This is a genomic window from Billgrantia gudaonensis (assembly GCF_900100195.1).
GTDB classification, from domain to species: domain Bacteria; phylum Pseudomonadota; class Gammaproteobacteria; order Pseudomonadales; family Halomonadaceae; genus Halomonas; species Halomonas gudaonensis.
Genome location: NZ_FNES01000004.1, coordinates 1 through 57,671, shown reverse-complemented (window position 1 = coordinate 57,671; position 57,671 = coordinate 1). Strand labels below are relative to the sequence as shown.

Below are 57,671 nucleotides of genomic sequence, written 5' to 3'. Positions count from 1 at the left end.
CACGAGTCGCTGTCGGGCCTGCTGATCTGGGGCGCCGGCTCCTTGGCCCAGAACGGCTGGGACGGCGTGACGACGCTCTGGCCACGGGTGGTCATCGGCGCGGTCTTGGCGTGGTTTCTCTTGCGCCCGCTGGCGGTGCTGGAGCTGGATGACGCCAGCGCCAAGAGCCTTGGCGTGTCGCTCAAGTATCTGCGCTTCGCCGGTATGGGACTGGCGGTGTTCATCACTGCCAGCATCGTCAGTGTGGTGGGCATCATCGGCTTCATCGGTCTGGCGGCACCCAACATCGTGCGCATTGCCGGTGCGCGGCGTCTCGGCGAGCGGTTGTTGTGGGGCACGCTGCTGGGAGCGGTGCTGCTGGCGACTACCGACCTGTTGCTGCAGAACGTCACGGGCGTGCTGCCGACGCTGATTCCGACTGGTGCGGTGACAGGGGCTCTGGGAGCGCCGCTGCTGATGTGGCTGATACCTCGACTGCGGCTACAGGGTAACCGCGCCCCCCAGCCCGCTGCCGTACTGGCAAATCGCCACCCCGCCCCTGGCCGTTTGGCGACGCGCCTGGCCATCGGGCTGCTATTGGCGGTAGGACTGGGGTTGCTGCTCGGGCAGGGGGTGAGCGGCTGGTACTGGCTCTCGCCGGAGAACTGGAGCGTCATGCAGTGGCGGATGCCCAGAGTCTTGGCAGCGGCGGCCAGCGGGTTGATGCTGGCGGTGGCCGGCACCTTGCTGCAGCGCCTCTCCGCCAACCCCATGGCCAGCCCCGAAGTGTTGGGGATCAGCGGCGGCTGTGCGATAGCGCTGATCCTTGGGATATTCCTGATTCCAGAGCCGACCAACGGGATGCTGGTGGGTATTGGCACTCTGGGAGCCTTCGCCACCCTGTTGATTCTGGTGGCGCTCAACCGCCGTAGCGGATTCGTGCCCGAGCGTCTGCTGTTGACCGGGGTGGCGGTCGGCGCGCTGTTCGATGCGGTGCGCAGCGTGATGCTGGCGGGGGGCGATCCGCGTGGCCAACAGGTGATCGCCTGGCTGGCAGGCTCCACCTATTACGTCGATCTCACCAGCGCCGTGGTGGTGGGCACGCTGGCGGCACTGCTGGCGCTGTGCACGCTGCCGCTCACCCGCTGGCTGGACATCCTGCCGCTGGGCGCTGCCACTACCCGCGCTCTGGGGGTTGGCCTCAACCGGGCGCGCCTGGTGCTTCTGGTGTTGGTGGCCCTGTTGACCGCCTGCGCCACCCTGGTGGTGGGTCCGCTTTCATTCGTCGGGTTGCTGGCGCCGCACATGGCCAGGCTGCTGGGCCTGTCGCGGGCTCACCATCACCTGCTGGGGGCGGCGCTGGTGGGCATGCTGCTGATGGTGCTGGCCGACTGGGTGGGGCGTCAGATCATCTTCCCCTATGAGATACCCGCCGGGTTGGTGGCCTCGCTGATCGGCGGTGCCTACTTCATGTGGGGGTTGCGGCGATTGTAGGCCCCCGGGCGCGGCCGTCGTGCCCGTCAGCAAGGCAGGAGAGCGAACATGACGCAGGTGGCGGAATTACCCGCTCACGTAGACAGTTCGGCCGAGGCGCTGCTGGCATTCTATCGGCAGCCACCGCTGGATACGCTGAAAGCGCCTGCCTTTGGCAGCCCCGAGGTGCCGACCTGGGCGGGGTCGCTGCTACTCGACCGGGCCGCCCTCGATGAGTCGTTGAGCCGGTTCACGGCCTCTTTCGGTGTGGGCGCCGACCGCAAGGCGGCGGTGTCGATCTGGTCGAAATACCATCTTGCCACGGTGTCGATTCCGGCGCTGGTGGCCAACCTGCTGCTGGGCATCGAGCTGCCGGTAGCATTGCACGACGTGCGTGTGGAAGCGGGGGAGAAGGGGGAAACGGTACGACTGTGGCTACGCGACGGAGGGCGGCCGTTGCCTTCACTGGTACCGGAGGAGCGTTTCACGGCGCTGTTCGATCGGCACTGCGAACCGCTCATCGAAGCGCTGGCTGCGCTGTCCGGGCTTTCGCCCAAGGTGTTCTGGAGCAATCTCGGCCACTACGTGGAGTACGCCGGGCGAACCTGCTCGCGACATCCCGCCTTTGCAGATGCCGGCGAGCCGCTGCTGCGCTATCTCGATACGCCCATCTTGGCGAATGGGCGGCGCAATCCGCTTTACCAGCCGGTACGTTATCTCGACCTGGGCGGTGCAACGCCGGCCCGAGTCCGCCGACTCTGCTGCGTCAAGTACCGCCTGCCGGGTGAGCCGCTGTGCGGCGGTTGCCCGCTGAAGCCAGAGAACCGACCGGTCAAGCGGCGGTGAACGTCAAGACCGTTTCTCAGGAGAGGGCCCATGGAGCTGTTCAAGATCGTATGGCGTGATTATCGCTGGGCCTTCGTTGGCGTGGTACTGCTCAGCCTGGCGAGTGCCGGCCTGGGCATTGGCGTGATCGCCTTCATCAACCAGCAGCTGCTCGATGCGTTTGCCAATCCCTGGCGGATACTGCCCCTGTTCCTCGGCTTGATCGTGTTGCTGTTGGTGGTGACACTGGCCTCGCAGTTGGCCCTGACCACCCTGGGGCATTACTTCGTATACCGTCTGCGTGGACGGCTGATCAAGCGCATCATGGATACCGATATCGAGCGTGTCGAGCGAATCGGAAGTGCGCGCCTGCTCGCAAGCCTGTCCACTGACGTGAGTTCGGTTACCGTCGCTTTCATACGCTTACCAGAACTGGTTCAAGGCGGGGTGCTGACAGTGGGGGCGACGCTTTATCTGGCCTGGCTTTCGCCTGCCATGTTGGGGGTAATGGCGCTGTGGGTCATCGTCACTGTCCTGATTGGGGTGCGCTTGGTAGCTCGGGTTTATGAGCATATGGCCAAGCTGCGCGATGTCCAGGATCGTCTCTATGCGGATTATCAGTCGGTCATCGAAGGGTGCAAGGAACTGGCGCTCAATCGCCACCGGGCCGAGTGGCTGTATCGCGACGTTTACACAGCCAATGCTGCGGAGTGCCGGCATCATTTCATACGCGGCGATACCTACCACCTCAGCGCGGTCAACTGGTTCAACATCATGATGTTGGGTGCCATCGGCGTGGTGTTCTTTCTGGCTAACGGTCTGGGCTGGGCATCCGCACAGGTAGCGACCACCTTTTCTCTCACGTTGTTATTTCTCAGGGCTCCTCTGATGCAGGCCGTGGGTGCCGTGCCGACGCTGATCAATGCGCGCGTGGCCTTCGACAAACTGAACTCGCTGTCGCTGGCCGATTATCGAGAAACGTTCGATAGCGACTCGAGACGTCACGCCTGGCAGGAGATCGCCCTGGTGGGGGTATCTTATCGCTACCCCGATGAGGAGGCGCGGCCGGGTTTTTCGGTAGGGCCCCTCGATCTGACCCTGCGGCGGGGCGAGGTAGTGTTTTTGATTGGCGGCAACGGCAGTGGCAAGTCGACGCTGGCACGGCTAATCACCGGGCTCTATCACCCCCAGACTGGGAGCATTCGGGTCGATGGCAGGCTCTTGCAGGGTGCGGATTGGGCGAGGTATCGCCAGCACTTCTCGGCTATTTATACTGACTTCCATCTCTTCGATCGATTGATCGGCCCTGCCGGAGAGTCGCCGGATGCTGTCTTGGTGGATGAGTGGCTCACCGAGTTGGAGATGCAGCATAAGCTGGACTTCGACGGCGATCGCGTGACCAACGTCAACCTCTCCCAAGGGCAGCGCAAGCGTCTGGCAATGTTGTTGATGGTCGCCGAGCAGCGCGATCTGGTGTTGCTCGATGAGTGGGCCGCCGACCAGGATCCACAGTTCCGGCGCATCTTCTATCGCCAACTGCTGCCGCGTCTGCGGGCACTGGGCAAGACGCTGGTGGTGATCAGTCACGACGATCACTACTTCGACCAGGCCGACCGCCTGCTGGAAATGCGCGAGGGGCGTCTTTACGAGCTGACGGGAGAGGAGCGCAAGGTCGCCAGTCGTGATGCGGTGGCGCGTGTCGGTCGTCAGGAATCCGTGTGATGGCGGATATGGCGACTCTGTTCGGAGCGTGCCAGTGCAGGAACGATGAGTTCGGCAAAGCGTTGTGCCGAGGGTAGGGCACCGAAGCTCCACGTGGGTGGAATGGTGATCAGAGTGTCATCTCGCACGCTGGATTGATGCTGCCACAAGGCGCTGTGGCGGAGTTTTTCCTCGACGCCGGTGGGGTAGGGCTCCACCACCACGAGTTGCGCGTCGAGTTCGACCAGCCGCTCGAGGCCGACGAGACTGAATCCCCAGGCATTGGTCTCTTCCTGCCAGGCATTTTCCAGCCCCAATCGGTCCATCACGGCCTGGAACAGCCCATTCTCGCCGAATACCCGCACGTGACGTGCATCCATGAACTGGACGATCAGCAGCGGTCGAGAGTCATCCGGCAACCGCTCGCGTAGCGTTTCCAAACGCGACTCGGTGGAAGCGATCAGAGCCTCGGCAGCGTCCGGACGCTCCACCAGCTCGCCAAGCGCACGAGTCAGGTCGAGCATTTCCGTCCAGGTATCCTGGCCAGGGCTGTAGAGAGAGAAGGTCTCCACCGGCGCGATGCGCTCCAATCTCGGGGCCAGATGGCTGAACATCGGTGAAATTAGAACGTGCTGCGGCGATAGCTTGGCGAGACGCTCCATGTTGGGCTGGGAACGCAGACCCAGGTCGGTCACGTCATCGGGGAGGCGCGGCTCACCGACCCAGTCGTGATAGTCGTTCACCTGGGCAACGGCGGTTGGCGGCTGGTCGAGTGCGACGAGGGTTTCGGCCAAGGTCCAGTCGATGCTGGCGATATCGTTTGCCGCAGTCGCCTTGGCAGATAAACAGAACGTTAGCGTCAGCAGCGCCAGTGGTAGGCGGATGAAAGGCGACAAGCGGTGATGGATGGCTGGCATGTTCTCGGGCGAGGCCATAGACGGTGAAAGGCCCAGTGTCTGGGCGTTTGAGGGCACTCTAGGGGGTGGTTCGATGAGTGCGACCAAGAGAAATCGTTGATAATAATGTCGTTTTGCATTATTGCACTGCATCGGCGTTGCTGTCCATGCGGTGCTGGGCGGTGCGGCGCTCTATCCATGCGATTCGTGTCGTGGCATGAAAAAAGCGGCATCCATGGGGTGCCGCTGAAACAGTAAGCCGTTAGCTAGCCATCACGCTCAAGGAGATACCGCCTGTGCTTGAGTCATGGATGTTAATGATAATCCATATTGTTTATCGAATCAATGGTCAAATCGCCATGTGGCGCTTTCCTTTCGGGGCACCACGACGCCCCTTGGCATGCCAAGCGTCGTGGTGCGTGAAGGGCGAGGGCCGGTGGCTTAGAAGTCGTAGCTGACGCTGGCCTGGACGCTGCGCTCGGCGCCGAAGTAGCAGTACTGAAGCGAGTTGCACGAAGCGACGTACTCTTTATCCAGCAGGTTGCTGACGTTGAGCCGTGCTGAGACGCCATCCAGGCCCACTCGAGAGAAGTCGTATCCCAGGGTGGCATCCACGAGTGTATAGTCAGGCACTTTCTCGGTATTGGCACGATCAGCGTAAATGTCCGCGTAGTAACGAATGCCTAAGCCGGCGTCAAGACCTGCCAGCGTATCCCCCTGGAAAGCATAATGACCCCAGAGGCTGGCTTGGTGTCCTGGCGCGTAAATGGCATGGTTTCCTTCTTCGCTCTTCACGTCGCTCTTGGCATAGGTAATGTCGGTATAGCTGTAGGCGGCTTGCAGACGCAGTGCATCCGTCAATTGCTTACGGGCTTCGAGCTCCAGGCCTTGTGACTTGATCTCGCCAATGGACCGATACGGATCGGTAGGTTGCTCCTTGGTGGCGACGTTTTTCTGATTGATGCGGAACAGCGAGAGGCTATAACGATCCTTGGTACCCGGTGGCTGGTACTTGAGCCCCGTTTCCCATTGTTCGCCTTCCATGGGCTTTAACAGGTTACCATCGGCGCCGACGAAACTCGTTGGTGTGAAGGCCGTGTTGTAACTCATGTAGGGCGCGATACCATTATCCCACAAGTAAAGCAGTCCCGCGCGACCACTGAACTGGGTATCATCCAGCGTACTCTCGGTGTCATATAAATGATTGGTATTCTTGATATCGACCCAATCGTATCGACCTCCGAGGGTTAGGCGCCAACGATCAAATGCTATCTGGTCTTGTAGATAGACACCAGTTTGCTCTAGGTGGTGGCTCGAGTCATAGGTGATGTATTTTGGGCTGGTAAAATTACCATCATAGCTAGGATTAAATGGGTTTATGGTAGAGAAGCCATAATCGACCACGCTCCCATTAGCGTCATATGCCGTGGACCCGGAGTAAACCACCTCATTCTTTCGCCGCTGATAATCGGCCCCGATCAGAAGAGTATGGTCGAAAAAACCGCCTGGGAGTCGAGCCTCTACCTGGTTATCCACAGTCCAGGCGTCCATTGATTCATTTGCACCGTAGTAAGCACGGTCTAGTCGGTTGGATTTCCCAACCCACCCTACTTGTGCTACTTGATCCATCTTTACATCGGCGTTTAGGTATCGCACCTTCTGACGTCCGGTCCAGGTCTCATTAAAACGATGTTCGAGGCTGTATCCAAACATGTGTTGGGTGCGTTCGAACTTGTCGTAATCGTCCTCGCCGTCGAAGAAGTTATTGCTAATCTTCCGGCCATTGTGGCTTTCCACGGCTCCCTCGTAAGGCACACCGGAGTGGTATCCGCCTTCCGGATCCTTCTGCAGATAGGCCATGAACGACAGGGTCGTGTCATCGGTCACGTCCCAGGTCACCGAAGGCGCGATGGCGTAACGTTCTTCCTCGACAGTGTCGAACTGCGTATCCGCGCGGCTGGCCAACCCCACGACGCGATAGGCAGCCCGCCGCTCGCCATCCAGAGGGCCGGTTAGGTCGAACGCCGCACTGTGTTGGTTATTATTACCCACGCCAAAACGCAGCTGGCGCTGTGTTTCGAACTGTGGTTGCTTGCTGGTCATTGCCACTAGCCCGCCAGGAGATGAGCGACCGTATAGAACAGAAGCGGGGCCTTTGACGACTTCAATATTCTCCAGGAAATACGGGTCTACCACCATTGAGCTGTAGCTGTTGGCATCGCCCATCACCTTGAGACCATCGAGATAGGTGTTGCTCAAGCTTCCGTCCGAAAAGCCACGCATGACGAGGTAGTCATAGCGATTGGAGGCGCCGACTTGGTTGGTATAGACACCGGGCGTATATTGCACGGCCTCCCGGATGGTGCGCGAGCCGCGCTCTTCCCACTCCTCGTTCTCGACGACCGAAATTGCCTGCGGCGTCTCGTTGAACGGCGTTTCGGTCTTGGTAGCGGCTTGGCCGGTAACGGTCAAGGGTGCCAGCTCGGCTGCATCGTCCTGTTGGGCCTGGGTCGTGGCACTGGCGGCCAGCAGGGCGATGGCAAGCGGAAGTCGTCTGGGTGTCAGCATCGCGAAGTCCCATCCTCGGTTAGCGCGGTATGTGTAATAGGAATTATTGCTTTTTGAGAGGCGTGTTGGGTATGCGCAGTGCCGAAATGGCTATGGGAAGTGACGATGCCGCTCAGAGACGGGAACTCGGTGGATGGCCGAAGCGCCGGCGAAACGCCGTCGCGAAGTTGGTGGCGTGACGGTAGCCGCAGAGATGTGCCGTTTGCTGGACGCTATAGCCCTCGGCGAGGTAACTGCGCGCCTTGGATAGGCGGCACTCCTGCAGGTAGCCGAAGACGGAGCTGCCGTAGGCGCGACGGAATTTATCACGCAGTGTGCTGGGGCTCATGGCGGCCAGCTTGGCCAGCTCGGCCAGGGAGTGCGGGTGCTCGGGGGTGTCGTGGAGAACTTCGCGCACGGTTTCGAGGCGCTGACGCTCACAAGGGTTCAGCGACCGATCGGCCGGAGAGGTGGCGGGAAGGCCGTGAGCCAGGAGCTGAAGGCTCAGGCCTTCGATCAGCAGCGAGTGGCGGGGATCCTGGCGTTCCACCTCAAGGTTCGACTGGGCTGCAGTGAGCAAATAGGGTGGCAATTGCCAGGTATGCATCAGCGGTGTTTCACCCCCCAGTCGCGGTGCCAGAGCCGGGGACTCCTTGGCCAGCGAGCTCAGCGCCACCGGGCCCAGCGACAGGTTGAGCGTTCTCAGCCGTTGCCCCGGTGCCTGGATGGCATGCAGCCGCGTACGCTCGCCCAGCCGTGCCGTCATCGCCGAACCCGGGTTGAGCAGGGCATGCCGGTCGCCAAGGCGTACGCCGACCTGACCTTCCAGCACCATGACCAGGAATAGCGGCGAGGGGCGCAAGGAATCCGATTCGTAGCGATGCAGCACCTCGAGGCAGGAATCCGTCAGCCGCATGTCCGGTCGCAGTTCGAACTCCGTGACGTCGCCGGCGACGACGGCTTCCGGCTGCATGCTTCGGGTAACGGAGGCGCTCGGAAACCGGTAGCGGATGCCGAAACGCCGGCCGAACTGGCAGAGGTCTTCGGCGGTGAAAGGACGGGCAGAGCGCATGGCAGTCATGACCAGTCTCCTTGCATGGCCTCCTCATGGACGTGTGCTGCCGGTCGAACCAACCGACTTGGCCACCCATGAGCGGCCAAGTCGCTATCGGTGTGTGGCCTTTTCAGTACTCCAGCGACCAGCTCAGCGTGTAAGTGCGACCGCGTCCCTGGTAGTCGTAGAGGTACTCGGGGCCAAATCTAGGTGAGTAGAAGCCAGCGGCGCGTTGTCCCCAGGGCGTCGAATACTGCTCGTCGGTCAGGTTCTCCACGCCTAGGCTGATCTTGCCGAAGTCGGTACGCTGGCTGCCGATGAGATCCAGGGTAGTATTGCCCTCGATTTCGTCACCCTGATAGTCCGCGTAGTCCCAGGAGCGGTTGGCCTGCAGGCGCAGCGAACGGGTCATGTCCGACCACTGGGCGTGAAGCGTGGCGGTGTGCTGCGAAGGATAAGGGTCTACGGTGATGCCGCGTTTCTCCCACTCGCCGTCGATTTTCTGCTCCGACCTCAAAGCGTGGAGTGTGCCACCAAATTGCCAGTGATCTCCCAGGAACCGTGTGGCGGAAGCTTCGAGACCGTAGTCACGGCGCTTGTCATCGCGTTGGACGATATTGAGATTATCGTCTGGTTCTATGGTGGTGTTGGACCACGAATAATAGGCAGCCGCTTGGGTCAGCCAACGGCTCCCCTGATAGCGCCATCCCAGCTCCACTTGGCGAGTCTTGATTCCATCGAGAGGGTTGTCGCTGACGCTCTGCCCAGGGTGTCCATAATATTTGGAGGGGTCGGGAAGGTCGAACCCTTCGCTGTAGCTGGTCCAGGCCTGGTGACCATTCTCGAAATCATAAAGCGCACTGACGTTATACAGCGTGACGTCGTAATCGCTCTTTCCACCCTCGGCAAGTGACTGGCCACTCGGCTGGAAATCATCGATTGCGACATCCATGTGCTGGCGGCGGATGCCGGCCCCAAAGGTCCAGTTGTCGGTGGGCTGCCATTCGCTCTGCACGAATGCCGACAAGCCATCGATCTGGAAGCCCGGGTAGCGCGGTTCGACACGCTCCTCTTCGTGCACGAGGCCACCAGTCGCATCCGTGGTGTCGTCGTCGAAATACATCTGGGTGGCATCGAATTCCTCGCGGTCGATGTCCACGCCATAATCCAGGCTGACGTTACCGGTGATATCCGATGACATCAGCATCTTGAGTCCGCTGAGGGTCGTGTTCTGTTTGGATGTGGTGAAGTAATAGCTTCCATCCGAGTCGGGGTATGGGAATGGGTGAAAACTCGACTCCTCTTCGCGGTGATAGGCCTGGAGATAGAGATCCTGGCCGAAGACGTTCGCATGATGGTAGTTCACATTCAGCATGCGCCTGTCGGTCAACGGTTCTCGGTCGGCCGAGAACCCTTTGCGGATTTCTGCATCTTCCAGGTTGGGAGTGCTCGAGTCGAGATTCGGAAAGTAGACCCCGTGATCGCCTTCGTAACCGGATTCATAAAGCTGGGCTTTCAGATCCAGTGTCTGCTCTTCGCTGAGACGAAATGTCAAGTTGCCCAGGATGTCGATGGAGCGGTTGCCCTGAAGGTCGGATTGGGCAATGTCTGGGAAAATTTCGTCTCCCTTGGCATCGTAGTGTCGGCCGTTATCCGCATAGGCTACGCCAATGCGCCCCGTGACGAAGTCATTGCCCCCGCTGGCGGACTGGGCGACTCGATGGTCGAAGTCGTTGCTATTATTGAAACCGGTCGTTACTCCAGCCGCACTCTCCCAACTCGGGCCGCCTGCCTCTCCCGTTTTGGTAATGATGTTGATGATGCCGCCGGTAGCGCCGCCGCCGTATAGGCTGCTGGCGCCCGAAAGCACCTCGACGCGCTCGATGTTGAAGGGATCGATGGAATCGAATTGCCGCGACAGACTGCGCGAGTTGTTCATCGAGACACCATCGATGAGAACCTGGACGCTACGGCCACGCATGTTCTGCCCAGCATTGGTACGACCCTGTGGGCCGAAGTCGAGGCCGGGAACCAGTTTGCCCAGGGCGGTTTTGAGGTCGACACCGGTGCTGGTTTGTTCCCTCAATTGCTCGCCCTCGACTATCTGGGCGGCACTGGGAACCTGGTCGATCTGGGTTGGCGTGCGGGAGCCGATCACGACCATGGTGTCTTCAGCCTCATCGGCATGACTGCTCAAGCTGACCGCGCTGGCCAGTAGTACCAAGGTAGAGGATGTCGTTCGTTTCATGATCGTCAGCGGTTTCCTAAGCGGCTTGTGTGAACCTGCCGCGTAGGATATCGCTTACACGATAAATATCAATGATAACGATTGACTTTAATTTGTGACGATATCGTCGGCCACGGGTATGTCGTGCTGACGGCAGGTGGCGCGCAGGGTGTTGAGCATCAGGCAGGCAATGGTCATGGGGCCGACGCCGCCGGGCACTGGCGTGATGGCGCCGGCCACTTCGCTGGCCGTGACGAAGTCCACGTCGCCGACCAGGCGCGTGCGTCCGTCGCTTTCGATCCGGTTGATTCCCACATCGATCACCGTGGCGCCGGGCTTGATCCAGTCGCCGGTAACCAGGCGAGGCCGCCCCACGGCGGCAACCAGAATGTCGGCCTGGCGGCACAGGGCTGCCAGGTCCTGCGTGCGTGAATGGGCAATGGTGACGGTGCAGTGCTGCCTCAGCAGCAGGTGAGCCATGGGTTTTCCGACGATGTTGGAGCGGCCCAGTACCACTGCCCGTTGACCGCTCAAGTCGCCATGATGATGTTCGAGCAGCATCAGGCAGCCCAAGGGGGTGCAGGGGATCAGGGCGTTGCCGTGGGTGGCCATGAGTCCCGCATTGAGCGGATGAAAGCCATCGACGTCCTTGTCGGGATGGATGGCCCGGATCACCCGCGAGGCATCGATTTGCGGGGGCAGGGGAAGCTGAACCAGGATGCCGTGGACCTGCGGGTCGTGGTTGAGCTGTTCGATCAGCGTCAGCAGCGCTCGGTTGTTCACGCTGTCGGCCAGGCGGTGAACGAAGGAGTTCATGCCGATGGCTTCGGCCCGGACTTGCTTCTTGCGTACGTAGCGCTCGCTGGCTGAATCGCCACCGACCAGAACCACCGCCAGTCCGGGAGTGATGCCCTGACGCTGACGCAGCGGCGCGAGCCGTTCCTCGATCGCGTTGCATAGGGGCGCGGCCAATTTCTCTCCATCAATCAGCTTTGACATGCACGGCTCCTTGACTGGGCGAAGAGCAACGGTCGGGCGGCCATGGGGGAAGACGCGCTGCTCGGGGTGGAAGCGCACCGCTCGTGATAGCGGAACGTGGATGCGCCGACTATCGGACAAGGTAATTCCCCACGGAGGTCGTACATGTCCGCGGACGACGTACGGCGTCGCTGGCGCGACGTGACGGCGGCGCGGCTTCCATCGAATCGGGGGATGGCGCTTTGCGATATGTCGGCGTCGCTGGCGTTCATGTGGCGGTGAAGGGTGCCATCTACGCTGCAATCGCAGCCCGGCGAAATCCAGGCCGAACCGGACGGAATGGCGTCCGGCAAGGAGGCGCGATGTATGCGGTGAGACGTTGGGTGGTACGCCACGCACGGGGTTTCGAGCGACTCTACCAGGCCTTCGAGCCGCTGTTGGTCAAGCTGCATCCGGTCTGGCGTCGCATCGGTTATGACAGGGCGGAAGCCCCGGTCGCGGCCGTGGAGAAGGGCGTCAAGGGCGTGTTGTTCGATTGCCGGATGTGCGGCCAGTGCGTGCTCTCGTCGACGGGGATGTCATGCCCGATGAACTGTCCCAAGAACCTGCGCAATGGCCCCTGCGGCGGGGTTCGTCAGGACGGCGGCTGCGAGGTCGTGCCCGAGATGCGCTGCGTATGGATCGACGCCTGGGAGGGCAGTCGCCGCATGCGCTACGGTGACCGCATCCAGGTGGTTCAGGAGCCGGTGGACCATCGTCTGCAGGGCAGCTCCTCCTGGCTGCGAGTGGTGCGCGAGAGGGCCGAAGAAGCCCGTCAGTCGTCGCAAGGCGGAGCCGAGACATGAAGTTCGACGATGAGCCCGTGCCCGGCTACTCGCTGCCCATCCTGCCGGGGCACGTCTCGCCGGGGCGGCTGGAGCGCGTGCTGCGCGCCGGAAAGTTCGCCGTCACCAGCGAGATCGATCCGCCGGACTCCGCCGATCCGGCCGAAGTGCTCAAGCGGGCGGCGATCTTCGATGGCTACGTGGATGCGATCAATGCCACCGATGGCTCCGGCGCACACTGCCACATGTCCAGCGTGGGGGTCTGCTCGCTGCTGACCCGGGTGGGTTATGCCACCATCCTGCAGATGTCGTGTCGCGACCGTAACCGCATCGCCATGCAGGGCGAGATCCTGGGTGCGGCGGCCATGGGGGCCTGCAACCTGCTGTGCCTGACCGGAGACGGCGTTCAGGCCGGCGACCACCCCCAGGCCAAGCCGGTGTTCGACCTCGATTCGATGTCGCTGCTCGAGATCGCCCGCGGCATGCGTGACGAGAGTCGTTTTCAGAGCGGGAGGCGGATCGAGCTACCGCCGCGCATCTTCCTCGGCGCTGCCGAGAATCCCTTCGTGCCGCCGCAGGCGTGGCGTCCCCACCGGGTGGCCAAGAAGGTGGCTGCCGGCGCGCAGTTCATCCAGATGCAGTATTGCTTCGACGTGCCGCAGCTCAGGGATTTCATGAGCGGGCTGGGCGACCTGGGCCTGCTCGAAGGGCCGGAACGGGTCTTCGTCTTGCCGGGTATCGGGCCTTTGGCCTCGGCGCGCAGCGCGCGCTGGATTCGCGACCACGTGCCCGGCGTGCACATTCCCGATGCGGTGATCGCGCGTCTCGAGGGGGCCCGCGACCAGAAAGAAGAGGGCAAGCGTCTGTGCATGGAACTGTTGCATCAGATACGCGAGATCCCCGGCGTCAGCGGTGCCCACATCATGGCCTACCGACAGGAGCACAGCGTGGCCGAGATCATCGAAGCCACCGGCGTTCTGGAGGGCCGAGTACCCTGGTACCCGGGACGAGACGATCCGTCCGAGCGCAATCCCGAATCCCCCGAGGCATCGCCGGAAGCCGAACCCCTCCAGGGTTGATGGTGCGTCGTCGGGTGTCGCCGAGGCAGTCCGCCCTACAACTGCGGCTCGCGAAGGCTTAGAATGCCGCCACTTCTCCATTCACGCAGGGTGCCGGTGTTCGCCGGCACCGCACAGACGGCGATACGCAACCCCATGGCGGACTCCTCTACCCTGGCCCGGGAAGTCGGGCTGCGACGCACCTTCGCGATCATCTCGCACCCCGACGCGGGCAAGACCACCATCACCGAGAAGATGCTGCTGTTCGGCAATGCCATTCAGCTCGCCGGTTCGGTGAAGAGCAAGCGCGACGACCGGCATGCCACCTCAGACTGGATGAAGATGGAGCAGGAGCGCGGGATCTCGGTGACCACCTCGGTGATGCAGTTCCCCTACAATGGGCGCATCGTCAACCTGCTCGATACCCCTGGCCACGAGGATTTCTCCGAGGATACCTACCGCACCCTGACGGCGGTCGATTCGGCGCTGATGGTGATCGACGGCGCCAAAGGCGTCGAGGCACGCACCATCAAGCTGATGGACGTCTGCCGTCTGCGCACCACGCCGATCCTCACCTTCGTCAACAAGCTCGACCGCGAGGTGCGCGACCCCGTGGAGGTGATGGACGAGGTGGAGGAGGTTCTGAACATCCAGTGCTCGCCCATGACCTGGCCCATCGGCATGGGGCGTCGTTTCAAGGGCGTCTATCACCTCTACAACGACGTGATCCACCTCTATACCCAGGGTCAGGGCAACCGGATTCCCGAAGACAAGCGCATCGAGGGGCTCGACAACCCAGAAGTCGACGAAGTGCTCGGTGAGGATCAGGCCGAGGAGCTGCGCATGGAGGTGGAGCTGGTACGCGGGGCTTCCCACGAATTCGACCTGGAAGCCTACCGCCGCGGCGAGCTGACGCCGGTCTATTTCGGCACCGCCATGGGCAACTTCGGGGTGCGCGAGATGATGGATGGGTTCGTGGAGTATGCACCGACACCGCAGCCCCGCGAAACGGATGCTCGTACCGTCGAGGCCGAAGACGATCGCTTCACCGGCTTCGTGTTCAAGATCCAGGCCAACATGGACCCCAACCATCGCGACCGCATCGCCTTCCTGCGCGTCTGCTCGGGCAAGTACGAAAAGAACATGAAGATGCGCCACGTGCGCATCGGCAAGGACGTCAAGATCGCCGATGCCTTGACCTTCATGGCTTCCGACCGCTCCCACGTGGAGGAAGCCTGGCCCGGCGACATCATCGGCCTGCACAATCACGGCACCATCCAGATCGGCGACACCTTCACCCAGGGCGAGAACATGCGCTTCACCGGCATTCCGCACTTCGCGCCGGAGCTTTTCAAGCGCGTGCGCCTCAAGGATCCGATGAAGATGAAGGCGCTGCAGAAAGGCCTGCAGCAGCTCTCCGAGGAGGGCGCCACCCAGGTGTTCATGCCGCTGGACAACAACGACCTGATCCTCGGCGCCGTGGGTACGCTGCAGTTCGACGTGGTCGCCCACCGCCTCAAGGAGGAGTACAAGGTCGACTGCATCTACGAGGGCGTGAACGTGCACACCGCGCGCTGGGTCTACTGCGACGACGCCAAGAAGCTCGAGGAGTTCAAGCGCAAGGCGAGCACCAACCTTGCCATCGATGGCGGCGGCTACCTGACCTACATTGCCCCGACTCGGGTCAACCTGCAGATGACCCAGGAGCGCTGGCCGGAGATCCGCTTCCAGCCGACCCGTGAACACTGACCAACCGGGCTTCGCCCGGAGCCACGAGCCGTGAGCCGAGGGCGACGAGCTGGAAGTCGCAAGATGTCACCGACGGTGCATCCTACTGCCGAAGCCCGAAGCCCGAAGCCCGAAGCCCGAAGCCGCCCATGCTCATCGACGCCCACTGCCATCTGGATCTCCCCGATTTCGACGCCGACCGCAAGGCAGTGATCGAGCGGGCCAGGGCGGCGGGCGTCGGCCACTTCGTGGTGCCGGGCACGACGTGCAAGCGCTGGGCGAACGTGCTGGCGCTGGGCGAGCGGAGCGATGTCAGCGTCTGTCTGGGATTGCATCCCTATTTCGTGGACGAGCACCGTGACGGGGATCTCGTGGCGCTGGAACGTGCCCTGGATGAGCATGCGGAGGTGGTTGCAGTCGGCGAGTGCGGCATCGACGCGCGCTTCGCGGACAGCTGGGATGCCCAGTGGATTCTCTTCGATGCTCAGCTGCGCATTGCCAAGGCGCGCGATCTGCCCGTGGTGATCCACTGCGTGCGGGCCAACGACCAGGTGGCCAAGCGGCTGCGCCAGCTCGACTTGCCGGCGGGCGGGTTGATCCACGCTTTCGCAGGATCTCCCGAGCAGGCGCGCCAGTTCCTCGACCTGGGTTTCGTACTGGGGTTGGGCGGCGCACTGACCCATGCACGAGCCAAGCGCCTGCACCGCGCCGTGGCGAGCCTGCCTGACGATGGCTACGTGCTCGAGACCGACAGCCCCGACATGCCGCTCGCCGGCCACCGGGGTGAGCGCAACGAGCCGGCCCGTCTCACCGAGGTGTGCCGGGCGGTCGCAGCGCTGCGCGGGCAGGGCGAAGCGCAGGTGGCTGAGGAGAGTAGCGCTACGGCACGGCGTTCGTTCAGGCTGACGTGAACCACCTTCTCGCGTCAGCCGCTGCCATCAGAGCTGCTCTGCCAAGGCCTCTGGATCCAACCGCTCGACGGGGTAGGGCAGCTTCAGCAGCTTGAGTGCCTGGCCGTCGACGCTGAGCGGACCGATCTCCTCCTTGGTGCTGAGCACGGCGAGAATCTCCGCTTGGCCATAGGCGTCGAGTTCGGCGGCGAGCACTTCGCCCTGGGCCTTGTCGTTGGCATCTCTCACCGCCGCGCCGGGTTCGGGCAGGCGATCGCCCTCCAGCTGGGCGCGGTACAGCCGCTTCTTCACCTGGCCACGGAAGTGGGCACGCGCCACGACTTCCTGGCCGGTATAGCAGCCCTTCTTGAAGCTGATGCCGCCCAGCGCTTCCCAGTTGATCATCTGCGGCAGCAGGGCGTCCTGATGGTGCGGCGTCAGCCAATAGAGCCCGGACTGGATGTCGTGCAGACACCAGGCGGCGTTGCCTACCAGAGTGGCTTGGGCCGTCAGCTGCCGTACGATCTCGACGGCCCGTTCCTCGGGCAAGCAAGCCAGAATGCGAGGCCGGGGCCCAGGGTGCGTTACCACCTGCAGTTGCTCGTTGCCGGCCTGGTGCCATAGCGACGGCGGGACGACATCGAAGTGCACCTCGGCCAGTGCTCGTGCTTCCACGCCGATCAGGCCGATCAACGCCAGGTCGTGGCGAGGTTCGAGTTCGGCCTTGTAGAAGGCGGCGAATTTGTCGAGGTGCTTGGCAAGGGGAGCGACCAGGCCACGGTGCAGCAGCAGCCGATAGTGTCCCTCGGCGATGCGCAGCAACTGGGCATTGGCCAGCATGCGCCCCTTGGGCGTGCAGAAGCAGGTGAGGGGGGCGTAGTGGCCGTCGGCCAGGCTGAGCTGGGCGCTGGTCTGGCCTTGCAGGAACCGTTCGGCATCGGCGCCGTACACGTCGAGCACGCCCAGATGGGCGAGGGGAGTCACCACGCTGGCGTCCAGGGCCTGCCGGGCCGGGTCGGGGTGGTCGAATGTCACTCGGTCCTCGCCGGTACGACGACCGTCGAGGGTTTCTATCCAGTCGCTCATGCGTCGGCTCCCGTCATCGGTTCGGAATACGCCAGTTGCGAGGTGCAACCTCAATCATTCTGATATGCGGGCGGTCGGCGGCCAATGCAAGCGACTGCCTGACGAGAAACGGGCATGCTAGACTGTTTTCTTCACGCAATACGGGCATCGCGGAGTCTGGCCATGTCACACCAGTCGCTTCACTTCAAGGGCGTCGAGAACGCCGCTCAGGTCAATCGCATCACCACGGCACTGATGATGCTCGATGGCGTCGAGAGCGTCGAGGTGGGACGGCATGGCGCCGAGGTCGAGGGGCGGGTGACGCGTCAGGCCTTGATTCGGGCGGTGCACGCCCTCAAGTTGCCCATCGATGTCGAATGAGCCAGCCGAGACCCGCATGAAAAAGAGCATTGCAGTCACCAGCGAGCGCAACCACGTCTTTCGTCAGCGCGTCGAACTCGACGGCTTCGACGAGATCTATGTCGACGTACCCGAGGCTTATGGCGGTGAAGGGTCGGCGCCTGACCCCCACGATTATTTCGATCTGTCGCTGGGTGCCTGCAAGGCGATCACCGCACAGATGTATGCCCGGCGCAAGCAGTGGCCGCTCGAGGGCATCAGCGTTACGGTCAACCGTGACGACAGCGAGGAACGCAAGGGCCTCTATCGACTCGAAGTGGTGATGTCCTTCTACGGCATCGATGACCCGGAGCAGCTGGCCCGGCTGGAGGAGATCAGCCACAAGTGCCCGATCCATCGTCTGATGACCAGCGCCACCGTCGAGGTCACCACTCGCACTGCCACCGAGGCCTGACACACCATGAGCAAGTCCTTTCGCCTCGAGTCGAAATTCCAGCCCGCCGGTGATCAGCCCTCGGCCATCGATGGACTGGTGGCGGGACTCGAGGCGGGGCTGGCTCACCAGACTCTACTCGGCGTCACCGGCTCCGGGAAGACGTTCACCATGGCCAACGTGGTGGAGCGGTTGCAGCGTCCGACCATCGTCATGGCCCCAAACAAGACGCTGGCGGCGCAGCTATATGGCGAATTCAAGGCCTTCTTTCCCGACAACGCCATAGAGTACTTCGTCTCTTATTACGACTACTACCAGCCCGAGGCGTACGTGCCTTCATCGGACACCTTCATCGAGAAGGACGCCTCGATCAACGACCACATCGAGCAGATGCGCCTCTCTGCGACCAAGGCGCTGCTCGAGCGCCGCGATGCGCTGATCGTGGTTTCCGTGTCGGCGATCTACGGTCTTGGCGATCCCGACCAGTATCTGAAGATGCGCCTGCATTTCACCCGCGGCGAGCTGATCGACCAGCGCACCTTTCTGCGCCGCCTGGCGGAACTGCAGTACACGCGCAACGACATGGACTTCAAGCGCGGCACTTATCGGGTGCGTGGCGATGTCATCGACATCTTTCCCGCCGACGCCGAGGACGAGGCGATCCGCGTCGAGCTGTTCGATGACGAAATCGATTCGATCCGCCTCTTCGACCCGCTCACCGGTGAGGTGCGTGGCCAGGTACCGCGCATGACCATCTACCCCAAGTCGCACTACGTCACGCCGCGAGAGACCATTCTGGGAGCCATCGACTCGATCAAGGCGGAGCTGGTCGAACGCCTGGAATGGCTCAGAAAGCACGAGCGGCTGGTGGAGGCGCAGCGCCTGGAGCAGCGCACCCTCTACGACATCGAAATGATGCTGGAGCTGGGCTACTGCAACGGCATCGAGAATTACTCGCGCTATCTCTCGGGACGCAATCCCGGCGAGCCGCCGCCCACCTTCTTCGACTATCTGCCCGACGATGCGCTGCTGTTCATCGACGAATCCCACGTCAGCGTTCCCCAGGTGGGCGGCATGTACAAGGGCGACCGCTCGCGCAAGGAAACGCTCGTCGAGTACGGTTTCCGTCTGCCCTCGGCGTTGGACAATCGCCCCATGACCTTCGAGGAGTGGGAGCGCATCTGCCCGCAGACGATCTTCGTCTCGGCGACCCCTGGCCCTTACGAGGCAGAGCACGAAGGGCAGCGGGTGGAACAGGTGGTGCGCCCCACCGGCCTGCTCGACCCGGAGCTGGAGGTGCGGCCGGCGTCGACTCAGGTCGACGACCTGCTTTCCGAGATTCGCCTGCGTGCCGAAGTGGGCGAACGGGTGCTGGTGACCACGCTCACCAAGCGCATGGCCGAGGATCTCACCGAGTATCTCGACGAACATGACGTGCGAGTGCGCTATCTGCACTCCGACATCGATACCGTCGAGCGGGTGGAGATCATTCGCGACCTGCGTCTCGGTCAGTTCGACGTTCTGGTGGGCATCAACCTGCTGCGCGAGGGGCTCGACATTCCCGAGGTCTCGCTGGTGGCGATCCTGGATGCCGACAAGGAGGGTTTCCTGCGCAACGAACGCTCGCTGATCCAGACCATCGGCCGCGCTGCGCGCAACGCTCATGGCAAGGCGATTCTCTACGGCGACCGCACCACCGACTCCATGCGCCGCGCCATGGACGAGACCGAACGGCGCCGGACCAAGCAGATGGCCCACAATGAGGAGCATGGCATCACGCCGACCACCGTGACGCGTTCGGTGGCCGACATCATGGAGGCCGGCCAGGCACCGGGGCGCAAGGGCAAGGGGCGCAAGAGCGAGCGAAAAGTGGCCGAGGGGGCGGCAGTGTACGACCCCAGCGATCTTTCGCCGACGGAGCTCGTTCGCGAGCTCACCCGGGTCGAGGACGCCATGCACGAGGCCGCTCAGAACCTGGAGTTCGAAGAGGCGGCGCGACTGCGCGATCGGCTGCATGAGCTCAAGGAGCGCCAGCTCACCCTGGGAGCCGTCTGACGGTACCCGAGGGGATCCGAGAGCAGACGCGTTGCCGGCACCCTGCGCCTGACTGCCTACCCAGTCTGTGTTTTATACCGTTATCTTCCTTCTCGCCCAAGCCAGGTTCACGTTCATTGGTGGAAAGGCTCTGCCGACAGGGCGGCCGGTGCGCTATAATCCGCCTTCGTTCGAGCCCGCCGCGCTGGCCACGATGCCGCTTCGAGAGCGGGCATGCCGAGAATGCCAAGGAGTTCCTTGCCAATGACCGTGATCCGCCAGGACGACCTGATCGACAGCGTCGCCGATGCCCTGCAATACATCTCCTACTACCATCCCAAAGACTTCATCGACGCCATGGCGGCAGCCTACGACCGTGAGGAGAACCCGGCGGCCAGGGACGCCATCGCCCAGATCCTGATCAACTCGCGCATGTGCGCCACCGGCCATCGGCCGATCTGCCAGGACACCGGCATCGTCACCGTCTTCGTTCACGTCGGCATGAACGTACGCTTCGAAGGGGACATGAGCCTCGACGACATGATCAACGAAGGGGTCAGGCGTGCCTACAAGCTGCCCGACAACGTGTTGCGCGCCTCGGTGCTGGCCGATCCGGACGGCAAGCGGACCAACACCCGCGACAATACCCCGGCGGTGATTCACCACAAGCTGGTGCCCGGCGACAGCGTCGAAGTACACGTCGCCGCCAAGGGGGGCGGCAGCGAGGCTAAGTCCAAGTTCGCCATGCTCAACCCCTCCGACAGCGTGGTCGACTGGGTCATGGAACAGCTGCCCAAGATGGGGGCCGGCTGGTGTCCGCCCGGGATGCTGGGCATCGGCATCGGCGGTACCGCCGAGAAGGCCATGGAACTCGCCAAGGAGTCGCTGCTCGATCCCATCGACATCCAGGAACTCCAGGCCCGCGGGCCGTCCAATCGGGCCGAAGAGCTGCGCCTGGAACTCTACGACAAGGTCAACAAGAGCGGCATCGGCGCTCAAGGGTTGGGTGGGCTGACCACGGTACTCGACATCAAGGTCAAGGACTATCCGACCCACGCCGCCAACAAGCCGGTGGCGATCATCCCCAATTGTGCTGCTACTCGCCATGCTCACTTCACCCTGGACGGCAGTGGCCCCGCCGCACTGCCGGCGCCCAAGCTGGAGGACTGGCCGGAGATCACTCGCGAGATGGGCGACGACGTAAAGCGCGTCGACCTGGATAGCGTGACCCCGGAAGACGTGCAGACCTGGCAGCCCGGCGACACCCTGCTGCTCAACGGCAAGCTGCTCACCGGCCGCGATGCGGCTCACAAGCGCATGGTCGACATGATCGCCAAGGGCGAGCCGTTACCGGTGGATCTCAAGGGGCGCTTCATCTACTACGTGGGCCCTGTGGACCCGGTGGGCGACGAGGTGGTCGGCCCGGCCGGTCCGACCACGGCGACTCGCATGGACAAGTTCACCCGTACCATGCTCGAGGAGACCGGTCTGCTGGGCATGGTCGGCAAGGCCGAGCGTGGCGAGGCGGCCATCGAAGCGATTCGCGACAACCGCGCGGTCTACCTGATGGCAGTGGGCGGTTCGGCTTACCTGGTCGCTCAGGCGATCAAGAAGGCAAGGGTGGTCGGGTTCGAAGACCTGGGCATGGAAGCCATCTACGAATTCGAGGTAGAAGACATGCCGGTTACCGTAGCGGTGGACAGTGAGGGTACCTCGGTACACCAGACAGGCCCGGCAAAATGGAAGGAGATCATCGCCGAACGCGCCTGATTGCGTCGTGTTCGTGGCGTTGCCCGCAGCGATGACCTCGCGGCCCCGTCATCTGGCGGGGCCGTTGCCGTTTGGGTATGCTGCGGATCACTGTCTTTCAGGGAGAGCGCATGACCTCCTGGCTGCTTGGCCTGGCGATCCTGGTGACCTACCTGCTGGGTATCGTCTCCGCCGTGATGGCTCTGATGTCCAGCCGGACGTCTCAGGGGGCCATTGCCTGGATCGTTTCGCTGGTGACCTTCCCCTACCTGGCAGTACCGGCCTACTGGTTCTTCGGGCGCCCCCGATTCTACGGCTATGTCTCGGCACGGGGCGAGCGCGATTCCGTACTGCGCCGCGTGCTGGCCCGCTATCGAGGGAGGGTCGACCCCTATCTGGCCGACCCCCGAGACCCGAATTCGCGCACCGTGGAACAGCTGGCCATGATGCCGTTGACGAGTGGCAATCGTGCCGAGCTGCTCATCGATGGCCAAGTCACCTTCGATAGCCTGTTCGCCGGTATCGAGGCGGCGCAGGAGTACCTGCTGGTACAGTTTTTCATCGTGCGTAGCGACGCGCTGGGACGCGAACTCAAGGATCGCTTGATTCACAGCGCCGAGCGCGGGGTACGCGTCTACTTCCTGTACGACGAGATCGGTAGCCGAAAACTGCCCGAGGGCTACTTGCGCGAGCTGGCCGACGCGGGCATCCAGGTCAGCCCGTTCCGGTCTTCCCGCGGCTTCAAGCACCGTTTTCAACTCAATTTTCGCAACCACCGCAAGGTGCTGGTGGTGGATGGCCATGCGGGATGGCTCGGCGGCTTCAATGTGGGCGTCGAATATCTCGGCCAGCATCCGCGACATGGGCCCTGGCGGGATACGCACCTCAAGCTGACCGGGCCCAGCGTGCTAGGGCTTCAGGAGGCTTTCTGGGAGGATTGGCACTGGGCGACAGGCGAGGTGATCGGGCTCAACTGGGAACCGCGCGTGATCTGTCCGGAGTCGCAGCACGTGGTGATCGTGCCGTCCGGTCCGGCGGACCGCCAGGAAACGGCCAGCCTGTTGATCCAGCATGCCATTCATAGCGCTCATGAACGCCTATGGGTGACCAGTCCGTATTTCGTGCCGGATCAGGGCGTGCAGGACGCCCTGCGTCTGGCAGCCATGCGCGGCGTGGACGTGCGGATCATGATTCCCGAGCATCCCGATCACCTGCTGGTATTTCTCTCGGCATTCGCTTTCCTGCCGGACATGGTTCGCGCAGGGGTCAAGATATACCGCTATCAGCCAGGCTTTCTGCACCAGAAGGTCATCCTCATCGACGACAATGCCGCCAGCGTTGGCACGGTAAATCTCGACAATCGCTCCTTCCGGCTCAACTTCGAGATCACTGCTTTCATTCCCGATCGCCGCTTCGCCGCCGAAGTGCGGCTGATGCTCGAGCGAGATTTCGCCGCCTGTCGACGCATCGATTACGACGAGCTCAAGAATCGACCGCTGTGGCGCAAGCTGGTGGCACGCGCCGCCTACCTGACCTCGCCAATCCAGTAGTCGCTTGGGTTCGCGTGGTTGCTGGGGTACATTAGTCGACGCTTGATGCCCGACGGGCACGGTTTCTCCTTCGTCAACGCCTGTCATCGGAGTCACGGTGAACCTCGAAACCAAATGGCTGGAAGATTTCGTGGCTTTGGCCAACAGTCGCAGCTTTTCCGCTTCTGCCCGTCAGCGGCATGTCACCCAGCCGGCCTTCAGTCGACGCATACGCTCGCTCGAACAGGCGGTGGGCGTGACCCTGGTGGACCGCTCCACCACGCCGGTGACGCTGACCCCCGAGGGGCAGCTGTTTCTGGTCACCGCGCGCAATCTGGTCGAGCAGCTCAACGAGTGTCTCGGGCACCTGCGCGGCCTCTCCATGGCCCGCGAGGCGCTGGACATCGTGGCGGCGCATTCGCTGGCGTTGAGTTTCTATCCACCCTGGATTTCCCGCCTTCAGGAGGGGCTCGGCGAGCTGCCTACGCGCCTGGTGGCCATGAACGTGGGCGAAGCGATTCACGTACTCCGCGAAGGCAACTGTGACCTGATGCTGGCCTACCACGATCCCTATGCCACCATGCAACTGGACGCCGCGGTGTTTCCTTCGTTTTCGATCGGGCAAGTCAAGATGGTGCCGGTGAGCCTACCCGGGCCGGACGGAGCGCCGCGCTTCAGTCTCGACAGCGAAGCGCCGATTCCCTATCTCGCCTATACCCAGGGCGCTTTCCTGGGACGCAGCGTGCGCATGCTGCTCAAGAACGATCCGTTGCGTCTGCGCCTGCGGACGGTCTACGAGACGGCGATGGCCGAAGGTCTGAAGGGCATGGTACTGCAGGGGGTGGGGCTGGCCTGGATTCCCGATTTCTGCATCCGCGAAGAGCTCAACAGCGGGCGCCTGGTGCGCGCCGGTGACGAGAAGTGGGACGTGCCGCTGGAAATCCGCCTCTATCGCTGTTCGCTGGTGCACAAGCCCGGCGTTGAGAAGCTGTGGCGGCAGATGATGAAGTTGCCTCGTGACTTCTTGCAGGCATAGATCGCCGGCGGTGGCTACGCTCCGCCGAAATCGGCGGGCAGGCCGAGGAAGTTCTGGATGATGAAGAAGTGATCCTCGAACAGGCTCTCGGGTTCGAGCTCGGCGAGCGGTACCCAGCGCGCATGATCCCCACCCTTGACCGGTTTGAGCCGCGGCAGATTCTGGTCCGGGCGTAGCGCGAAGTAGAAGGCTTCGGCCAGGGTTCGGCCGCGCCAGCTGCGGTGAGGCTCGTCGAACAAGCGCTGACCGCGCAGCGAGCCCTTCAGTACGGGTTCCGGTACCTTGAGGCGCACCCGCTCGCGCAGCTCGCGCAGGCAGGCATCGAGCAACCGTTCATGGGGATTGATGAAGCCGCCGGGGAGGGCGAGCAGGCCTTTGCCCGGAGCGGCAGTGCGCTTGACGAGCAGCACGTGACCCGATTGCACCACCACGGCGTTGACGGTGACGAAGATGGGCGGATAGGGAGCCTTGGCCCAGGCTTGGCGATATTGATCCAGCAATTGCTGCTCTTCGAGCAGCTGACGGTGAGCGTCGCCGTCGACGAAGTCGCGCAGCGCTTCGCAGACGCCGGGCGGCAGATCGTGGGTGGCGCCGGTGCTCAGGTAGTCCGCGGCGGAGGACGGCGAGCGAAACAGCCGCTCGCGGATCCGGCTGGCGGTGATGCCTTCCACCAGCGGCACGCTCACCGATTCCCACTGTGGGAAGAGCGATAGATAGTAGCTCGATTGGCCGCGGCTGGCGCCGATCAGACCGATGCGTGGCAGTCGTGCGTGGTGCGGACCAGCGATGTCGCGTACCTTGCGCTGCACGTCGCGTACCCAGACGTCGTTGTTGTAGAGCGCATCGAGCAGCGGCACGATGGCCAGGCGAGCGTTGTCGTCTTCGTCGAAGCAGCCACGCAGCATGGCCTGGCGTTCATCGAAGCGCCAGGGGTTGCGTAACGAACGCGCCTGCCATGCCGAGCCGACCAGGACGATCACCTGTCGTGCCTGGCGCAGGGCCTCGTGAATCACGGCGAGATGCCCCAGGTGCGGCGGCTGGAAACGACCGATGAATACCAGACAGTCGAATTCCGGGACCTCGGTGGGCATCGGCGCTTCCTTTACGGTGGCGTGAGTGGGCGACATTATGGCCGCCCGATTCGCATGCTGCAATGCGCCACATCGCTCGTCACGGCGTCGACCTCGGCGTGCCTGGCGAGCATGCCTGCAAGGAGAAACGGGAAATGGAGCGGCTACGCTTTTATTGGCAGGTAGCTCGCGATGCCGCCGCGCACTGGGTCAAGAGCAACGCCTTCAGTTACGCCGGTTCGCTGGCTTTCTACACGCTCTTCTCGCTGGCGCCGACGATGATCATCGCCGTCACGGTGGTCGGCGTGGTGCTGGGAGAGGAGGCGGCACAGGGGCAACTCGTCGCTCAGTTGCAGGAGATGCTGGGTCACGAGGCGGCGCTGGCCATCGAGCAGGCGGTGTCGGCTTCGCGCATCGAGGAGAGTGGTCTGTTGCCGAGCCTTCTGGGGGTTGGCGCTCTGCTGGTGGGGGCGACGGCGGTATTCGCCCAGCTTCAATTCTCGCTCAATACGCTGTGGGGCGTCACGGCTCGACCCAGCAGCAATAGCCTATTGATCTTCCTCAAGAACCGCCTGCTGTCGCTGCTCGTGGTGCTGGTCATCGGCTTGATCCTGCTGGTGACCTTGGTGCTCGGCGTGGTGGTTCGTACCGCGTTGCAACTGGCCGGCGAGCTGATTCCGTACTTCGGTTGGCTCACCCAAGGGGGGGAGTTGCTGCTGACCGTGGCCACCGCGACGCTGCTTTTCGCTGCCATTTTCAAGATCCTGCCGGACGTGGTGCTGGGCTGGCGAGACGTGGCGCTCGGTGCGCTCGTCACGGCGCTGTTGTTCACCGTCGGGCGCAGCCTCATTGCCACTTACCTGGCTTACACGGCCACTGCCTCGGCTTACGGCGCTGCCGGCTCGGTGGTGGTGGTCCTGCTGTGGGTCTACTACAGCTCGCTCATCCTGCTGTTCGGAGTCGCTCTGACGCGAAGCCATTTCGTGGTGAGCGGGCGAACCATCGTGCCGCGCAACATGGCGGTCGTGGTGCATCGCGAGCTGCGCGACGGCTGAACGGGGCGGCTCGTGCCGCCCCTGTGCGGTACGATCGTTGCCGGGGCTAGACGTCCAGACGCTCACGGGCCAACTGGTCGGCTATCGCCGCCGGGTTCGTGCCGGTGGACCTCGAGCGTGCGAAGATTTCGTCCAGGGTGTCGCCGATGCCCTCGATATGCCGCATGACGGCATCCCGCGAGGCCTGGCGTCGCTGCCGCCAGGCGATCTCGATCACGCCGCCGGCATTGGCCACGTAGTCCGGGGCATAGAGGATGCCCCGTGCTTGCAACCGATCGGCCATGTCCGCCGTGGCCAGCTGGTTGTTGGCGGCGCCGCAGACCACCTTGGCCTTGAGCCGGTCGATGACGCCGGCATCCAGCACCGCTCCAAGGGCGCAGGGAGCGAAGACGTCGACATCGGCATCGAAAATCGCTCCTGGATCCAGCGTCTCGGCCCCCAGTTCCTCGGCCAGGTTGACGAGGGGTTGGCGATTCACGTCGCTGAGCACGAGTCGCGCTCCGGCCTCGTGAAGTTGCCTGGCCAGGTGGGCGCCCACATGCCCCACGCCCTGGATGGCCACACGCAGTCCGTCGAGATCCTGGCGGCCCAAGCCGTGGCGCACGGCGCTGTTGAGCGCGCAGAACACGCCGCGGGCGGTGAAGGGAGAGGGGTCGCCGGAGTCGCCGGGCCGGCGGCCCAGGCCGCTGACGTGAGGCGTCGTCTCGTGGATGATCCGCATGTCCGATTCGCTGGAGCCTGAATCCTCGGCGGTGATGTAGCGTCCGCCCAGCGAGTCGACGAAACGTCCCATGGCGCGCAGTAGCTCGGGTGTCTTGTCGCGGCTCGGGTCGGCGATGATCACTGCCTTGCCGCCGCCCAGCGGCAAGTCGGCGAGCGCCGACTTGTAGGTCATGCCGCGAGACAGGCGCAGCACGTCGGTGAGGGCGTCGGCATCGCTGGCGTAGGGGAAAATGCGCAGGCCACCCAAGGCAGGGCCGCGTCGGGTATCGTGAATGGCGATGATGGCGCGCAGGCCACTCGTCTCGTCGCTGCCGAAGGCAACGTGCTGGTGATGGTCGAATTCGGGATGGTCGAAGACCGGCATGACGTGTCTCCCTCGTGAGGATGGCGTTGTTGTTGTGCCCGGTCAGGGCGCGAAGCCGGGTATGGCTTCGACGATGGCAACGGCCGGCGCTTGTGGCGCTGAGCCGTCTGGGAAAAGCTTAGAGCATCCGCACCCGGCCGGGAACCTCTGGCCGGGAAGGGATGGGTAATGCTAGAACGGGGCTGAATCCATCGGGAGGAGCTGCAATGAGCAAGCGTTGCGTCAAGGCCCTGGTCAGCGGCAAGGTGCAGGGCGTGTGGTTTCGGCGTGCCACCCAGGAACAGGCGCTGCAGCACGGCGTGACCGGCCATGCCAGGAACTTGCCGGACGGCCGGGTGGAGGTGCTGTTGTGCGGCGATGGTGAGGCGGTCAATCAGGTAGCCGCCTGGCTATGGAAGGGGCCGCCCAATGCCCGGGTCACCCACGTCGAGTTCGAACCCCTCGAGCCGCGTGACCCGGACAATTTCGTCACCTTGTGATGTGAAACGCTTACGCCAGCGTGTCGGCGATCCACTCCACCACGGCGTCGCCGTCCACTTCCAGGCAAGCCTCGACCAGCGGGGTCTGTGACCAGCGCGGGGCGATGAAGGTGCGCCCCTCGGGCGCGAAGACGGTCTGGCCTTCCGCCTCGCCGCGCGTCACTACGTTGAGGTGCCCCGGGGCGGTGGTGAACAGCTCTGGGCGCAGCAGCCAGGCGAGGGCGCAGCTATCGTGGGGGCAGCAGCCGTCGATGCCGAGGAACTCCCGGTAGAAGTCACGATAGAAGGCATAGCTGTCGGCCAGCACGCGGCCCAGCTCGCCCTGTCCGGCGGCGATGCGCGCCATGTGCGACTCGCTCAGCACGCACCGGTGGGTCACGTCCAGGCCGACCAGCGTCAGCGGCCAGCCCGCCGTCAGCACGCGGGATGCCGCATCCGGATCGTTGAACATGTTGGCCTCGGCCACCGGGGTGACGTTGCCGCCTTCGCGGATCGAGCCGCCCATGATCACCACGCGCTTGACCTTGTCGATGAGCGTTGGGTCGAGCTGTAGCGCGGCAGCCAGGTTGCCTACCGGCCCTACGGCCACCAGGGTCACCTCGCCGGGGCGCTCGTCGACGGTGTCGACGATGAACTGCGCGGCACTGCGCGGGTCGGCTCGGCCGGTCACCTCGGGCAGATCGATATCGCCGAGCCCGTTGGCACCGTGGATATGGGCCGGTGCCGGATGCCGTGCCTTGACCAGCGGCCCTGCCGCTCCCTGGGCGACCGGTACGTCGTCACGTCCGGCGAGCTGGGCGAGCAGCAGGGCATTGTGGGTGGCGGTGGTCACATCGACATTGCCGTAGGTGGTGGTCAGGCCGAGCAACTCGATCTCGGGATGGCGCAGGGCGATGGCAATGGCCTGAGCGTCGTCCACGCCAGGGTCGGTATCGAAGATGATGGAATGCGACACGCTGACTCCTTGTTCGTCGGAAGGTGCGAATGAGGGCGTCGGGATCAGCCGGGGAGACCGTCTCGCAGTGCCTGCTCGACGTCGTTCCTGCCGGGAATGCTCTCCGCGGCCCCGGGGCGCATGACGCCAAGGGCCGCGGCGGTGGCGGCCACTTCCAGGCAGCGGGGGACGGCATCGCCGGCCTGTCTTCGAGCCAGGAAATAGCCGATGAAGGTGTCGCCGGCGGCCGTGGTATCGACGGCCTCGACCGCCAGTGCCGGCTGGTGATGGCGGGCGGTGCCCTCCTGGTACCAGGCACCGTCGTGGCCCAGCGTCAGGACGGTGGCGGTATCGGGGAGACGTTCGCTCAGGGCATCCAGCAGCCGCTCGGCCGGTTCGTCTTGTGCCACGCCGGCCAGCCAGGCGGCTTCGCCGCGGTTGACGAACAGCAGGTCGCAGGCGGTCAACGGCAGCCGGTTAACCGCATCGCTCATCGGAGCCGGGTTGAAGGCGAGATTCACGCCGTGCTGGCGGGCCCGGGAGAATAGCTCGGGCAGGGCGCTGCACTCGTTCTGAGTGAGAATCCAGTCGCCGGGTTCGCAGGCATCGAGCAACGCCTCGATGTCGGTAGCCGTGAAGCCGTGATTGGCGCCGGGGAAGAGGATGATGGCGTTTTCGCCGCGGTCGTCGACCTGGATGATGGCGTGGCCGCTGGGAGCATCGACCAGTTCGGTGAAGGTGACGTTGACTCCGGCCCGAGCAAGGATGTCGCGTGCCCAGGCGTCCTGGCGGCTGATGCGTCCCCAGTGCGAAACTTCACCGCCGGCCAGGGCCATGGCCAGCGACTGGTTGGCCCCCTTGCCGCCGAGTCCGACGTGGTAATCGCTGCTTGCCAGGGTCTCGCCCGGGCGTACGAGGTGGGGGACGCGGTAGACGTGGTCGAGATTGATCGAACCGAAATTGTGCAGCATGGCCCGTTCCCTGGTTGATTGGCGTGCTGCCTCGAGTATCGAGTCGTGAGGCGCTGGCTGCAAGTTCGAGAAGTCTTTATACGGTTATCTTTGATCGCTGCCCACCAATAGCGACACCTTCTAAGCACGCATCGGTACATCCTCAACGCATGCGATAATCGCGCAGATTGTCAGCCGTCAAGGCCACGACGTTCTGGCGCGCTTCCGGGGTGATCCAAGCGTTGTGCGGCGTGACGATCAGGTTCAGCGGTTCGTCCAGCGCATCGATCAGCGGGTGTCCGTCACGCGGAGGCTCCACCGGAAGGACGTCGACCCCCAGGCCGCCCAGGCGGCCGCCACGCAGTGCTTCCAGTGCCGCTTCTTCGTCGATGATGCCGCCGCGAGCGCAATTGATCAGCAGCGCATCCGGCTTGAGGGTAGCCAGGCGGCCTGCATCGAACAGGTGGCGTGTGGCCTCGCTGAGTGGGCAGTGCAGGCTGATCACGTCCGCTTCGGGGGCCAGTTCGGCGATGGCCGGCCGGCTGTCGGCGGCCTCGTTGCCCGGCCTGGCGGCATAGGTGACATGCATGCCGAAGGCGTTGGCCAGGCTGCCGACGCGCTTGCCGAGCTCTCCTTGTCCGACGATCGCCAGGTGCTTGCCTTCCAGCTGCAGGGTGCGGTGATCCATGCGGCAGAAGAAAGCGGATTCGCCCCAGCGGCCGGCAGCCACGTCACGCTGATAGAGCGGCAGCCGATTGGCGAGAGCCAACATCAGCATCAGGGTGTGCTGGGCCACGCTGGCGGTGCCGTAGGCGGTGACGTTCTTCACCGTGATTCCCAGCTTTTCGGCAGCTGCCATGTCGATGTTGTTGGTACCGGTGGCAAGCACGCAGATCAGCTCGAGTTCGGGCAGCGCTTCCAGGGTCGGCGCATCCAGCACCACCTTGTTGACGATGGCGACCTGAGCATTCGTCAACCGCTCCCGGCTCTGCGCCGTCGTGCTGAGGTCATGCACCTCGAGATCGTCCACCTGGTCGCGGATGGGGGACAGGTCGACATCGGGGCCCAGGCTTGCGGCATCGAGAATCACGGCTTTCATGGCGGTTTCCTCGTTTCTTGGCGTGGTCGTCGGGTCGGTTGCAGGGCTGGGACAGGCCCCGACTGTCAGGCTATACTATCGGGCTTTGATGGCAGACTTGGAAAGTGTTCGGTCCGGCCTTATATCTTCGCCGGTGGTTGCGCTGTCTAATCAGAGTGAGAAAAACCATGCCCATCTACGAATATCAGTGCAAGGCCTGCGGTCACCGTCTGGAAAAGCTCCAGAAGGTCAGTGCCGCTCCGTTGACCGACTGTCCCGCCTGCCAGGCTCCCGAGCTGGGGCGCCTCATCTCGGCAGCCGGATTCCGGCTGGCAGGCGGTGGCTGGTACGAAACCGACTTCAAGTCCGGCGGCAAGAAGAATCTGGCCGGCGATGGCGGCGGGGATGCCGCCGCCGGCAAGACTCCCGCCAAGGACGGTGCCGCGGCCTGAGGCCGAGGCACCGGGGAACGACACTCAATCGATAACGCGAGAACACAGGATACGACATGCGCAGCCATTATTGCGGCCAGCTCAACGAGACCCTGGTGGACCAGACGGTCACCCTGTGCGGCTGGGTTCACCGCCGCCGTGACCACGGGGGCGTGATCTTCCTCGACATGCGCGATCGCGACGGCATCGCCCAGGTCGTGGTCGATCCCGATACCGCCGAGGCTTTCGCGAATGCCGACCGTGCCCGCAGCGAGTACGTGCTGCGCATTCAGGGGCGGGTGAGGCTGCGTCCGGAAGGTACCCAGAATCCCAACATGCCCACCGGCCTGGTCGAGGTGCTGGCCAAGGACGTGGAGGTGCTCAACACCGCCGTCACGCCGCCATTCCAGCTCGACGAGCATGGCAAAGTGGGCGAAGAGGTGCGTCTCAAGCATCGCTACATCGACCTGCGTCGTCCGGAGATGATCGACAAGCTGCGCCTGCGCTCGCGCATCTCCCACAGCGTGCGGGCCTTCCTCGAGGGCGAAGGTTTTCTCGACATCGAGACGCCGATCCTGACGCGTGCCACGCCGGAAGGGGCTCGCGACTATCTGGTGCCGAGCCGGACCCATCCCGGCAGCTTCTTCGCGCTGCCTCAGTCGCCCCAGTTGTTCAAGCAACTGCTGATGGTGGCCGGCTTCGATCGCTACTACCAGATCGCCAAGTGTTTCCGCGACGAGGATCTGCGCGCCGACCGCCAGCCCGAGTTCACCCAGATCGACATCGAGGCTTCCTTCGTCGAAGAAGACGACATCATGCGCGTCACCGAGCGGATGATCCGTCAACTCTTCCAGGAGGTACTGGCCGTCGAGCTGCCCGAGTTTCCGCGCATGACCTGGCACGACGCGATGCAACGCTACGGCTCCGACAAGCCGGATCTGCGCATCCCGCTGGAGCTCGCCGACGTCGACGACCTGATGCAGCGGGTGGATTTCAAGGTCTTCTCCGGTCCGGCCAATGCCGAGGACGGCCGCGTGGCCGCGCTCAGGGTGCCGGGCGGTGCCAGGCTCACGCGCAAGGAGATCGACGAGTATACCAAGTTCGTTGGCATCTACGGGGCCAAGGGGCTGGCGTGGATTAAGGTCAACGAGCGGGCCAAGGGGCTCGAAGGGCTGCAGTCGCCCATCGTCAAGTTCATGGAGAACGTGGTCGAGGCGCTGCTCGACCGGGTGGGCGCCGAGGATGGCGACATCATCTTCTTCGGTGCCGACAAGGCGCGCATCGTCAACGAGGCGATCGGCGCGCTGCGCGTCAAGCTGGGCGAGGATCTCGATCTCTACACCCATGATTGGGCACCGCTGTGGGTCGTCGACTTCCCGATGTTCGAGGAGGAGAGCGACGGCAGTCTGAGCCCGCTGCACCATCCCTTCACTTCGCCTTCCTGCAGCCCGCAAGCGCTCGAGGCCGACCCCGCCGCGGCGCTGTCGCGTGCCTACGACATGGTACTCAACGGTACCGAACTGGGCGGCGGTTCGATCCGTATCCACGATCGGGCCATGCAGAACACCGTGTTCGAGATTCTCGGCATTGGAGAAGACGAGGCACGCGAGAAATTCGGCTTCCTGCTCGATGCGCTGCAGTACGGTGCTCCGCCCCATGGCGGCCTGGCCTTTGGCCTCGACCGTCTGGTCATGCTGATGGCCGGTGCGCGGACCATTCGTGAGGTCATCGCCTTCCCCAAGACCCAGAGTGCCGCCTGTCTGATGACCGATGCACCCGGCGTGGTGAGTGGCGAGCAGCTGCGCGAGCTCAACATTCGCTTGCGCCAGAAAGCCAAGCCGGAAACCGCCGACGAGTAGAGCGTCGACGGTGCCTTCGTCTCGACACCGGCGCCATCAGGCGCCGGTGTCGTCTGCAAACCACCCGATCCGGAGGATGCGATGGCAGGCCACAGCAAGTGGGCCAATATCAAGCACCGCAAGGCGGCCCAGGACGCCAAGCGTGGCAAGATCTTTTCCAAGCTGATTCGCGAACTCAACGTGGCCGCGCGCCTGGGTGGGCCGGAGCCCGACGACAACCCGCGGCTGCGGGCGGCCATCGACAAGGCGCTGGCCAACAACATGACCAAGGACACCATCCAGCGTGCCGTGGACCGAGGCGCCGGCAACGCCGATGGCGACGACATGGAGGAGTGCGTCTACGAAGGATACGGACCCGAGGGGGTGGCCCTGCTGGTGGAGTGCATGACCGACAATCGCAACCGCACCGTCTCCGACGTGCGTCACGCTTTCAACAAGTGCGGCGGCAATCTGGGCACCAGCGGTTCGGTGGCGTTCCTGTTCCACAAACAGGGGCGCCTGCTGCTGCCCGCCGACGTCACGGAGGAGCAGGCCATGGAAGCGACCCTGGAAGCGGAACCCGAGGAAATCGAGGTGCGCGATGACGGGCGTCTCGAGGTGGTCACCACTCCCGAGGCCTTCGGTCGAGTGAAAGATGCCCTGGTCGCGGCCGGTATCGAGCCCGAATATAGCGACGTGGGGCTCTATCCGGAGACCTACACGCCCATCGCGGATGCTGAGCTGGCGAGCAAGGTGATCCGTCTGATCGATAGGCTCGAGGATCTGGACGACGTGCAGAACGTCTATACCAATGCGGACTTCAGCGATGAGGCTCTCGATGCGCTCGAGTGAGCCGCACCCATGTTGATCCTGGGCATCGACCCAGGCTCGCGCATCACCGGCTATGGCGTGCTTGACGTGGCCACGGCCACGCCTCGCTACGTGGCCAGCGGCTGCATTCGCATCCAGGCCGACGACCTGGCCCAGAAACTGGCCCAGGTGTATGCCGGCATCAGCGAGCTGATCGCCGTGCATCGTCCCGCGGAGTTCGCCATCGAACAGGTTTTCATGGCCAGGAATGCCGACTCGGCGCTCAAGCTGGGCCAGGCTCGCGGCACGGCCATCGTCTGTGCTGCCAACCACGGTCTGCCGGTCAGCGAGTACGGTCCGCGTCAGATCAAGCAGGCCGTCGCCGGCACTGGCAACGCCGACAAGTCGCAGGTCCAGCATATGGTGACGGCCATCCTGGGCCTCGACGGCACTCCCCAGGCGGATGCGGCGGATGCCCTGGCTATCGCGCTGACCCATGCGCATGCACGTCGTGGGCTGATCACCGCCGGCAGTTACGGCGGCCATCGGCGTCGACGTCGTGGCGATTCCTGGCGTGACTACCAGCCGTGATGCCGTCATCCGCCCAGCGTCGGTGGGCAGTTCGTGAACGCTGTTTTATGAGGGCTGGCCAGCCGCTTGGGCGGCCAGTATAGTGGCGCCATGGCATCGCCATGGCTGCAGTGATTCGTATTGTCACGACGCTGCCTGATCCGATACAGGAACTCGGCCCATGATAGGACGCCTGCGCGGCACTCTTCTCGACAAGCAGCCTCCCTGGCTGGTGGTGGACGTCGGTGGCGTCGGCTATGAAGTCGAGGCATCGATGACCACCTTGGTGGCCTTGCCCGGCGTCGGCGAAGGGGTTTCGCTGTATACCCATCTGGTGGTGCGCGACGATGCGCATCTGCTCTACGGGTTTGCCCGCGAGCAGGAGCGCGCCTTGTTCCGTGCTCTCATTCGCGTCAACGGCATTGGTCCGAAGCTGGCCTTGGCGATCCTTTCCGGCATGGACGAAGCGGCCTTCATGCGCTGCGTGATGGACGACGATGCCAAGGCGCTCACGCGTCTGCCGGGGGTTGGCAAGAAGACGGCCGAACGCCTGATCATCGAAATGCGCGACCGGTTTCCGCATTGGGAGCGCCGCGATGGTGCGGTCTTGGCCTCCGAGTCCGCCAGCGCGTCCATGGACGCACGCGAAACGGACCCGTTGGCCGATGCCGAGGCGGCACTCGTGAGCCTGGGGTACAAGCCGGCCGAGGCTGCCAAGATGTTGGTCGGCGTGGAGGAGGGCCTCTCCATCGAAGCGATGATCAAGGCGGCGCTGACGCGCCGGATGGCGGGTTGAGGCAGTGACGGTCTACATGGCGGGAGCCGCTCGGCCGGTGGCTCCACATGAAAGCGAGGAGTGGCATGATCGACAATGACCGACTGATTGCCGCCGACGAGCGCGAGGGCGAGCGCCGCATCGATCATGCCATCCGCCCTCAGCGTCTGGCCGAGTACATCGGCCAGCCGCGCGTGCGCGAGCAGCTGGACATTTTCATCAGCGCCGCTCGCGGTCGCGACGAGAGTCTCGATCACACTCTGGTTTTCGGTCCGCCGGGGCTCGGCAAGACGACCCTGGCCAACATCATCGCTACCGAGATGGGGGTGGGGCTCAAGTCGACGTCGGGGCCGGTGCTGGAGCGCGCCGGCGACCTGGCCGCCATGCTCACCAACCTGCAGCCGGGCGACGTACTGTTCATCGACGAGATCCACCGTCTCTCGCCGGTGGTGGAGGAGATTCTCTATCCGGCGATGGAAGACTTCCAGCTCGATATCGTCATCGGCGAGGGGCCGGCGGCACGCTCCATCAAACTGGACCTGCCCCATTTCACCCTGGTGGGGGCGACGACCCGGGCAGGGCTTTTGACCTCGCCACTGCGCGACCGATTCGGGATCGTGCAGCGTTTGGAGTTCTACGCCACCGACGAGTTGACCGAGATCGTCAGTCGTTCGGCGCGATTGCTCGGCGTCGAGACCGACGTGGCCGGCGCCACCGAGGTGGCTCGCCGCTCGCGTGGCACGCCACGCATCGCCAACCGGCTGCTGCGCCGGGTGCGCGATTTCGCCGAGGTGCGCGGCAGCGGTCGGGTGGATGCGGCCATCGCCGACCAGGCGCTCAACATGCTGCACGTCGATCATCACGGTCTCGATCACATGGACCGGCGCCTGCTGCTGGCGATGATCGAGAAGTTCGACGGTGGGCCGGTCGGGGTCGACTCGCTGTCCGCGGCCATTGGCGAGGAGCGCGATACCATCGAAGACGTCATCGAGCCCTATTTGATCCAGCAGGGGCTGATGATGCGGACCCCACGAGGGCGGATGGTCACGCGCCAGGCATGGCAGCATTTCGGCCTGGTTCCGCACGAGGCGGCCCAGGACGCCGCCGGCGAGGTGCGGCCGTGAGCGAATCGCGTTTTCCGCTGCGCGTCTACCTCGAGGATACCGATGCCGGTGGTATCGTGTATTACGTCAACTATCTCAAATACATGGAGCGGGCGCGCAGCGAGTGGCTACGCCAGCACGGCCTCAGCCAGAGCGAGCTCCTTGCCGAAGGCATTCAACTGGTGGTGCATCGTCTGGAATGCCGCTATGTCAAGCCCGCTCGGCTGGACGATGAGCTGTTCGTCGACGCTTCCGTCCAGTCTCATGGACGTTGCCGGCTGAGCTTTGCACAGACGGTAACACGATGCGGGGAACCCCTGTGCGAGGCCAGGGTCGACATCGCCTGTCTGGATGCGTCCCGCCTCAAGCCCACGCCATGGCCGTCGGCGCTCGCCGCGGCCATCCACGGAACACAGCACGATTGACGAGGATGCCCGTGAACGACTCCATGTCCATTCCCCACCTGATCATGAGCGCCAGCACCGTGGTGCAGCTGGTGATGCTGATCCTGGTGATCGGCTCGGTTCTCTCCTGGGTAGTGATCTTCCAGCGCACTTTCATCATGCGTCGCGCGCGCAAGGCCCACCAGGAATTCGAGGAGCGCTTCTGGTCCGGGGTCGATCTCAACGAACTCTACCGCGAGACGCCGGCCGAACAGGAAACCCAGGGTGCAGAGCACGTCTTTCGTGCCGGGTTTCGTGAGTTCAACCGCCTGCTGACCAAGACTCGCAGCCCTGAGGCGATCCTCGATGGCGTGCAGCGCAGCATGCGGGTGGCCTGGTCACGTGAGGAAGACCGCCTGACTCTTCACCTGGTGTTCCTCGCCACCGTGGCTTCGGCAAGCCCCTACATCGGGCTTTTCGGTACCGTCTGGGGGATCATGGGGTCCTTCCAGTCGCTCTCCATGGCGCAGCAGGCGACGCTCGCCACCGTGGCACCGTGGATCGCCGAAGCCTTGATCGCCACTGCCATGGGGTTGTTTGCGGCCATTCCTGCAGTGATTTTCTACAATCGACTCTCCAACGAGTCCGGGCGGCTGCTCGGCAAGTACGAGGACTTCGCCGAAGAGTTTCACTCCATCCTGCACCGCAACCTGCAAGGCCGCAGCGAAGCCGGCAGCGCCTGAGGGAGTCACTCCATGCATGGACCGTTCAATCGCAGTGGCCGCCGCAAGCCCATGGGCGAGATCAACGTCGTACCCTTCATCGACGTCATGCTGGTGCTGCTGGTGATCTTCATGATCACCGCCCCCATGCTGACACAAGGCGTCCAGGTCGAGTTGCCGCAGGTCAGCTCGGAGCCCATCGACGATGCCCAGGACAACGATCCCATCATCGTATCGGTCGACCGGGAGGGCGATTACTACCTCACGCTGGGCGATGACGACAGCCAATTGGCGCTCGATGAACTGACGGATCGTGTCATGACCCTGCTGGAGCGGCGGCCGGGCACGTCGGTGCTGGTGCGCGGCGATCGCAACGTGCCCTACGGGCAAGTCGTGACGCTGATGAGCCGCCTTCAGGTCGCGGGGGTGGCCAACGTTGGTTTGATATCCGAGCCGCCGTCGGGTGATTGAGGAGCACAAGGACGCCATGGCCCGACACGATCAGCGCGTTGGATACGGCTTGCCGTTGATATTGGCACTGGGGCTGCATGTCCTGGTGGTGGTGATCAGCGTCGTCAGTCTGCCCGGCAGCGAGGACGAGCCGCCGTCCAGTGCCATCGTGCAGGCCACTCTGGTCAGTACCGAAACGGCGACCGACCAGGCCCAACGCGCCGAGGAGGCGCGCACGCGCGCCGCGCAGCGCCAGGAAGAGGCGAGCGAAGTCGAGGCTGACGAACCGGCCGAGGCGGAGCCGAGTGAAGAGCCCGAGCCTGAGGATACCCAGGAAGCCGAGCGATCGCCGGAGATCGATTCACAGGCCGCCGAGGAAGCCCAAGCCCTCGAAGAAGCGCGTCGTGCCGCCGAGGCCGAAGCCCAGCGGCGTGCCGAAGAGGCCGAGCGCCAGGCGCAGCTGCGCCGACAGCAGGAAGCCGAAGCGGAGCAGCGTCGGCGTGAAGCGGCGGCGGAAGCGGAGCGTCAGGCTGAAGAAGAGGCCGAGCGTCAGCGCCAGCAAGAAGAGGAGCAGCGCCGTCGAGAGGAGGAAGAGGCCGAACGCCAGCGCCAGCAGGAGGAAGAGCAGCGCCGTCGGGAAGAGGAAGAGGCCGAGCGCCAGCGCCAGCAGGAGGAAGAGCAGCGCCGTCGGGAAGAGGAAGAGGCCGAGCGCCAGCGCCAGCGCCAGCAAGAGGAAGAACAGCGCCGTCGAGAGGAGGAAGAGGCCGAGCGCCAGCGTCGGGCCGCTGAAGCTGCCAACCAGGGACTCGACCGTGCCATCGAAGGTGAAAGCGATGCGGTGGCCAATGCCGAACAAGCCCAGGAAGCGGCCAACAGCTTCATCAATCTGGTTCGCCGCGCAGTGGAACAGGCCTGGGTGATTCCGCCGGGAGCGGGCGATGGGCTCTCCGTCACCGTTCAGGTTCGCCTGGGACCATCCGGTGAACTGTTCGCAGCTACCATTACCCAAGGAAGTGGTGATAGCTCCTTCGACCGTTCCGCAATCCAGGCCGTCGAAGCTGCCCAGCCGTTCAACGAGCTGCGCCAGCTACCGGCCGGTGCACAACGCCGTTTCCGAGAATTCAACCTGAGATTCACACCGGGGGATATCCGCTGATGAAAGCCCTGATGACTGCTTGGTTGGGTGTCATGATGCTGTGTTTCACGACGCTCGCCCAGGCCCAATTGACCATCGAGATCACCCGCGGCAACGATCGCGCGACACCCATTGCAGTAGTCCCGTTCGCGACGGATGGCGAGGAGTTGCCCGAGGACGTGGCACAGGTGATCAGCGACGACCTGGAACGCAGCGGCCATTTCGCGCCGCTGTCGCGCGATGACATGTTCGATCGTCCGTCCCGTAGCGAGGATGTGAGCTATGGGGAATGGAGCGCGCTGGACGTGCGCTACCTGGTCGTCGGTGAAGTCAGCCGTGACGGTGACGGCTACCGGATTCGCTACGAGCTGATGGACGTCAGTGGCAGCCAGCGCATGCTGGGCGAGACGGTCACCGCCGGCAGCGGTGAACTGCGGGGTGGTGCCCACTTCATCAGCGATCAGGTGTTCGAGGAGATCACCGGCATTCGCGGAGCCTTCTCGACGCGCATCGCCTACGTCACTGCCCAGGGGGTGGGCGATGATCAACAGTTCGGTCTCTACGTCGCCGATGCCGATGGCCATGGCAGCCAGCGCGTGCTGGAGTCCGGACAGCCGATTCTATCGCCGGCCTGGTCACCGGACGGACAGAAGTTGGCTTATGTCTCCTTCGAAAGCGGGCGCCCAGCCATCTACGTCCAGGAACTGGCCTCCGGACAGCGTGTTCGGATGACGTCGTTCGAGGGTCTCAACAGTGCTCCGGCCTGGTCGCCGGATGGACGTCGCCTGGCGATGTCGCTGTCCAAGGACGGCCGCCCCGAGATCTACGTGATGGACATTGCCGATCGCAGCGTCCAGCGCCTCACCAACAGTTCGAGCATCGATACCGAGCCGGACTGGGCACCGGACGGAGAGAGCCTGTTGTTCACCTCCGACCGTAGCGGGGGGCCGCAGATCTATCGCTACGACCTGGCGAGCGGCGAGCAGGAACGCCTCACGTTCACCGGCAATTACAATGCCCGTGGTCGCTTCGCTCCGGATGGCGACGCGATCTTTCTGATCCATCGCAGCAGCAACGGCTACCAGGTGGCCAGGCAGGATCTCGATTCGGGACGTCTGGTGACGCTCAGCGAAACGCGGTGGGATGAATCGCCCAGTGTTGCCCCCAACGGGACCATGGTAATCTTCGCCACCCGGCAGGGTGATAATGGCGTGTTGAGCGCCGTGTCAGCCGACGGTCGCGCATCCTATCGCCTGCCATCGGCCCAGGGTGACGTACGGGAGCCTGCCTGGTCTCCGTTTCTGAACTGATATGCCACCAAGGAGTTTGACGATGCCTTTCAAGTCGCATGCCAGATTGCTGGCCCTGACGTTTTCGCTGGCCCTGATTGCCGGTTGCTCCAGCACCGGCGGAACCCAGGACGGCACCACGGACGGCAGCCGCAGTGGAACCGACAGCAGTGACGCCGGTACCGGCCAGGTCAGCAGCAGCGGAGTCGGTACGACCGGTGACCGAGCCAGCCAGCAGGCCGATGGCCGGATACCCGAAGTGCGTACCATCTACTTCGACTTCGATAGCGACACCATCAAGTCCCAGTACGAGCCGGTACTGACGGCTCATGCGCGCTACCTGCGCAGCAATGGCGATGCCCGAGTGGTTCTGCAGGGCCATACCGATGAGCGCGGTACCCGCGAATACAACATGGCCTTGGGTGAGCGCCGTGCCGGTTCTGTCAGTCGTTTCCTGGAAGTGCAGGGCGTCTCGCCGTCGCAGGTCGAGGTGGTCAGCTACGGCGAGGAGCGTCCGGCCGTGCAGGGCCATGATGAAGAAGCGTATGCCGAGAATCGCCGCGTCGTCTTCGATTACTGATCGACTCGACGCCATGCGTCGATGGAGTCATGCATGCAACACGGTCTGAAACGGCTGTGCGGCGCGGGAGCCCTGGTGCTCCCGCTGTCCGTATGGCTACCGGCACTGGCCCAGCAGGGTCCTGTCGTGGAAGATCTGCGCGATGAAGCGGGTTCTTTCCTCGACCAGACGGAGGTGCGCGAAGCACCCAGCGGCAACCTGGTGATCTTCAATCAGGTGCAGCAGCACGAGGAGGAGATCCGCCAGCTGCGCGGCCAGGTGGAGGAGCTTCGTCACCAGCTCGAGCAGCTTCGCAATCAGACGCGACAACAGTACATGGATCTGGACGAGCGGCTGATGGCCGAGGATGCCGGCATGGAATCGCCCGAGGTGGATGAACAGGCCGCTCGCCAGGTTGTCGAAACGCCCTCGCCGAGCGGAACCAGCGAAGACGCTCAGGCCGCCTACCAAGCCGCTTTCGCTCACGTGCAGTCGCGTGAGTTCGAAGAGGCGATCCGCGCTTTCGAGACGTTCGTGGACGAGTACCCCGACACGCGTCTGACGGCCAACGGTTATTACTGGCTGGGCGAGCTGCATTCGGCCGAAGCGAATCTGGAAGAAGCCGAGGCCGCCTTCCAGCGCGTGATCGACGATTTCCCGGATAGCAGCAAGTTGCCCGATGCGCTCTACAAGTTGGGCCTGGTCAAGGCGCGGCAGGGTGAACCCGAGGAGAGTCGAGCGCTGCTCGAACGGGTTCGCGACGATCACCCCGACAGCAGTGCTGCCGGACTAGCCGACGACTTCCTGCGCCAGTCGCTATGATGCGCGTGCCGACGAAGGAACAGCCATGAACTGCAAGATCGACTATCAGGCGCCTGCCGATCTGCTCAAGGAGCGGATCGTGCTGGTGACGGGGGCCGGCGACGGCATCGGGCGTGCGGCATCGCTGGCCTTTGCCCGCCATGGTGCCACGGTGATCCTGTTGGGGCGTACCCTCTCCAAGCTGGAAAAGGTCTACGACGAGATCGAAGCGGCGGGTCTGCCCCAGCCGGCCATATTTCCCCTGAACTTCGAAGGGGCGACGCTCAAGGACTACCACGACATGGCCGAGACGCTGGACAAGGAGTTCGGGCGTCTCGATGGCGTGTTGCACAATGCCGGACTGCTGGGCAACATCACGCCTTTCGTGCAGTACGACCCGGCATTGTGGGAGCAGGTGATGCAGGTCAACCTCAATGGACCGATCTGGATGACCCAGGCGCTGATGCCGTTGCTCGAAGCTTCCAAGGATGCCTCGGTGGTGTTCACCTCTTCCGGCGTGGGCCGCAAGGGGCGTGCCTACTGGGGCGCCTACAGCGTTTCCAAGTTCGCCACCGAGGGCTTCATGGAGGTGTTGGCCGACGAGGTCGAGCATCGAGGCAACATTCGCGTCAACAGCCTCAACCCGGGCGCCACTCGCACCCGGATGCGGGCCAGTGCCTATCCGGGCGAAGATCCCGAAACGCTACTCACGCCGGAAGCGATCATGCCCACCTATCTTTGGCTGATGGGGCCCGACAGTCGCGGGCATAATGGCGAACGCTTCGACGCCCAGCCGCCAAGGTGATGACTGGCTGCTAGGCGTCCCCGACGAATCGCTGCATTGCCCGGATGCTCGCATTCCTCACGTATGACTCCATACCCTTGGGATGCGATGCTCCGGGCGCCTGGCCCGCTCGCCGATTCGTGCGACCTTAACGGGTCATGCCGGGTCCAATAGGGCGGCAGCGAGCGCTTCGCCGGTGGCGTACCAATGGTCGGCGGGCCAGTCGCGGTAGTCTTCGTCCGCCTCGATATAGCCGTAGCCCACTGCCACGCCGACCATGCCGGCGTGGCGTGCCGCTTCCATGTCGCGTCGGTGATCGCCGATGTACCAGCACCGCTCTGCGCTCACACCGAGCCGTTCGGCGGCGTGCCACAGCGGTGCGGGGTCGGGCTTGCGCACCGGCAGGTCGTCGGCGCAAACCAGCACTCCGGGCTGGAGGTCCAGGGCAGCCACCAGCGGGGCGGCGTAGGCGCGCGGTTTGTTGGTGACGATGCCCCAGGGACGAGTCGCTGCCTGCCAGTTCGTCAGCAACGAAGCCAGGGCAGGGAAGACCCGGCTCTCGGCGGCGACCGCCTCTCCGTAGGCAGCGAGCAGGAAGCTGCGAGCGTCGTCGTGTCCCTCGGCGGCCTTTTCCAGCCCTAGCGCCAGGGTGACCAGCGCGCTGCCACCGTTGGAAACCTGGGCGCGGATGACCTCATAGGGAAGCGGCGACAATCCATGATGGGCGCGCAGGGCGTTGGTGGCCCGTGCCAGGTCCGGCGCCGTATCCACCAGGGTGCCATCCAGATCGAAGAGCAGGGCATCGGGGCGAGCGTTCACGGCTGCTCCCGGCGGCAGTGCATGAGATAGTTGACCGAGACATCGCTGGCCGACAGGCGGTAGCGACGGGTCAGCGGATTGTAGACGAGCCCACTCTGCTCGCGCACCTCGAGCCCCGCTTCCCGACACCACCCGGCCAGTTCCGAAGGACGAATGAACTTGGCGTAGTCATGGGTGCCGCGAGGCAGCATGTGCAGCAGGTATTCGGCACCGATTATCGCCAGCGCATAGGCCTTGGGGTTGCGGTTGAGGGTCGAAAAGAAGACGTGGCCGCCCGGCTTGACCAGGGTCGCACAGGCACGAATCACCGACGCCGGATCGGGGACGTGTTCCAGCATTTCCAGGCAGGTGACCACATCGAATTCGCCAGGCCGTGCCTCGGCCATCGCCTCGGCGCTTGCCTGCTGGTAGTCGACTTCGACACCGCTTTCCCGGGCGTGCAAGCGGGCCACGCCGAGCGGAGCCTCGCCCATGTCGATGCCCGTGACTCGGGCTCCGCGATGGGCCATGGCCTCGGCGAGCAGGCCTCCGCCGCAGCCCACGTCGACCACCTGGCGGCCGGCCAGCCCACAGCGTGCATCGATGAAGTCGAGACGCAGCGGATTGATGTCGTGCAGCGGCTTGAACTCGCTCTCCGGATCCCACCAGCGGCTGGCCAGGGATTCGAACTTGGCGACTTCCGCGGGATCGACGTTGGTCTGTGGGGCGCTTGTGCTCATTCGAGCTTCTCCCTGTGTTTGGCGAGCCGCCATTAGCATCGGCAGGCTCCTTCGGTATCATGCACGTATTGTACCCGTAGCCGATGCGGCATTCCCATGATTCGGACTCCCGAACGCCTGCGTGCGTTGCGGACTCTGCTGACAAGGACGATTCCATGATACGCAAGGCCGTTCTGCCCGTCGCCGGGCTCGGCACTCGATGCCTGCCGGCCTCCAAGGCGATCCCCAAGGAGATGATCACCGTCGTCGACCGTCCTGTGATCCAGTACGTGGTCGATGAAGCGGTGCGAGCCGGCATACGCGACATCGTGCTGGTGACCCATACCAGCAAGGGCGCCATCGAGAACCACTTCGACAAGCATTTCGAACTCGAAGCGACCCTCGAGGCCAAGGGCAAGCAGGCGCTGCTCGAACAGCTGCGCCACATCGTTCCGGATGACGTCAACATCATCAGCGTTCGTCAGCCGGAGCCGCTGGGGTTGGGGCATGCGGTGCTCTGCGCACGGCCGGTGATCGGTGATGACGAACCCTTTGCCGTGCTGCTGCCCGACGTGCTGGTCGATGACGAGGGCCTGGAACGGAGCGATCTGGCCGGCATGCTCGCCGCTTTCGAAGACACCGGGCGCGGCCAACTGATGGTCGAGGAAGTACCCTGGGAGCGCGTCGACCGTTACGGCATCGTGGCGCCCGAAGGCGACGCACCCGCGGCGGGTCAGTCCGCGCCGTTGACCGGCATGGTCGAGAAGCCATCGCGCGAAGCGGCGCCTTCCAACCTTGCCGTGATCGGACGCTACGCATTGCCCGGTGCGATCTTCGCGCTGCTTGCCGATACCCCGCCCGGGGCGGGCAACGAGATTCAACTGACCGACGCCATCGATGCCCTGCGGGCTGCCAAGGGCGTGGATGCGTGGCGCATGCGTGGCCAGACCTTCGATTGCGGTCAGCCGTTGGGCTACCTCGAGGCGACGCTGGCCTATGGCCGGCGGCATCCCGAGCTTGGCGCGGGGTTTCGTGAACTGCTCGCTCGCTACGCCCAGCCGGAGTGAGCGGAATGCGCGTCGAGATTCATGGTAGCGAACTGGCCGCAGTCACTGCCGCCGCCGCCCTGGCATGGGTGGGACACCGGGTCCACTGGGTGCCCCACGCCGGCATGCCCTGGGCGTCGCTGGTTCGGGCCGATTGGCTCGTGCGGGAACCGCAACTGCTGGCCCGCCTGGAGGAAGGCCGCCAGCAGGGAGCGCTCACGATAGCGGGAGATGACGACCGCGACGCCGGCACCATCGACGTACTGTGGCTGGCCTTGTCGCCCGAGCAACGCGGCGATGCCGATACGCTGGTGGTCGCCGCGCTTGGCGAGCGCACGCGGCCGCTGCTGCTGGTCAACAACTCGACGTTTCCGGTCGGGGAGACGGAACGCTTGGGCCGGCTCGGTGCGCCGGTGCACGCCGTCGCCCTGGTCGATACCCTCGAGGAAGGGCGTGCCTGGGAGAGCTTCACCCGCCCCGGCCGCTGGCTGCTGGGGCGCGACGATGACTGGCCGGAAGCCCAGGTCCGCGAACTGCTGCGCGCTTTCAATCGCCGGCGTGATGCCTTCCAGTGCATGCCGCGGCGTGCCGCGGAGCTCACCAAGCTGGCCACCATCGGCATGCTGGCGACGCGCATCAGCTACATGAACGAGATCGCCGGCCTGGCCGACACCCTGGGCGTCGATGTCGAGTACGTACGCCAGGGGATGGGAGCCGACTCGCGAATCGGCTACGAGTATCTCTATCCCGGTTGCGGTTTCGGCGGCCCCAATTTTTCGCGGGATCTGATGCGTCTGGCCGATGTCCAGGAGGCCAGCGGGCGTCACTCGGCACTGCTCGAGCAGGTCCTCGACATCAACGAACAAAAGAAGGAAACCCTGTTTCGCAAGCTGTGGACGCACTTCCATGGTCGCCTGGAAGGGCGAACGGTGGCGATCTGGGGAGCTGCCTTCAAGCCAGGCTCGGCACGCATCGACCATGCCCCGGTACTCACCCTGCTCGAAGCCCTGTGGGCCCAGGGCGTCAGCGTACGTGTCCATGACCCGGTCGCGACGCCGTCCCTGCACGCTGCGGTCGGCAACCACCCGCGGCTGGTGCTCCTCGATGACGACCCCTACCTGGCCTGCGAAGGGGCCGATGCACTGATGCTGGTCACCGAATGGAAGCATTACTGGAACCCGGACTGGGAACGCCTTTCGAGTTTGCTCAACGAGCGCTTGCTGCTCGATGGGCGCAATATCTACGACCCTCGTCACGTCGCGGACCATGGCTTGATCTACCGTGGTATCGGTCGACGCGCCGATCCAGGCGAACAGCGTTCACGACGTTGATGCCGCCACGTGCGCCGAGGCGCTGCCTCTGCGTACAATGGGCGGTATCGTCGTCCCGGTGACAAGGAGTTAGCCATGCCCGAAGCGCGTCCGACCGAACGACGCCCCATCGTGCCGGACCCCGAGGCCAGCGTCTCGCGTTCCGCGCGTCCCGTGTCGGCCTCTCCCCGGCTTTGGCCGGTCTACCTGCTATTGCTGATGGTGATCGTCGGCCTCGGCGCCCTGGCCTGGTTCGGTTGGCAGGAGCGGTTGCGACTGGAGGCCGAATGGGAGCGTCTGTCGGGTGAAATCTCCAACGTGCATGCCCGGTTCGATGCCCAGGAAGGCCGTGGCGACTGGCTCGAACATCTGGAAACCCGCCTCGATACACTCGAGGGCCGCAACGATGCGCTCGATGCTCGTACGACGGGCCTGGAGATCGAGCTGGAGCAGCGTTCGGGCAGCGATGCCGAGCGCGTGGAAGCCCTCGACGCGCGCCTGGACGAGTTGGCTGGCCAGCTCACCACCATCGATCAGGAAGCCGCCACTCGCGACGCCCTGTTGGCGGCGCTGGGGACTTCCCTGGATGCGCTCGAGCGTGGCGGCGAAGAGGGGCGTCAGGCGCTCGCGGCGCGCCTGGATTCGCTGGAGACGGCGGCCACGCGCCGAGACGAAACGCTCGAGGCTCTTGCCGAGCGGCAGGATGAGAGCGTCGCAGCCGTAGAAAGCCTGCAGTCTCGGGATGAAACCACGCAGGAGCGTCTTGCAGAACTGAACGATGCGCTCGAAAGCGTCGACGAGCGTCTCGAATCATTGGAGTCTCGGCATGACGACGACGTGGAAGCACTGTCCGAGGTGCAGGAGCGCCTCTCCTCTGCAGAGAGCGAACTGCGTGAGGTGCGCCGTTCGCAGCTTGCGTTGAGTGCCGAGCTGGAAGCCCTGCAGCCGTGAGCGGGCTGGGCGGGAGATGCCGTCGATCAGGAAGCCGTTGAGTATGGGAAGACGTGCAATCGCCCGTTGGGCGGCGGCGGCCTGGGCGCTTGGCATGGCCCAGGGAGCCATGGGTATCGAGACACGCATCGATGGTCTTTCCGGCGAAGTCGCCGAGAACGTACGCCACTACCTCAGCGACCTGGAGGCCGACCAGTATGGTCGCACTCGGCTCGAAGGCGAGATTCGGCGCCGGGCCCGCGAGGCGATGCGCGTCTACGGCTACTATGAGCCGGTCATCGAGCAGGAGTTCGGCGACGACGACCCGCCTCGCCAGGTGACCCTTGCCATCGAGCCCGGTCGCCAGGTGCGCATCGAGGAACTGGCGCTCCGGCTCCTCGGCGATGCCGAGAGCGATCCGCCGTTTCGCGAGGTGTTGGATGCCTTTCCGCTGTCGGAGGGCGATCCCCTGGCTCACGCACCATGGGACCGGATGCGCAGTCGCCTGGCAGGGCTCGCCCTGGAGCGAGGCTATTTCGACTGGCGCTTCGTCGAGCGGCGCATGGAAGTGCGGCCTTACGAACAGAGTGCGCGGCTCCACCTGACCCTGGACAGCGGTCCCCGCTATCGTTTCGGCAATGTCGCCATCCGTGGCAGCCACATCGAGCCGGCACGGCTGAGACGCATGGCACCGTTCGCCGAAGGCGAGCCCTATCGCGCCGGCGATATCGCCGTCTATTCCCAGCGCCTGGGACAGGCCGGCTGGTTCGACTCGATCAGCGTGCGCCCCCGACTGGATGACGAGCGCGACCTGGCCCTGCCTCCTTCCACACTGGGCTGGTGGAACGCCGTGGCGACCGAAGGCAGCACGGCGTTGAGCCGCGACGCCGAGACGACGCTGGCCCCCCGCATTGCGTCATCGTCCTTGGAAACCGTGGCCAGCCTGACGGCGTCCGAGCGGCCCGAGATGCCCATCGACGTCGTGGTGACCCCGGCCGACCGCCACCAGTTCGAAGTCGGGGTAGGGTATGCCACCGACGTGGGGCCGCGGCTGCGTTTCGCCTGGGAGCAGCCGTGGATCAACCGTCTGGGCCACAGCCTGGAGCACGACCTCTATCTTTCGGCGCCCGAGCAGCGTTTCAGCGGCACGTATACGATGCCGCTGGAAGATCCGCTGCGCGATCAGTACCGCTTGCAGTACGGCCTGCGCAATCGCGACAACGAGGATACGCGAACGCTGGAAAGCACCGTGGAGATCGCGCGTCGCTGGGAATTCGAGAATCGCTGGGTGCAGACGCTCTTTCTGCGCGCCACGTTCGAGGATTTCACCCAGGGCAACGAGGCCGACAGCGTACTCATCTACTATCCCGGCATCAGTTGGTCGCGCACGCGCAGCCGCAATCCACGCTTTCCGACCTGGGGTGACCGTCAACGTTTCGGTATCGAGTACTCCGACACGCGGTGGGGCTCCGATGCCGACTTCCTGCGGCTCACCGGTGATAGCGAATGGATACGCATGCTGGGAGAGGACAACCGCTTCGTCGGGCGCATCGGGTTGGGCGCCACCTTCACCGACGATTTTTCGCAGATCCCGCCATCGCTGCGCTTCTTCACGGGTGGCGATCGTAGCATCCGCGGCTATGCCTACGAGAGCCTGGCCCCGCGCAACGAGGAAGACGAGCTGCGCGGCGGCGAGCAGCTGCTCACCGCCAGCCTGGAGTACCAGCGCCGGGTCACTGGCGACTGGTGGGCCGCGGCCTTCGTCGACACCGGCGACGCCTTCGACGACTGGTGGCCGGAGGCGCTCAACACCGGCGCCGGCCTCGGCGTACGCTGGGTCTCTCCGGTGGGGCCGATTCGCGTCGATATCGCTCATCCCTTCGACGATGAAGACGATTCTTGGCGCCTCCACTTCGCCATCGGTCCGGAGTTCTGATGCGTCGCTTTGCAAGAAGCCGTGCTCTGATTCGTGCACTGCTGGGACTGTCTATCGCTCTGCCGGTCTGGTGTCTGGGGATCGCTCTCTTCGCTCTGGGCCTGGCTCTCTCCCCCTGGGGCACCGGTCTGCTGCTGGACGAGGGTGCCAAGCGCGGTTTTTACCAGTTCGAGAGCGTAGAGGGCGCCCCGTTCGACCGCCTGGTCCTCCAGGGGCTGCGGTTGCAAGCGGGGCCGGCCGACGTGGCCATCGACCGACTCGAGCTGGCCTGGGCCGAGGACTGTTTGCTACGTGGTCGTCTGTGCATCGATAAGCTGGCCGTGGAAGGTGCACGGGTTCGCCTGGCCGGCAGCGAGCAGGCGGCTGCGGTCGAGTCGGGCTCGGCCGGCGAGGGGCCCGGAGAGATCACGCTGCCGTTGCCGGTCGAGATCCGCGACCTGGCGCTCGCCGACGTCGACGTACGGCTGGCGGATGGCACGCGCGTGCGCTTCGACGATTTTACCAGCGGTGGCGAGGCCGAGGGCGATTCCTTCGAGCTATCGCCCACCCGCCTGACCGGCCTTGACCTGACCCTGCCGCAGTCGCCGGGGGGAAGACTGGCGCTGGTCGAGGTCGACCGGGGAGTGCCTCGCCTCACGGCATCGGCCATCGATGCGTCCATCGCTGCGCAATCCCCCTTGCCGGCAGCGACCGCCACCGAGGTCACCACGCCGCTGGCGGAGCGGGAGCGCCTGGCGCTGCCCACCATTACCATGCCGCTGAACGTAGCGGTGCCCGAGCTGATCGTCGAGGACATCACCTTGACGGGGCCCATCGACTACCGGATACGGCGCATCGGCCTGGCACTCTCGGCCAGCGGCCACACGCTTGAAGTGTCGCCGCTCGAGGTGACGAGCCGGGATATCGATGCGCGTCTCTCGGCACGTGTCGAGTTGCGCGACGAGTATCCCCTCGATGCCCGCTTGGAAACCGACCTGTGGCTGCCCGAGCGGTACCCGGAACTGGCCGGCGAGCGCTTGGCGCTCGAACTGGGCGGCAGCCTGGCTGCGCTCGACGCCGAGTTGACCGCCCGTGGGCCGGTCGATGCCGAGCTACGCGCGCAGTTCGACGTTCTTGATCCGACGCTGCCATTCACCGCCTCGCTGGACAGTTCGCTGCTGCAGTGGCCGCTACCGCCACGCACGAGCGTTGCGGAGGCAACGCCACGGGACGACCAGCCGGGGGCGGCCGCCCCCTACCTCGCGGAGGACGTGGCGCTGCACCTGGAAGGCGATCTGCTCCACTATCGCGCCGCACTGTCGTTGCAATTGGAAGGGCCGCAGATTCCGCGCACCCGGGTGGCGCTGTCAGGCAACGGCGATCGCAGCCAGTTCGCCTGGACGCCGCTGTCGCTCGCTCTGGGTCCGGCATCGGCGGTGAGTCGCGGGCGGGTCGCCTGGGAAGACGGTCTCGACGTCGAGGCGAACCTGCGTTTCGACGATGTCGATCCCGGGCGTTTCATCGACGGGGGGCACGGGCAGCTGAGCGGCGACCTCCAGGCGAGCTTCCATCAGACGGCGGGCGGTTGGCAGGTGAACGTGCCCGACGTCGCCATCGAGGGCGAGCTGGCCGAGCGAGCGCTCTCCCTCCGGGCCCGGCTGAAGGGCGACAGCGACATGCGCTGGGCCATCGAGCGCTTCGATTTTCGCCAGGCGGACAATCGGCTGAGCGCCAGTGGCGAGGTGGCCGAAACGGCTCTCGATCTCAGAGGAGAGATCGACATGCCTGAGCTGGGTACTCTGCACGAGTCGCTGGCAGGCTCGCTGAGCGGCGAGTTCGCCGCCTCGGGTAGCCTGGAAACGCCGCGTCTCGAGCTGGCTGTGGACGGCGATGGACTGGCCTATGCCGACAACCGGGTGGCGTCGTTGCGGCTGGCCGGGGAGGCCAGCGGGTTGGAGGATACCGCCTTCGACGTCGAACTCGGCGTGGACGACGTGGCGGTCGGCGGGCAGCGGTTGGAAAGCGTCGCACTGAACCTGGAAGGACGCCTTTCCGAGCATCGTCTGACGCTCGACGTCACCGGCGACGAGGGGCAGCCGGTGAGCGCCGTGGCCCTGCGCCTGTCGGGCGCTCTCGGTGCGGATCGTCAGCGCTACCGAGGCACCCTCGATCCGCTGAACCTCGCCAGCGAGTACGGCGATGTGGTGCTGGAAGAGGCGCTGGCCTTCGAGGTGGATCTTGCCCGGGCGGAATCCCGGGTGGAGCCGTTCTGCCTGCGCCGGGAGCGGGGTGGCCGCCTGTGTCTCGACGAGCCCATGACGGCGAGTGCCGAGCGTGGGCGCGCGGCACTGTCGCTGCGGGATCTGCCCATGGATCTCGTCGAGCCCCGGTTGCCCGAGGCTTGGCAGGTCGAGGGACAAACCGACCTGAGCCTGATCGCCGAATGGCGTCGTGGCGGCGTCGAATGGCAGGCCCGGGCCGACCTGGCCAGCCGCCTGGCCCTGCAGGGGGAGGATGCCTATGGCCAACCCTGGGAATTGCCGCCCTCGCGTCTCGACGCCACGCTGGAGGCCGACCCGACCCGCGCGGATCTGGATCTGACGCTGGAGCTGGCCGAATCGGGCAACGTGTCGCTGGACCTGGGCATTGCCGAGCCGCTGGAGGAAGGGCGCCTGGAGGGCGAACTACGCCTCGATGCGCTCCAGCTGTCGCGTTACCGCACTCTGGTGGTGGGCATCGAGACCCTGGAGGGCTCGCTGGACGGGGCGGTGAGCATCGCCGGGACGCGGCACACCCCCGCGCTCGATGGGCAGATGGGCCTGTCCGACTTGCAGGTCAGTGGCGTCGACGTGCCGCTGGTCGTGCGCGACGGCGAAGTGAACGTCGATTTCGCGGGTGACAGCGCACGCATCGAGGGTTTCGTGGCGGCCGAGGAGGGGAGATTGACCATTGCCGGCGACGCTGCCTGGCCGGCCCCCGACGACTGGCGGGTGGCCGTCGACCTGGATGCGACGGCGGAACCGCTGCAGATGGCACTTCAGGGGGTGGGGCGGCTGCGCGTCGCGCCGGACGTCCAGGTGCGCGTCACACCGTCTCTGCTGCAAGTGCGCGGTCAGGTCCAGGTGCCCTGGGCGCGTCTCGAGGTGGGGCAGCGCCCGGCTTCTGCGGTGGGTCCGAGTCCCGACGAGGTGATCATCAGCGAGCGCGAGGATGAGCGTCGCCGCGAGGCGGAGCGGGCCGCCGAGGAGGGCGCCGGTACCGGGACAGCACTGAACGAAGCGGGCATGGCGGTGGACGTACGTATCGACCTGAACCTGGGGCCGGACATGATCCTCGAGGCCTACGGACTCAGTTCGGGGCTCGATGGCGCTCTCGAGGTCCGTCAGCAGAACGGGCCGGTCCAGCTGTTCGGCGATGTCAACCTGACCGACGGCCGCTTTCGTGCCTTCGGTCAGGACTTGCTGATTCGTCAGGGGGCACTGCTGTTCAGCGGCCCTCCCGATCAGCCGCTGCTCGATTTCGAGGCGATCCGCAACCCCGAGGTCACCGAGGATGGCGTGGTGGCCGGCCTGCGCGTCGAGGGTTTCGCCGCCGCGCCGAATCTCAGCATCTTCTCCGAACCCGCCATGGACGAAGCGCGTGCACTCTCGTACCTGCTACGCGGCAGGGCTCCTCGCGATGGCGATACCGACGGCGCTCTGACCTCGGCACTGGTGGGCCTCACGGTGGGGCAGACCGGCGGTGCCGTGGGCGCCATCGGCGAAGCCTTCGGCATCGGCGATCTCAGTCTGGAAACGGCGGGAGGCGGCGAAGACAGTCAGGTGGTAGTGAGCGGCTATCTCACCGACGACCTGCGGATCAGCTATGGGGTGGGCATCTTCTCGCCGATTGCCGAACTGGCCCTGCGTTATACGCTGTGGCGCAACCTGTACCTGGAGGCCATCTCCGGTGCCGCCCAGGCCGTCGACCTGGTTTATGCCTTCAGCCGCCCCGGCGAGCCGCCCATCATCGAGCCGTCCCGCTGAGAGGGCTTGGTTGCCCTCTCGGCCATGGCGCATACTGGGTACCCCTTGCCGACAACGAGACTGGACTCGCCATGATCATCGATCCCGCCGACGCTCTGCCAGGACGCGACTCGCCGTTGCCCATCAGCGGAAGACACGTCGTTTCCGGACGTTCCATGCTGCCGCCGTTCCCCTCGGGGCACGAGGTCATCGTGCTGGGGCTGGGCTGTTTCTGGGGGGCCGAACGGCTCTTCTGGGAGCTGCCGGGAGTCCACGTCACCGCCGTGGGCTATGCCGGTGGCGTGACGCCCAATCCCACCTATGAAGAGACCTGTACCGGACTGACCGGTCACGCCGAGGTGGTGCGAGTGGTGTTCGATCCCGCCCGGCTCGACCTCACCACGCTGTTGCGGGTGTTCTGGGAAGCCCACGATCCCACCCAGGGCATGCGCCAGGGCAACGACGTGGGAAGCCAATATCGCTCGGCGATCTATGCCACCAGCGAAACGCAGCGCAGCGAGGCAGAGCGCAGCCGCGACGCCTACCAGCGCTCGCTGGACGCCGCAGGGAAGGGGCGTATCACCACCGAAATCGCTCTTCTCGAGGCCTTCTATCCGGCCGAGGAGTATCACCAGCAATATCTGCACAAGAACCCACAGGGCTACTGCGGGCTGAAGGGGACCGGGGTCAGCTGCCCGATTTGATGCGCTGCGCGGTGCTCGCCTGGCAAGGGACCGCTGGAGTGGTCCACGCCTCGAGTTCCTGAGCGAGGCGCCGGGCGAGCCAGGGACGCAGGCGTCCTTCGCGCCACTCCATGAAACCGACGTGTCCGCCATGGCGAGCCAATTCGATGCGGACGGCATCGCCAGCGGGCGGCAGTCGATCGTAGAGGCTGCTTGGCATGAATGGGTCGTCTTCGGCATGCAGGATGAGGGTCGGTACCTCGATCTCGCCGAGCAAGGGCCCTGCCGAGGCGCGCCGGTAGTAATCGTCGGCATCCGCGAAGCCGTGCAAGGGCCCGGTGATGGCATCGTCGTAGGCCCGCAGGCTGTCGAGCCCGTCCAGGGCGCGAGCGTCGATTGCCAGCGGGAGCGTCTGGGCGGCAATTCGGCGACGAACCCTGGCCTTTAGCGAATGCAGCAAATGGCGCTCGTAGAGCCTGGCGAATCCGCGGTGCAGGGCATCGGCACTGGCGGCGAGGTCGAGGGGGGCGCTGATCACGATGGCGCCTGCCAGATCCAATCCGTCGCCGCCTTGTTCGGCCACCAGCTTGAGAAGCATGTTGCCGCCGAGAGAAACTCCCGCAGCGACCTTGAGTGCGTGGGGATAGCGGTGGGCGAGCTGGCCGATCAGCCAGTAGGCATCCGCCGTATCCCCACTGTGGTAAGCGCGCGGCAGGCGGTTGGCGCGCCTGCCGCAGCCGCGGAAGTGCATGAGAACGGCCCGCCAGCCCAATTGGGCTGCCGTGCCGAGCAACCAGCGGGCGTAGGGGGAGGCGATGGAGCCTTCAAGACCATGGAAGAGCAGAAGGATCGGCGCCTGTGCATCGCGTGGAGCCGGCCGGGCCCAGACCAGCTCGACGAAATCGCCGTCGGGAAGTTCCAGCATTTCCCAGTCGTAGGCCAGGCGCTGGCGGGGCAGAAGCCTCGGCAGCAGGGTCTGCACGTGCGGATTGCTCAACCCTCGCGGCGGCTGGAAATCGGCGGTGTGCAGTTGGCCGGCCATAGTGTGATCACTCGCTGCGCTCAGACATTGTCCGAACGGTGCCTAGGGCTCGGGCGTCAGGTCATCGGCACCGTGGTGGGCGATCCGCACGTTGTCTTCGATGCGGATGCCGCCATGAGGGGCCAGTCGCTCGATCCGTCTCCAGTCGATGTCGGCGCCCACCGGCGATTCGCGCAGTGGCGACAGCAACATCGGGATGACATACAGCCCCGGTTCTATGGTGACCACCATGCCCGCCTCCAGTTCGCGCGTCAGACGCAGCGCGGGGTCGGCGTCGGGCGGTGGCAGCGGAGTACCGTCGGTGGCGCGACGACCGGCAACGTCGTGTACCTGCAAGCCTAGCAGGTGACCGAGCCCGTGGGGGCAGAAGGCTCGGGTGATGCCATTCGCCACGGCTGCCTCGGCGCTGCAGGAGACCAGGCGGTGTTCCACGAGCAGTGCGCCGAGTTCGCGATGCATGCGCTCATGCAGGGCACGAAACGACATTCCCGGCGCCAGTGCTTCCACCAACCGCTGCTTGAGCGCCGTCATCGCGTCTATCAACGGCGGGAACAGGGAGTCGGCATCGGGGCCAGCCCAACTGCGAGTGATGTCGGCGCAGTAGCCGCGGTGGCGGTGCCCGGCATCCACCAGCAAGCTGCGGCGCTGTGCGGGAAGAGCGGTGTCGTAGTGCTGATAGTGCAAAACGCCGCCGTGGGCGTTGAGACCGACGATGTTGGCGTAGGGCAGCTCGCTCTCGCGCTGTCGAGAAGCGCCGAGATAGGCGAGCTGGATGTCGAGCTCGGCCGCCTCGCCGGCCAGGAAGGCGTCTCGTGCCGCCAGGTGGCCGGCCATGGCGCGCCGGTTGGCCTCGCCCAGACAGGCAATTTCGTAGTCGCTCTTGCGAACCCGGGCCTCGTCGAGAGCGGCGGTCAGCAGCGGCGGGTTGAGCTCGACGCCGAGTGCCGCGGCCACCGCATCGGTGACGTTGCCGAGGAGGGCGAAGTGACCCGCCGGCAGGGCGGGCGGCTGGTCGAAACGACCGGTCTCGATATCGAAGCGCTCGACCCAGGCCTCCTCCGGCAGCGTGGCCGACAGGTGCCAGAAGTCGTCCGGGGCGTGGAAGTAGAGACGCGGCCGTTCGCCGGGGCGAATCAGCAGCCAGCTGTGGGCAAGGCCCGGCATCGGCACCCAGTGCAGAAAGTGCCCGAAGGTGGCGAAGCTCGCTTCCTGATCGTCGGCGAAATGGCGATGCGGATGGCCGCTGTAGAGCAACACGCCGTCCAGGTCGTGTCGCTGGAGAGTGGCAGCATAGGCGGCCTCGAGCGCGTCGAGGTGACGCGCCTGCAGGCTATCGAGATCGAAACTCATGGGGTCTCCGTTGTGGGGTACGCTGCGTCGGAAAACGGTCGGTGCCTTCACCGGACGAAGCCTTGTGTCTCTCCGGGCTTGTTGATTAGCTACCAGCAGGCCTTGGCATCAGGGTGAGCATCCACAAAGCCTGAGGCGTTATAGCCTGGGACCTAGATTATGCCCCCTGATGCCCTCTATCTCGATAGCTTGAATGGTATCCAAGCCCCTCCTGACCTGGAGTGAGGCTGCACGAACAAGGAAAGGCGACGAGAGCATGGCAGTGATCGGTATCGACGTCAGCAAGCAGAAGATCGACTGCGCCTGGCTGCGCGATGTGGCGACCGGCAAGGTCAAGACCCGGGTGTTCCCCAATCGTCGGCAGGTCTTTCCCCGCTTGCTTGAATGGCTCGAACACCAGACGGGAGAGCCACAGGATCAGTTGCATGTGTTGATGGAAGCCACCGGTATCTATCACGAAACGCTCGCGTATTGGCTGCATGCTGCTGGCATTCAGGTATATGTCCTCAACCCGGCACAGGTGCGCGATTTCTCCCGCAGCCTGGGGGTACGTGGCAAAACGGATAAGAAGGACAGTGTGGTGCTGGCCCAGTATGGCGCGACGCAACGTCCCAAAGCCTGGCAGCCAGAGCCCGAGGAAGTGCGCAAGCTCAAGGCGCTGGCAGCGAGACTCGATGCCCTGGACAAGGACATTCAGCGTGAGCGAAACCGGCGCGAGAAAGCCGAGTTCGCCATGGCAACCGATATCCTCCGCTCGATCGATGACATCCTGATGGCATTGACGCGTGAGCGGGATCGTCTCCAGCAGGAGGTCGATGACCACCTCGATCAGCACCCTGGCTTGAAGCAGGATCGCGCCTTGCTGCAAACGATTCCCAGCGTTGGCCCTGCGGTATCTCTACGACTGTTGGCGATGCTGCGTAGCCGCGTTTTCGAAAGCGCCCGCCAGGCCGCGGCGTTTGCGGGACTCGTGCCCGTCAGTTGGGAATCGGGTAGCTCCGTACGGGGACGTCCCCGCTTGTCGAAAGCCGGCAATCCGAAACTGCGTCAGAGCCTGTACATGGCAGCCGTCGTCGGGCTGAGGCGAAATCCGGATATCTCGGCGCTATACCAGCGGCTTATAACAAACGGCAAGAGCAAAATGGCGGCCTTGGGGGCGGCGATGCGGAAGCTGATCCACATCGC

At 64.5% G+C, this 57,671-nt stretch carries 51 protein-coding genes (1 of these 51 running past the window's edge); 36 read left to right on the top strand and 15 right to left on the bottom strand.

The genetic code is table 11. The features are described from left to right. The 3 genes in view from fhuB to BLP96_RS06085 are tightly spaced (at most 48 nt apart) and all read left to right on the top strand, a layout consistent with a single transcriptional unit that may run on beyond the window. Positions 1-1,473, top strand: the 3' portion of a protein-coding gene (gene fhuB / locus BLP96_RS06095; RefSeq protein ID WP_089684196.1) for a Fe(3+)-hydroxamate ABC transporter permease FhuB. Its footprint begins 513 nt before the window's first position; 1,473 of the gene's 1,986 nt are visible here — the last part of the coding sequence; the start codon falls outside the window, past its left edge; the stop codon is at positions 1,471-1,473. A 48-nt stretch (positions 1,474-1,521) separates the two neighbouring features. Further along, entirely contained in the window at positions 1,522-2,298 is a 777-nt protein-coding gene (gene fhuF / locus BLP96_RS06090; RefSeq protein WP_089684194.1) for a siderophore-iron reductase FhuF, read from the top strand. A gap of 30 nt (positions 2,299-2,328) precedes the next feature. Further along, positions 2,329-3,999 (top strand): multidrug ABC transporter permease/ATP-binding protein, encoded by a 1,671-nt coding sequence (locus BLP96_RS06085; RefSeq protein WP_089684192.1) that lies wholly within the window; start codon positions 2,329-2,331, stop codon positions 3,997-3,999. Here the strand turns inward: BLP96_RS06085 and BLP96_RS06080 are convergent. The 5 genes from BLP96_RS06080 to folD all read right to left on the bottom strand — a co-directional run bounded on the left by BLP96_RS06080 (position 3,984) and on the right by folD (position 11,701). Then, entirely contained in the window at positions 3,984-4,895 is a 912-nt protein-coding gene (locus BLP96_RS06080; RefSeq protein ID WP_089684190.1) for an ABC transporter substrate-binding protein, read from the bottom strand. The genes BLP96_RS06085 and BLP96_RS06080 overlap by 16 nt on opposite strands. A 420-nt stretch (positions 4,896-5,315) precedes the next feature. After that, a complete protein-coding gene (locus BLP96_RS06075; RefSeq protein WP_089684188.1) occupies positions 5,316-7,442 on the bottom strand; it encodes a TonB-dependent siderophore receptor in 2,127 nt (708 codons plus the stop codon). Between the two features lie 112 nt (positions 7,443-7,554). Beyond that, a complete protein-coding gene (locus BLP96_RS06070; RefSeq protein ID WP_089684187.1) occupies positions 7,555-8,502 on the bottom strand; it encodes a helix-turn-helix transcriptional regulator in 948 nt (315 codons plus the stop codon). A gap of 103 nt (positions 8,503-8,605) precedes the next feature. Continuing rightward, positions 8,606-10,723: a TonB-dependent receptor gene (locus BLP96_RS06065; RefSeq protein ID WP_089684186.1), complete on the bottom strand. Its 2,118-nt coding sequence runs from the start codon at positions 10,721-10,723 to the stop codon at positions 8,606-8,608. Positions 10,724-10,810: 87 nt separating this feature from the next. Continuing rightward, a complete protein-coding gene (folD, locus tag BLP96_RS06060; protein WP_089684183.1) occupies positions 10,811-11,701 on the bottom strand; it encodes a bifunctional methylenetetrahydrofolate dehydrogenase/methenyltetrahydrofolate cyclohydrolase FolD in 891 nt (296 codons plus the stop codon). 341 nt (positions 11,702-12,042) lie between these two features. Between folD and BLP96_RS06055 the strand changes: the two genes are divergently transcribed. The 4 genes from BLP96_RS06055 (at position 12,043) to BLP96_RS06040 (ending at position 16,201) form a co-directional block, all read left to right on the top strand. Next, on the top strand, positions 12,043-12,525 hold the full coding sequence (locus tag BLP96_RS06055) for a methylenetetrahydrofolate reductase C-terminal domain-containing protein (RefSeq protein WP_089684181.1): 483 nt from the start codon (positions 12,043-12,045) through the stop codon (positions 12,523-12,525). Continuing rightward, a complete protein-coding gene (locus tag BLP96_RS06050) occupies positions 12,522-13,583 on the top strand; it encodes a methylenetetrahydrofolate reductase (RefSeq protein WP_089684179.1) in 1,062 nt (353 codons plus the stop codon). Before BLP96_RS06055 ends, BLP96_RS06050 begins: the two co-directional genes overlap by 4 nt. A 135-nt stretch (positions 13,584-13,718) precedes the next feature. Next, a complete protein-coding gene (gene prfC / locus BLP96_RS06045) occupies positions 13,719-15,311 on the top strand; it encodes a peptide chain release factor 3 (RefSeq protein WP_089684663.1) in 1,593 nt (530 codons plus the stop codon). Between the two features lie 128 nt (positions 15,312-15,439). Then, complete coding sequence (locus BLP96_RS06040; protein ID WP_089684177.1) at positions 15,440-16,201, top strand: TatD family hydrolase; 762 nt, start codon at positions 15,440-15,442, stop codon at positions 16,199-16,201. A gap of 27 nt (positions 16,202-16,228) precedes the next feature. On the opposite strand, the gene ygfZ is transcribed toward BLP96_RS06040, so the two are convergent. Next, complete coding sequence (gene ygfZ, locus BLP96_RS06035) at positions 16,229-17,266, bottom strand: CAF17-like 4Fe-4S cluster assembly/insertion protein YgfZ (RefSeq protein ID WP_089684175.1); 1,038 nt, start codon at positions 17,264-17,266, stop codon at positions 16,229-16,231. A 162-nt stretch (positions 17,267-17,428) separates the two neighbouring features. On the opposite strand from ygfZ, the gene BLP96_RS06030 reads away from it, so the two are divergent. The 6 genes from BLP96_RS06030 (at position 17,429) to BLP96_RS06005 (ending at position 24,386) form a co-directional block, all read left to right on the top strand. Continuing rightward, on the top strand, positions 17,429-17,626 hold the full coding sequence (locus BLP96_RS06030) for a hypothetical protein (protein ID WP_089684173.1): 198 nt from the start codon (positions 17,429-17,431) through the stop codon (positions 17,624-17,626). 16 nt (positions 17,627-17,642) lie between these two features. Then, positions 17,643-18,059: an OsmC family protein gene (locus BLP96_RS06025; protein WP_089684171.1), complete on the top strand. Its 417-nt coding sequence runs from the start codon at positions 17,643-17,645 to the stop codon at positions 18,057-18,059. A 6-nt stretch (positions 18,060-18,065) separates the two neighbouring features. Further along, on the top strand, positions 18,066-20,093 hold the full coding sequence (uvrB, locus tag BLP96_RS06020; RefSeq protein WP_089684169.1) for an excinuclease ABC subunit UvrB: 2,028 nt from the start codon (positions 18,066-18,068) through the stop codon (positions 20,091-20,093). A 243-nt stretch (positions 20,094-20,336) separates the two neighbouring features. Then, entirely contained in the window at positions 20,337-21,842 is a 1,506-nt protein-coding gene (locus BLP96_RS06015; protein ID WP_089684167.1) for a fumarate hydratase, read from the top strand. Between the two features lie 110 nt (positions 21,843-21,952). Beyond that, entirely contained in the window at positions 21,953-23,371 is a 1,419-nt protein-coding gene (gene cls, locus BLP96_RS06010; protein WP_089684165.1) for a cardiolipin synthase, read from the top strand. Between the two features lie 97 nt (positions 23,372-23,468). Continuing rightward, entirely contained in the window at positions 23,469-24,386 is a 918-nt protein-coding gene (locus tag BLP96_RS06005) for a LysR substrate-binding domain-containing protein (RefSeq protein WP_089684164.1), read from the top strand. Positions 24,387-24,400: 14 nt separating this feature from the next. Here the strand turns inward: BLP96_RS06005 and BLP96_RS06000 are convergent, their stop codons facing one another. Further along, entirely contained in the window at positions 24,401-25,477 is a 1,077-nt protein-coding gene (locus BLP96_RS06000; protein WP_089684162.1) for a bifunctional nicotinamide-nucleotide adenylyltransferase/Nudix hydroxylase, read from the bottom strand. A 134-nt stretch (positions 25,478-25,611) separates the two neighbouring features. On the opposite strand from BLP96_RS06000, the gene BLP96_RS05995 reads away from it, so the two are divergent. Further along, positions 25,612-26,511 carry a YihY/virulence factor BrkB family protein gene (locus BLP96_RS05995; protein WP_089684160.1) on the top strand — a complete coding sequence of 300 codons (900 nt, stop codon included), beginning with the start codon at positions 25,612-25,614 and terminating at the stop codon, positions 26,509-26,511. A 46-nt stretch (positions 26,512-26,557) separates the two neighbouring features. Here BLP96_RS05995 and BLP96_RS05990 read toward each other — a convergent pair whose 3' ends face one another. Further along, entirely contained in the window at positions 26,558-27,598 is a 1,041-nt protein-coding gene (locus BLP96_RS05990; RefSeq protein ID WP_089684158.1) for a Glu/Leu/Phe/Val family dehydrogenase, read from the bottom strand. Positions 27,599-27,804: 206 nt separating this feature from the next. Between BLP96_RS05990 and BLP96_RS05985 the strand changes: the two genes are divergently transcribed. Continuing rightward, positions 27,805-28,077, top strand: coding sequence for an acylphosphatase (locus BLP96_RS05985; RefSeq protein WP_089684155.1), 273 nt, complete (start codon positions 27,805-27,807; stop codon positions 28,075-28,077). Between the two features lie 10 nt (positions 28,078-28,087). Here the strand turns inward: BLP96_RS05985 and BLP96_RS05980 are convergent, their stop codons facing one another. The 3 genes from BLP96_RS05980 to BLP96_RS05970 form a co-directional block, all read right to left on the bottom strand. Beyond that, on the bottom strand, positions 28,088-29,032 hold the full coding sequence (locus tag BLP96_RS05980) for a nucleoside hydrolase (RefSeq protein WP_089684153.1): 945 nt from the start codon (positions 29,030-29,032) through the stop codon (positions 28,088-28,090). 44 nt (positions 29,033-29,076) lie between these two features. Then, complete coding sequence (locus BLP96_RS05975) at positions 29,077-29,982, bottom strand: ribokinase (protein ID WP_089684151.1); 906 nt, start codon at positions 29,980-29,982, stop codon at positions 29,077-29,079. A 142-nt stretch (positions 29,983-30,124) separates the two neighbouring features. Then, positions 30,125-31,060 carry an NAD(P)-dependent oxidoreductase gene (locus BLP96_RS05970; RefSeq protein WP_089684149.1) on the bottom strand — a complete coding sequence of 312 codons (936 nt, stop codon included), beginning with the start codon at positions 31,058-31,060 and terminating at the stop codon, positions 30,125-30,127. A 167-nt stretch (positions 31,061-31,227) separates the two neighbouring features. On the opposite strand from BLP96_RS05970, the gene BLP96_RS05965 reads away from it, so the two are divergent. The 14 genes from BLP96_RS05965 to BLP96_RS05900 all read left to right on the top strand — a co-directional run bounded on the left by BLP96_RS05965 (position 31,228) and on the right by BLP96_RS05900 (position 42,710). After that, positions 31,228-31,491 carry an FmdB family zinc ribbon protein gene (locus BLP96_RS05965; protein WP_089684147.1) on the top strand — a complete coding sequence of 88 codons (264 nt, stop codon included), beginning with the start codon at positions 31,228-31,230 and terminating at the stop codon, positions 31,489-31,491. Positions 31,492-31,547: 56 nt separating this feature from the next. Next, complete coding sequence (gene aspS, locus BLP96_RS05960; RefSeq protein ID WP_089684146.1) at positions 31,548-33,329, top strand: aspartate--tRNA ligase; 1,782 nt, start codon at positions 31,548-31,550, stop codon at positions 33,327-33,329. A gap of 81 nt (positions 33,330-33,410) precedes the next feature. Further along, entirely contained in the window at positions 33,411-34,160 is a 750-nt protein-coding gene (locus tag BLP96_RS05955) for a YebC/PmpR family DNA-binding transcriptional regulator (protein ID WP_089684144.1), read from the top strand. 9 nt (positions 34,161-34,169) lie between these two features. Further along, a complete protein-coding gene (gene ruvC / locus BLP96_RS05950) occupies positions 34,170-34,709 on the top strand; it encodes a crossover junction endodeoxyribonuclease RuvC (RefSeq protein WP_089684142.1) in 540 nt (179 codons plus the stop codon). Between the two features lie 160 nt (positions 34,710-34,869). Beyond that, positions 34,870-35,484 (top strand): Holliday junction branch migration protein RuvA, encoded by a 615-nt coding sequence (ruvA, locus tag BLP96_RS05945; RefSeq protein WP_089684140.1) that lies wholly within the window; start codon positions 34,870-34,872, stop codon positions 35,482-35,484. Positions 35,485-35,549: 65 nt separating this feature from the next. Continuing rightward, positions 35,550-36,587, top strand: a complete 1,038-nt coding sequence (gene ruvB, locus BLP96_RS05940) for a Holliday junction branch migration DNA helicase RuvB (protein WP_089684138.1) — start codon at positions 35,550-35,552, stop codon at positions 36,585-36,587. Then, on the top strand, positions 36,584-36,991 hold the full coding sequence (gene ybgC / locus BLP96_RS05935) for a tol-pal system-associated acyl-CoA thioesterase (RefSeq protein WP_245682175.1): 408 nt from the start codon (positions 36,584-36,586) through the stop codon (positions 36,989-36,991). Before ruvB ends, ybgC begins: the two co-directional genes overlap by 4 nt. Before the next feature lie 11 nt (positions 36,992-37,002). After that, entirely contained in the window at positions 37,003-37,692 is a 690-nt protein-coding gene (gene tolQ / locus BLP96_RS05930; RefSeq protein WP_089684662.1) for a protein TolQ, read from the top strand. A gap of 12 nt (positions 37,693-37,704) precedes the next feature. Further along, positions 37,705-38,142 carry a protein TolR gene (gene tolR / locus BLP96_RS05925; protein WP_089684134.1) on the top strand — a complete coding sequence of 146 codons (438 nt, stop codon included), beginning with the start codon at positions 37,705-37,707 and terminating at the stop codon, positions 38,140-38,142. Between the two features lie 16 nt (positions 38,143-38,158). Continuing rightward, positions 38,159-39,277, top strand: coding sequence for a cell envelope integrity protein TolA (tolA, locus tag BLP96_RS05920; RefSeq protein ID WP_089684132.1), 1,119 nt, complete (start codon positions 38,159-38,161; stop codon positions 39,275-39,277). Then, entirely contained in the window at positions 39,277-40,566 is a 1,290-nt protein-coding gene (gene tolB / locus BLP96_RS05915; protein ID WP_089684130.1) for a Tol-Pal system beta propeller repeat protein TolB, read from the top strand. Before tolA ends, tolB begins: the two co-directional genes overlap by 1 nt. Before the next feature lie 22 nt (positions 40,567-40,588). Next, positions 40,589-41,125 carry a peptidoglycan-associated lipoprotein Pal gene (gene pal / locus BLP96_RS05910; protein ID WP_089684128.1) on the top strand — a complete coding sequence of 179 codons (537 nt, stop codon included), beginning with the start codon at positions 40,589-40,591 and terminating at the stop codon, positions 41,123-41,125. A gap of 33 nt (positions 41,126-41,158) precedes the next feature. Further along, positions 41,159-41,926, top strand: a complete 768-nt coding sequence (ybgF, locus tag BLP96_RS05905; protein WP_089684126.1) for a tol-pal system protein YbgF — start codon at positions 41,159-41,161, stop codon at positions 41,924-41,926. A gap of 25 nt (positions 41,927-41,951) precedes the next feature. Next, positions 41,952-42,710 (top strand): YciK family oxidoreductase, encoded by a 759-nt coding sequence (locus tag BLP96_RS05900; protein WP_089684124.1) that lies wholly within the window; start codon positions 41,952-41,954, stop codon positions 42,708-42,710. A 135-nt stretch (positions 42,711-42,845) separates the two neighbouring features. On the opposite strand, the gene BLP96_RS05895 is transcribed toward BLP96_RS05900, so the two are convergent. Beyond that, positions 42,846-43,508, bottom strand: coding sequence for an HAD-IA family hydrolase (locus BLP96_RS05895; protein WP_089684122.1), 663 nt, complete (start codon positions 43,506-43,508; stop codon positions 42,846-42,848). Further along, positions 43,505-44,227: a bifunctional 2-polyprenyl-6-hydroxyphenol methylase/3-demethylubiquinol 3-O-methyltransferase UbiG gene (gene ubiG / locus BLP96_RS05890; protein WP_089684120.1), complete on the bottom strand. Its 723-nt coding sequence runs from the start codon at positions 44,225-44,227 to the stop codon at positions 43,505-43,507. The genes BLP96_RS05895 and ubiG overlap by 4 nt, the downstream gene beginning before the upstream one ends. A 155-nt stretch (positions 44,228-44,382) precedes the next feature. On the opposite strand from ubiG, the gene galU reads away from it, so the two are divergent. The 6 genes from galU to msrA all read left to right on the top strand — a co-directional run bounded on the left by galU (position 44,383) and on the right by msrA (position 54,115). Further along, entirely contained in the window at positions 44,383-45,273 is an 891-nt protein-coding gene (galU, locus tag BLP96_RS05885; RefSeq protein WP_089684119.1) for a UTP--glucose-1-phosphate uridylyltransferase GalU, read from the top strand. Between the two features lie 5 nt (positions 45,274-45,278). Beyond that, entirely contained in the window at positions 45,279-46,583 is a 1,305-nt protein-coding gene (locus tag BLP96_RS05880) for a UDP binding domain-containing protein (RefSeq protein ID WP_089684117.1), read from the top strand. 75 nt (positions 46,584-46,658) lie between these two features. Further along, a complete protein-coding gene (locus BLP96_RS05875) occupies positions 46,659-47,513 on the top strand; it encodes a coiled-coil domain-containing protein (RefSeq protein WP_089684115.1) in 855 nt (284 codons plus the stop codon). Positions 47,514-47,556: 43 nt separating this feature from the next. Continuing rightward, positions 47,557-49,428 carry an autotransporter assembly complex protein TamA gene (tamA, locus tag BLP96_RS05870; RefSeq protein ID WP_089684113.1) on the top strand — a complete coding sequence of 624 codons (1,872 nt, stop codon included), beginning with the start codon at positions 47,557-47,559 and terminating at the stop codon, positions 49,426-49,428. Then, positions 49,428-53,432, top strand: coding sequence for an autotransporter assembly complex protein TamB (gene tamB / locus BLP96_RS05865; protein ID WP_089684111.1), 4,005 nt, complete (start codon positions 49,428-49,430; stop codon positions 53,430-53,432). Before tamA ends, tamB begins: the two co-directional genes overlap by 1 nt. Positions 53,433-53,503: 71 nt before the next feature. Next, positions 53,504-54,115, top strand: coding sequence for a peptide-methionine (S)-S-oxide reductase MsrA (msrA, locus tag BLP96_RS05860; protein WP_089684108.1), 612 nt, complete (start codon positions 53,504-53,506; stop codon positions 54,113-54,115). Here msrA and BLP96_RS05855 read toward each other — a convergent pair. Together BLP96_RS05855 and pepQ are read right to left on the bottom strand one after the other, a co-directional pair. Further along, positions 54,099-55,136, bottom strand: coding sequence for a hydrolase (locus tag BLP96_RS05855; RefSeq protein ID WP_089684106.1), 1,038 nt, complete (start codon positions 55,134-55,136; stop codon positions 54,099-54,101). The genes msrA and BLP96_RS05855 overlap by 17 nt on opposite strands. A 42-nt stretch (positions 55,137-55,178) precedes the next feature. Further along, positions 55,179-56,486: a Xaa-Pro dipeptidase gene (pepQ, locus tag BLP96_RS05850; RefSeq protein WP_089684104.1), complete on the bottom strand. Its 1,308-nt coding sequence runs from the start codon at positions 56,484-56,486 to the stop codon at positions 55,179-55,181. 256 nt (positions 56,487-56,742) lie between these two features. Between pepQ and BLP96_RS05845 the strand changes: the two genes are divergently transcribed. Continuing rightward, positions 56,743-57,671: IS110 family RNA-guided transposase (locus BLP96_RS05845; RefSeq protein WP_089684102.1), on the top strand; the 929-nt coding region annotated here is incomplete at its 3' end.

Coding starts and splice junctions, on each gene's coding strand:
- BLP96_RS06000 (WP_089684162.1), bottom strand. CDS start 25,477: ATGCCCACCGAGGTCCCGGAATTCGACTGTCTGGTATTCATCGGTCGT.
- fhuF (WP_089684194.1), top strand. CDS start 1,522: ATGACGCAGGTGGCGGAATTACCCGCTCACGTAGACAGTTCGGCCGAG.
- tolR (WP_089684134.1), top strand. CDS start 37,705: ATGCATGGACCGTTCAATCGCAGTGGCCGCCGCAAGCCCATGGGCGAG.
- tolB (WP_089684130.1), top strand. CDS start 39,277: ATGAAAGCCCTGATGACTGCTTGGTTGGGTGTCATGATGCTGTGTTTC.
- BLP96_RS06055 (WP_089684181.1), top strand. CDS start 12,043: ATGTATGCGGTGAGACGTTGGGTGGTACGCCACGCACGGGGTTTCGAG.
- tolA (WP_089684132.1), top strand. CDS start 38,159: ATGGCCCGACACGATCAGCGCGTTGGATACGGCTTGCCGTTGATATTG.
- folD (WP_089684183.1), bottom strand. CDS start 11,701: ATGTCAAAGCTGATTGATGGAGAGAAATTGGCCGCGCCCCTATGCAAC.
- uvrB (WP_089684169.1), top strand. CDS start 18,066: ATGAGCAAGTCCTTTCGCCTCGAGTCGAAATTCCAGCCCGCCGGTGAT.
- BLP96_RS05985 (WP_089684155.1), top strand. CDS start 27,805: ATGAGCAAGCGTTGCGTCAAGGCCCTGGTCAGCGGCAAGGTGCAGGGC.
- BLP96_RS05875 (WP_089684115.1), top strand. CDS start 46,659: ATGCCCGAAGCGCGTCCGACCGAACGACGCCCCATCGTGCCGGACCCC.
- BLP96_RS05990 (WP_089684158.1), bottom strand. CDS start 27,598: ATGCCGGTCTTCGACCATCCCGAATTCGACCATCACCAGCACGTTGCC.
- BLP96_RS05995 (WP_089684160.1), top strand. CDS start 25,612: ATGGAGCGGCTACGCTTTTATTGGCAGGTAGCTCGCGATGCCGCCGCG.
- BLP96_RS06030 (WP_089684173.1), top strand. CDS start 17,429: ATGTCACACCAGTCGCTTCACTTCAAGGGCGTCGAGAACGCCGCTCAG.
- BLP96_RS06025 (WP_089684171.1), top strand. CDS start 17,643: ATGAAAAAGAGCATTGCAGTCACCAGCGAGCGCAACCACGTCTTTCGT.
- aspS (WP_089684146.1), top strand. CDS start 31,548: ATGCGCAGCCATTATTGCGGCCAGCTCAACGAGACCCTGGTGGACCAG.
- ubiG (WP_089684120.1), bottom strand. CDS start 44,227: ATGAGCACAAGCGCCCCACAGACCAACGTCGATCCCGCGGAAGTCGCC.
- pal (WP_089684128.1), top strand. CDS start 40,589: ATGCCTTTCAAGTCGCATGCCAGATTGCTGGCCCTGACGTTTTCGCTG.
- BLP96_RS05970 (WP_089684149.1), bottom strand. CDS start 31,060: ATGAAAGCCGTGATTCTCGATGCCGCAAGCCTGGGCCCCGATGTCGAC.
- BLP96_RS06015 (WP_089684167.1), top strand. CDS start 20,337: ATGACCGTGATCCGCCAGGACGACCTGATCGACAGCGTCGCCGATGCC.
- ruvB (WP_089684138.1), top strand. CDS start 35,550: ATGATCGACAATGACCGACTGATTGCCGCCGACGAGCGCGAGGGCGAG.
- BLP96_RS05900 (WP_089684124.1), top strand. CDS start 41,952: ATGAACTGCAAGATCGACTATCAGGCGCCTGCCGATCTGCTCAAGGAG.
- ybgF (WP_089684126.1), top strand. CDS start 41,159: ATGCAACACGGTCTGAAACGGCTGTGCGGCGCGGGAGCCCTGGTGCTC.
- ygfZ (WP_089684175.1), bottom strand. CDS start 17,266: ATGAGCGACTGGATAGAAACCCTCGACGGTCGTCGTACCGGCGAGGAC.
- ruvA (WP_089684140.1), top strand. CDS start 34,870: ATGATAGGACGCCTGCGCGGCACTCTTCTCGACAAGCAGCCTCCCTGG.
- prfC (WP_089684663.1), top strand. CDS start 13,719: ATGGCGGACTCCTCTACCCTGGCCCGGGAAGTCGGGCTGCGACGCACC.
- BLP96_RS05855 (WP_089684106.1), bottom strand. CDS start 55,136: ATGGCCGGCCAACTGCACACCGCCGATTTCCAGCCGCCGCGAGGGTTG.
- msrA (WP_089684108.1), top strand. CDS start 53,504: ATGATCATCGATCCCGCCGACGCTCTGCCAGGACGCGACTCGCCGTTG.
- BLP96_RS05975 (WP_089684151.1), bottom strand. CDS start 29,982: ATGCTGCACAATTTCGGTTCGATCAATCTCGACCACGTCTACCGCGTC.
- galU (WP_089684119.1), top strand. CDS start 44,383: ATGATACGCAAGGCCGTTCTGCCCGTCGCCGGGCTCGGCACTCGATGC.
- BLP96_RS06065 (WP_089684186.1), bottom strand. CDS start 10,723: ATGAAACGAACGACATCCTCTACCTTGGTACTACTGGCCAGCGCGGTC.
- tamA (WP_089684113.1), top strand. CDS start 47,557: ATGGGAAGACGTGCAATCGCCCGTTGGGCGGCGGCGGCCTGGGCGCTT.
- BLP96_RS06085 (WP_089684192.1), top strand. CDS start 2,329: ATGGAGCTGTTCAAGATCGTATGGCGTGATTATCGCTGGGCCTTCGTT.
- cls (WP_089684165.1), top strand. CDS start 21,953: ATGACCTCCTGGCTGCTTGGCCTGGCGATCCTGGTGACCTACCTGCTG.
- BLP96_RS05880 (WP_089684117.1), top strand. CDS start 45,279: ATGCGCGTCGAGATTCATGGTAGCGAACTGGCCGCAGTCACTGCCGCC.
- BLP96_RS05955 (WP_089684144.1), top strand. CDS start 33,411: ATGGCAGGCCACAGCAAGTGGGCCAATATCAAGCACCGCAAGGCGGCC.
- pepQ (WP_089684104.1), bottom strand. CDS start 56,486: ATGAGTTTCGATCTCGATAGCCTGCAGGCGCGTCACCTCGACGCGCTC.
- BLP96_RS05965 (WP_089684147.1), top strand. CDS start 31,228: ATGCCCATCTACGAATATCAGTGCAAGGCCTGCGGTCACCGTCTGGAA.
- tamB (WP_089684111.1), top strand. CDS start 49,428: ATGCGTCGCTTTGCAAGAAGCCGTGCTCTGATTCGTGCACTGCTGGGA.
- BLP96_RS06040 (WP_089684177.1), top strand. CDS start 15,440: ATGCTCATCGACGCCCACTGCCATCTGGATCTCCCCGATTTCGACGCC.
- BLP96_RS06075 (WP_089684188.1), bottom strand. CDS start 7,442: ATGCTGACACCCAGACGACTTCCGCTTGCCATCGCCCTGCTGGCCGCC.
- BLP96_RS06080 (WP_089684190.1), bottom strand. CDS start 4,895: ATGCCAGCCATCCATCACCGCTTGTCGCCTTTCATCCGCCTACCACTG.
- ruvC (WP_089684142.1), top strand. CDS start 34,170: ATGTTGATCCTGGGCATCGACCCAGGCTCGCGCATCACCGGCTATGGC.
- BLP96_RS06070 (WP_089684187.1), bottom strand. CDS start 8,502: ATGACTGCCATGCGCTCTGCCCGTCCTTTCACCGCCGAAGACCTCTGC.
- BLP96_RS06050 (WP_089684179.1), top strand. CDS start 12,522: ATGAAGTTCGACGATGAGCCCGTGCCCGGCTACTCGCTGCCCATCCTG.